At 58.8% G+C, this 57,671-nt stretch carries 50 protein-coding genes (2 of these 50 cut by a window edge); 18 read left to right on the top strand and 32 right to left on the bottom strand.

Annotated features, from left to right (window positions below; genetic code table 11):
- Positions 1 to 155, top strand: partial view of a recombination-associated protein RdgC gene (rdgC, locus tag G3M63_RS11240; protein ID WP_163983139.1) — the 3' end only. The gene continues 763 nt to the left of window position 1, outside the view; 155 of the gene's 918 nt are visible here — the last part of the coding sequence; the start codon falls outside the window, past its left edge; its stop codon occupies positions 153 to 155.
- A 306-nt stretch (positions 156 to 461) separates the two neighbouring features.
- On the opposite strand, the gene bamD is transcribed toward rdgC, so the two are convergent.
- From bamD to gspC, 13 genes are read right to left on the bottom strand one after another with little or no spacing between them, the layout of a single operon-like run.
- Positions 462 to 1,079, bottom strand: coding sequence for an outer membrane protein assembly factor BamD (gene bamD, locus G3M63_RS11235; RefSeq protein ID WP_150300444.1), 618 nt, complete (start codon positions 1,077 to 1,079; stop codon positions 462 to 464).
- Positions 1,080 to 1,112: 33 nt separating this feature from the next.
- A complete protein-coding gene (locus G3M63_RS11230) occupies positions 1,113 to 1,868 on the bottom strand; it encodes a type II secretion system protein N (protein ID WP_150300445.1) in 756 nt (251 codons plus the stop codon).
- Entirely contained in the window at positions 1,868 to 2,350 is a 483-nt protein-coding gene (gene gspM / locus G3M63_RS11225; protein WP_163983137.1) for a type II secretion system protein GspM, read from the bottom strand. Before gspM ends, G3M63_RS11230 begins: the two co-directional genes overlap by 1 nt.
- A complete protein-coding gene (gspL, locus tag G3M63_RS11220; protein ID WP_163983135.1) occupies positions 2,347 to 3,582 on the bottom strand; it encodes a type II secretion system protein GspL in 1,236 nt (411 codons plus the stop codon). The genes gspM and gspL overlap by 4 nt, the downstream gene beginning before the upstream one ends.
- A gap of 18 nt (positions 3,583 to 3,600) precedes the next feature.
- The gene (locus tag G3M63_RS11215; protein ID WP_163983133.1) at positions 3,601 to 4,404 is read right to left on the bottom strand and encodes a general secretion pathway protein GspK; all 804 of its coding nucleotides are present in this window, start codon (positions 4,402 to 4,404) and stop codon (positions 3,601 to 3,603) included.
- Positions 4,401 to 5,027 carry a type II secretion system minor pseudopilin GspJ gene (gene gspJ / locus G3M63_RS11210; RefSeq protein ID WP_150300449.1) on the bottom strand — a complete coding sequence of 209 codons (627 nt, stop codon included), beginning with the start codon at positions 5,025 to 5,027 and terminating at the stop codon, positions 4,401 to 4,403. The genes G3M63_RS11215 and gspJ overlap by 4 nt, the downstream gene beginning before the upstream one ends.
- Positions 5,024 to 5,416: a type II secretion system minor pseudopilin GspI gene (gene gspI / locus G3M63_RS11205; RefSeq protein WP_163983131.1), complete on the bottom strand. Its 393-nt coding sequence runs from the start codon at positions 5,414 to 5,416 to the stop codon at positions 5,024 to 5,026. Before gspI ends, gspJ begins: the two co-directional genes overlap by 4 nt.
- Positions 5,397 to 5,939: a GspH/FimT family protein gene (locus G3M63_RS11200; protein ID WP_150300451.1), complete on the bottom strand. Its 543-nt coding sequence runs from the start codon at positions 5,937 to 5,939 to the stop codon at positions 5,397 to 5,399. Before G3M63_RS11200 ends, gspI begins: the two co-directional genes overlap by 20 nt.
- Before the next feature lie 2 nt (positions 5,940 to 5,941).
- Entirely contained in the window at positions 5,942 to 6,397 is a 456-nt protein-coding gene (gene gspG, locus G3M63_RS11195; RefSeq protein ID WP_163983127.1) for a type II secretion system major pseudopilin GspG, read from the bottom strand.
- 13 nt (positions 6,398 to 6,410) lie between these two features.
- The gene (gene gspF / locus G3M63_RS11190; protein WP_163983126.1) at positions 6,411 to 7,622 is read right to left on the bottom strand and encodes a type II secretion system inner membrane protein GspF; all 1,212 of its coding nucleotides are present in this window, start codon (positions 7,620 to 7,622) and stop codon (positions 6,411 to 6,413) included.
- Between the two features lie 2 nt (positions 7,623 to 7,624).
- Entirely contained in the window at positions 7,625 to 9,142 is a 1,518-nt protein-coding gene (gene gspE / locus G3M63_RS11185) for a type II secretion system ATPase GspE (RefSeq protein ID WP_150300454.1), read from the bottom strand.
- A gap of 10 nt (positions 9,143 to 9,152) precedes the next feature.
- Positions 9,153 to 11,192: a type II secretion system secretin GspD gene (gspD, locus tag G3M63_RS11180; protein WP_163983124.1), complete on the bottom strand. Its 2,040-nt coding sequence runs from the start codon at positions 11,190 to 11,192 to the stop codon at positions 9,153 to 9,155.
- A gap of 6 nt (positions 11,193 to 11,198) precedes the next feature.
- A complete protein-coding gene (gspC, locus tag G3M63_RS11175; protein ID WP_163983122.1) occupies positions 11,199 to 12,056 on the bottom strand; it encodes a type II secretion system protein GspC in 858 nt (285 codons plus the stop codon).
- A gap of 579 nt (positions 12,057 to 12,635) precedes the next feature.
- On the opposite strand from gspC, the gene G3M63_RS11170 reads away from it, so the two are divergent.
- Positions 12,636 to 14,105: an alpha/beta hydrolase gene (locus G3M63_RS11170; RefSeq protein ID WP_256669791.1), complete on the top strand. Its 1,470-nt coding sequence runs from the start codon at positions 12,636 to 12,638 to the stop codon at positions 14,103 to 14,105.
- A gap of 40 nt (positions 14,106 to 14,145) precedes the next feature.
- Here G3M63_RS11170 and G3M63_RS11165 read toward each other — a convergent pair whose 3' ends face one another.
- From G3M63_RS11165 to G3M63_RS11155, 3 genes are all read right to left on the bottom strand, one after another.
- Entirely contained in the window at positions 14,146 to 14,412 is a 267-nt protein-coding gene (locus G3M63_RS11165; protein WP_150300457.1) for a twin-arginine translocase TatA/TatE family subunit, read from the bottom strand.
- A gap of 14 nt (positions 14,413 to 14,426) precedes the next feature.
- Entirely contained in the window at positions 14,427 to 14,657 is a 231-nt protein-coding gene (locus G3M63_RS11160) for a Sec-independent protein translocase subunit TatA (protein WP_150300458.1), read from the bottom strand.
- Positions 14,658 to 14,768: 111 nt separating this feature from the next.
- Positions 14,769 to 16,799, bottom strand: coding sequence for a PhoX family phosphatase (locus G3M63_RS11155; protein WP_256669789.1), 2,031 nt, complete (start codon positions 16,797 to 16,799; stop codon positions 14,769 to 14,771).
- Positions 16,800 to 17,273: 474 nt separating this feature from the next.
- Between G3M63_RS11155 and G3M63_RS11150 the strand changes: the two genes are divergently transcribed.
- A complete protein-coding gene (locus G3M63_RS11150) occupies positions 17,274 to 19,301 on the top strand; it encodes an acyltransferase family protein (RefSeq protein ID WP_163983120.1) in 2,028 nt (675 codons plus the stop codon).
- A gap of 346 nt (positions 19,302 to 19,647) precedes the next feature.
- Here the strand turns inward: G3M63_RS11150 and G3M63_RS11145 are convergent, their stop codons facing one another.
- From G3M63_RS11145 to G3M63_RS11120, 6 genes are all read right to left on the bottom strand, one after another.
- Positions 19,648 to 21,246, bottom strand: coding sequence for a FadD3 family acyl-CoA ligase (locus tag G3M63_RS11145; protein WP_163983118.1), 1,599 nt, complete (start codon positions 21,244 to 21,246; stop codon positions 19,648 to 19,650).
- A 19-nt stretch (positions 21,247 to 21,265) separates the two neighbouring features.
- Positions 21,266 to 22,300 (bottom strand): ferredoxin--NADP reductase, encoded by a 1,035-nt coding sequence (locus tag G3M63_RS11140; protein WP_163983117.1) that lies wholly within the window; start codon positions 22,298 to 22,300, stop codon positions 21,266 to 21,268.
- Positions 22,301 to 22,302: 2 nt separating this feature from the next.
- Positions 22,303 to 23,064, bottom strand: coding sequence for a glucose 1-dehydrogenase (locus G3M63_RS11135; RefSeq protein ID WP_163983115.1), 762 nt, complete (start codon positions 23,062 to 23,064; stop codon positions 22,303 to 22,305).
- Positions 23,065 to 23,078: 14 nt separating this feature from the next.
- On the bottom strand, positions 23,079 to 24,794 hold the full coding sequence (locus G3M63_RS11130) for an FAD-dependent oxidoreductase (protein WP_163983113.1): 1,716 nt from the start codon (positions 24,792 to 24,794) through the stop codon (positions 23,079 to 23,081).
- A 55-nt stretch (positions 24,795 to 24,849) separates the two neighbouring features.
- Complete coding sequence (locus G3M63_RS11125) at positions 24,850 to 26,040, bottom strand: acyl-CoA dehydrogenase family protein (protein ID WP_163983111.1); 1,191 nt, start codon at positions 26,038 to 26,040, stop codon at positions 24,850 to 24,852.
- Positions 26,041 to 26,271: 231 nt separating this feature from the next.
- Positions 26,272 to 27,702 (bottom strand): coniferyl aldehyde dehydrogenase, encoded by a 1,431-nt coding sequence (locus G3M63_RS11120; RefSeq protein WP_163983097.1) that lies wholly within the window; start codon positions 27,700 to 27,702, stop codon positions 26,272 to 26,274.
- A 193-nt stretch (positions 27,703 to 27,895) separates the two neighbouring features.
- On the opposite strand from G3M63_RS11120, the gene G3M63_RS11115 reads away from it, so the two are divergent.
- Genes G3M63_RS11115 through G3M63_RS11090 form a run of 6 tightly spaced genes read left to right on the top strand, consistent with a single transcriptional unit; the run spans position 27,896 to position 33,783 of the window.
- A complete protein-coding gene (locus tag G3M63_RS11115) occupies positions 27,896 to 28,897 on the top strand; it encodes a flavin reductase (protein ID WP_163983095.1) in 1,002 nt (333 codons plus the stop codon).
- 23 nt (positions 28,898 to 28,920) lie between these two features.
- Positions 28,921 to 29,694 carry a glucose 1-dehydrogenase gene (locus G3M63_RS11110; protein WP_163983093.1) on the top strand — a complete coding sequence of 258 codons (774 nt, stop codon included), beginning with the start codon at positions 28,921 to 28,923 and terminating at the stop codon, positions 29,692 to 29,694.
- A 13-nt stretch (positions 29,695 to 29,707) separates the two neighbouring features.
- Positions 29,708 to 30,499, top strand: coding sequence for a fumarylacetoacetate hydrolase family protein (locus G3M63_RS11105; RefSeq protein ID WP_163983091.1), 792 nt, complete (start codon positions 29,708 to 29,710; stop codon positions 30,497 to 30,499).
- Between the two features lie 19 nt (positions 30,500 to 30,518).
- Positions 30,519 to 31,415, top strand: a complete 897-nt coding sequence (locus G3M63_RS11100; protein ID WP_163983089.1) for an acetaldehyde dehydrogenase (acetylating) — start codon at positions 30,519 to 30,521, stop codon at positions 31,413 to 31,415.
- Positions 31,416 to 31,425: 10 nt separating this feature from the next.
- Entirely contained in the window at positions 31,426 to 32,457 is a 1,032-nt protein-coding gene (gene dmpG, locus G3M63_RS11095; RefSeq protein ID WP_163983087.1) for a 4-hydroxy-2-oxovalerate aldolase, read from the top strand.
- 3 nt (positions 32,458 to 32,460) lie between these two features.
- Entirely contained in the window at positions 32,461 to 33,783 is a 1,323-nt protein-coding gene (locus G3M63_RS11090) for an MFS transporter (protein WP_256669788.1), read from the top strand.
- 81 nt (positions 33,784 to 33,864) lie between these two features.
- Here the strand turns inward: G3M63_RS11090 and G3M63_RS11085 are convergent, their stop codons facing one another.
- The 3 genes from G3M63_RS11085 to G3M63_RS11075 all read right to left on the bottom strand — a co-directional run bounded on the left by G3M63_RS11085 (position 33,865) and on the right by G3M63_RS11075 (position 36,888).
- Positions 33,865 to 34,632 carry an SDR family oxidoreductase gene (locus tag G3M63_RS11085; protein ID WP_163983085.1) on the bottom strand — a complete coding sequence of 256 codons (768 nt, stop codon included), beginning with the start codon at positions 34,630 to 34,632 and terminating at the stop codon, positions 33,865 to 33,867.
- Between the two features lie 61 nt (positions 34,633 to 34,693).
- Entirely contained in the window at positions 34,694 to 36,217 is a 1,524-nt protein-coding gene (locus tag G3M63_RS11080) for an amidase (protein WP_163983083.1), read from the bottom strand.
- A 20-nt stretch (positions 36,218 to 36,237) separates the two neighbouring features.
- Positions 36,238 to 36,888: an EthD domain-containing protein gene (locus G3M63_RS11075; RefSeq protein ID WP_163983081.1), complete on the bottom strand. Its 651-nt coding sequence runs from the start codon at positions 36,886 to 36,888 to the stop codon at positions 36,238 to 36,240.
- 168 nt (positions 36,889 to 37,056) lie between these two features.
- Here G3M63_RS11075 and G3M63_RS11070 point away from each other — a divergent pair, with 168 nt between their 5' ends.
- From G3M63_RS11070 to fhuF, 3 genes are all read left to right on the top strand, one after another.
- Positions 37,057 to 38,253, top strand: coding sequence for a heparan-alpha-glucosaminide N-acetyltransferase domain-containing protein (locus G3M63_RS11070; protein WP_218573599.1), 1,197 nt, complete (start codon positions 37,057 to 37,059; stop codon positions 38,251 to 38,253).
- Positions 38,254 to 38,265: 12 nt separating this feature from the next.
- The gene (locus tag G3M63_RS11065; RefSeq protein WP_163984245.1) at positions 38,266 to 39,600 is read left to right on the top strand and encodes an OprD family porin; all 1,335 of its coding nucleotides are present in this window, start codon (positions 38,266 to 38,268) and stop codon (positions 39,598 to 39,600) included.
- Between the two features lie 152 nt (positions 39,601 to 39,752).
- Positions 39,753 to 40,484 (top strand): siderophore-iron reductase FhuF, encoded by a 732-nt coding sequence (fhuF, locus tag G3M63_RS11060; protein ID WP_163983079.1) that lies wholly within the window; start codon positions 39,753 to 39,755, stop codon positions 40,482 to 40,484.
- Positions 40,485 to 40,569: 85 nt separating this feature from the next.
- Here the strand turns inward: fhuF and G3M63_RS11055 are convergent, their stop codons facing one another.
- Entirely contained in the window at positions 40,570 to 42,750 is a 2,181-nt protein-coding gene (locus tag G3M63_RS11055; RefSeq protein WP_256669787.1) for a TonB-dependent siderophore receptor, read from the bottom strand.
- 111 nt (positions 42,751 to 42,861) lie between these two features.
- Positions 42,862 to 44,520, bottom strand: coding sequence for a multidrug ABC transporter permease/ATP-binding protein (locus G3M63_RS11050; protein WP_163983077.1), 1,659 nt, complete (start codon positions 44,518 to 44,520; stop codon positions 42,862 to 42,864).
- 102 nt (positions 44,521 to 44,622) lie between these two features.
- On the opposite strand from G3M63_RS11050, the gene G3M63_RS11045 reads away from it, so the two are divergent.
- The 4 genes from G3M63_RS11045 to G3M63_RS11030 all read left to right on the top strand — a co-directional run bounded on the left by G3M63_RS11045 (position 44,623) and on the right by G3M63_RS11030 (position 49,148).
- The gene (locus tag G3M63_RS11045) at positions 44,623 to 45,390 is read left to right on the top strand and encodes an ATP-binding cassette domain-containing protein (protein ID WP_163983075.1); all 768 of its coding nucleotides are present in this window, start codon (positions 44,623 to 44,625) and stop codon (positions 45,388 to 45,390) included.
- Positions 45,391 to 45,473: 83 nt separating this feature from the next.
- Complete coding sequence (locus G3M63_RS11040; RefSeq protein ID WP_218573598.1) at positions 45,474 to 46,367, top strand: ABC transporter substrate-binding protein; 894 nt, start codon at positions 45,474 to 45,476, stop codon at positions 46,365 to 46,367.
- Entirely contained in the window at positions 46,357 to 48,336 is a 1,980-nt protein-coding gene (fhuB, locus tag G3M63_RS11035; protein ID WP_163983073.1) for a Fe(3+)-hydroxamate ABC transporter permease FhuB, read from the top strand. Before G3M63_RS11040 ends, fhuB begins: the two co-directional genes overlap by 11 nt.
- A gap of 80 nt (positions 48,337 to 48,416) precedes the next feature.
- Positions 48,417 to 49,148: a cation diffusion facilitator family transporter gene (locus tag G3M63_RS11030; protein WP_163984242.1), complete on the top strand. Its 732-nt coding sequence runs from the start codon at positions 48,417 to 48,419 to the stop codon at positions 49,146 to 49,148.
- 68 nt (positions 49,149 to 49,216) lie between these two features.
- On the opposite strand, the gene G3M63_RS11025 is transcribed toward G3M63_RS11030, so the two are convergent.
- From G3M63_RS11025 to G3M63_RS11005, 5 genes are all read right to left on the bottom strand, one after another.
- Complete coding sequence (locus G3M63_RS11025) at positions 49,217 to 50,566, bottom strand: phosphatidylserine/phosphatidylglycerophosphate/cardiolipin synthase family protein (protein WP_163983071.1); 1,350 nt, start codon at positions 50,564 to 50,566, stop codon at positions 49,217 to 49,219.
- A gap of 135 nt (positions 50,567 to 50,701) precedes the next feature.
- Positions 50,702 to 50,962 carry a PepSY domain-containing protein gene (locus tag G3M63_RS11020; protein ID WP_163983069.1) on the bottom strand — a complete coding sequence of 87 codons (261 nt, stop codon included), beginning with the start codon at positions 50,960 to 50,962 and terminating at the stop codon, positions 50,702 to 50,704.
- A gap of 291 nt (positions 50,963 to 51,253) precedes the next feature.
- Positions 51,254 to 51,508, bottom strand: a complete 255-nt coding sequence (locus G3M63_RS11015; RefSeq protein ID WP_178100967.1) for a hypothetical protein — start codon at positions 51,506 to 51,508, stop codon at positions 51,254 to 51,256.
- Positions 51,509 to 51,665: 157 nt separating this feature from the next.
- On the bottom strand, positions 51,666 to 53,216 hold the full coding sequence (locus G3M63_RS11010) for a hypothetical protein (RefSeq protein ID WP_163983067.1): 1,551 nt from the start codon (positions 53,214 to 53,216) through the stop codon (positions 51,666 to 51,668).
- Positions 53,206 to 53,505, bottom strand: a complete 300-nt coding sequence (locus G3M63_RS11005; RefSeq protein WP_163983066.1) for a hypothetical protein — start codon at positions 53,503 to 53,505, stop codon at positions 53,206 to 53,208. The genes G3M63_RS11010 and G3M63_RS11005 overlap by 11 nt, the downstream gene beginning before the upstream one ends.
- A gap of 846 nt (positions 53,506 to 54,351) precedes the next feature.
- Here G3M63_RS11005 and hsdR point away from each other — a divergent pair.
- Entirely contained in the window at positions 54,352 to 56,718 is a 2,367-nt protein-coding gene (gene hsdR / locus G3M63_RS11000) for an EcoAI/FtnUII family type I restriction enzme subunit R (protein ID WP_163983064.1), read from the top strand.
- A gap of 26 nt (positions 56,719 to 56,744) precedes the next feature.
- Positions 56,745 to 57,671, top strand: partial view of a restriction endonuclease gene (locus tag G3M63_RS10995; protein WP_163983062.1) — the 5' portion only. It continues 252 nt past the right edge of the window; 927 of the gene's 1,179 nt are visible here — the first part of the coding sequence; the start codon lies at positions 56,745 to 56,747; its stop codon lies beyond the right edge, outside the window.

Genomic DNA, 57,671 nt, shown 5'->3' with positions numbered 1-57,671 from the left:
AAGAATTGTTACGGGATGAAGTAGACGACCAGGGCGGAGATGATATGGCTAGTCAGCTGGACGCTACGTTCATCATCATGTCGAAAACGCTCAGCGAACTGATACCGGCGCTGACAACGGCGCTGGGCGGCGAAGATATTCCACAGGGAATCTGAACAGAAAAGCTATCCACAGATTCTGTGGACAACTCTGTGGGTAGCTTCTCAATAACCCTTCCCAATGCACAGAAGGCGGGAGACCGAGTTAGAATGATCAAAAATTAACCAGTGATTTTATTCATTAAAATCAACAAGTTACAAATATCAAGTCAATTTACTACCGTTATAAGTCTTTTCCTGTCTATAACTCCGACTCATTATCCCGCTGTGCACAATGTCAACCCTCACGTATCAGAAAAAGCGCTGAAATGCCGGCCTGGGTGCCTACCTGCCTGGGCAGACCATTCCAACATGTCGCCACCATCACCGGCGATTATGTTCCAGCCAGCGCGCGGCATCCTTGGCGGCCGCGCTGCGAGGATAGGTCTTGACCACGTAGCGTAAACGGGACTCGCCCGTCTCGAGGTCATTCGCCTCTATCGCATTCTGCGCCAACTGATATTCCGCCCGCGCCATCCCTTCATGCAGTTGTTCCAGCCGTGGAGCAATCTCATGGCGATAGGGTGACTCGGGGTAAGCCCGTACGAAACGCGCCATATGATTATGTGCCTGGCGGCCCAGTGCCAAGCGTTGTTGCGCATCCCCTGCGGAGGACTCGAATCGCACAAAGTCGGTTAACGCGAGTAGATAGGCGGAATAATCCGGAAACGGCGGATCGACATGCCGCGAGTCATAGTCGCTCAACAAGTGTTTCACAGCGTCCAGATCGCCTTGTTGCAAACAAAGAAAGGCTGTCTCCTGCTCCAGTGCAGGCTCCTTGACGTCGACCACCTGGCGAGCAAGCGCCATGCTGCAGCGCCCCATGCTCAGCTTCGCTCTGGCGTCGGCAATTGCTTCGGCGCGCTGGCTATCTTTCTGGCTCATGCTCGAGCAACCCGTCAGAGTAGCCAGCAGTAACACCATCATGAATTTACGACTCACTATATTTACTCCTCGGATTAACGCGAATATTCGCTATTGCAACTGGGCACGCCAGCCAATCCAGCCCTGTGCGTCGGGTTTCCCAAGCATCCCCAGACCGCCTGCTAGCGCGTCCTCCGCGCTTGCGCGAGCCTGAAGGCGTGAATCTATCTGCATTGCTTGTCCGGGGCGCCAGCGGGCGTCACCGCGCAGTCCAAGCGGCCCGCCCTGATCGCCCAGATTGAAGACCAGCCAATCGTCTTCGCCGGACAACGCTGCCGTCAGATCCCCGAGTTCCATCGGTCTGGGCAAGCCACCGGCGGCGTTCTGCCAAACCAGCTGGCCCTCCGCCCGACCAACATTCTCGAAATCCTTGAGCTCGAGCACCGGCACATCAAGCAGCCAGGTTCCACGCAAGACAAAGGGCGCCTTGTTGATAGCCGCCATGCTTGCAGCATCCAGTCGGCCGTTTACCTGTTCAAGTCTGACCGATCCAAAGCCGAGCTTCATGGTCGCATCGACATGCCCGTTCCGAGGTTGCCAGATCAGATCCAGCGCAATGCGTCCGGTCAACATATGTCCGGGCTTCCAGTCCCAGTAAAGCGCGCCCTGATCTATGCCGCTCACTTCCATGCGCTGCACATGGCCAGACCACAAGGTCCCTGAGAGGCCATGCAGCGTCACCTCGGCAGGTAGCTGATTGGATATACGGTTCCAGACGAAGGCTGCCGGCAAGTTCCAGAGAAGACTCAGCAGATAAATGACCACAGCCGCGATCAAGGTATTCTTCAGGGTCAGCCACTTCAGCATTAGCGTGGCTCCACCATCAAACGCGCGGAAACCATTCCAGGGCTGCTGCTTACATCCACCGCCAACTGGCTTATCTGTAAACCGTGACGATTTTCGAGGTCATTCAGCCAGCCGACCAGCGAATCAAACCCGACCTCTTCAAAAGAAAGCCTCGCCCCGCTTCCTTCCGGCTGGACACGCCCGAGCGCTTGCTTGATGCCTGCCGCGTTGGCAGAGACTTCTATCAACGTGAGTACTGAACCGCCCGCCCCCGCTGAGGATTGACTACGCTGCTGCGCCCCGCGGCGCCGAACCTGATCAGATACTTGCTGCATCCACGCCAGGTCAGTTGAGAGTGCGCCGACCTCCGAGCGCAACTCGGCACGGTTCGAGGCCAGAGGCTCCCATACCCCCAACCACAGAAACAGCACCACCAGCGCTACCAGTCCTGCCAGCACTATGCGCTGTTCGCGTGGGACCAGTCCTGCCCACCAAGCTTTCATGATTCGCTCCTTTCAACCTTGAGACGCGCCGTGACGCCTTCGGTGCCGGAGTCAGCGCCCTGTAGGGTCTCACGCAGCGCTGGCTTGGCAGCGAGGTTCGCCCGGATAGTTTCGAGCTCGGCGAACGAGGCCACATGCAACTCTATTTCCATGTCCACTGGTGTGGCCCTGAATTCACGAATCTCTGCCTTGCCGTCCTTGCTGCTTGCCGCCAGCACTTCATATAACAACCCACCCATGCCACCGTTGCCGCTACTTCCGCCGCCTTCCAGCGCCTCGCGAAATTGCGTGACCGGATCCACCCGGCGACTGGTGGGCAGTGTCGTATCGAACAGGCTGTTGATCTCGGCCTGCAGACGATCCCGTTCGCGCGCCAGCGTCCAGGTTTCAAGACCGAACTGCGTCGCCAGCACGGCCAGCAGCACCCCGGCAGCAATCATGGTGGTGCGCATCTTGCGCCACGGGGGCGCGGCCATACTCGAGGCGTAAGGGCCCGTCAGTAAATTGAATACCGGACGCGTATCAGTGGCACGGCGCAGCGCTGGCTCAAGCAATTCCGGCCTTAAATCCGGGCCAGTAATAACCTGTGTATCCCCGCCCAGATTCAACGCACCCGCCCCAACTCCATACAACTCGAGAATGCGGTCTTCCGGGTCACGATCAGCCAGGCGGCGCTGGAGCCAGAAACCAAGCAGGCTCTCCTCCATCATCACCGGTTCCTGATCAGCAGCGGTTACGATGACCAGCGGCATATCGGTCGGCCAGGGAGAGTGCTGAACGCGCAAAACCCCGGCCGGTGGCAATTCCGCATGCAGTTCCGACAGCGGCATCAAGGCTTCAAGCCGCCAGCCTGCCTGCTCGAACAGCTCCTGCCAGAACACCATGTTGGAATGCTCGACCACCGCCGCCGCAACACGGTCATCCGGCCGGCGCGGCCCGGCGGCAAAGTGCAGCTCGTCAAGCTCCTGACTGAGGAAGTCTTCCAGGGCGAACGGCAACGCCGCCCTGACTGCAGAGGCCTTGCGCACGGGAATTCTCACCCGGTACAGCGTCACTGCGGACGGCGGCACCAAGGCGCGCATCCGTTCCGTCGGGTACTGGTCATGCAACGCCTCGAGCGTGTCATGCCCTGCATCAACCAGACTTCCGTCACGGTCGGTATGCCACCAATGTATTCGAACCGGGCCCGGACTGTCAGGCTGCAGGTGTTCTGGTAACAAGACTATCAACATGATCAGATCCGCTTTTCTTCAGGGCTCGCAGGCCGTTTGTTCGCGCAGGATGACAGTGCCGCTGGCAGCATCCAGCGTCGTGCATTGATAAAACCGGCGTTCGCCGAATTCCGCAGTCAGCTGAAGCCGCATGAACCACGGCGCCTCAGCGGAAGCCCCACGCTCGGCGAAGACTTCCTGCATCAGCTCCGCACTGCGTTCCATGTCGATAGGGCTGGCGGTGCCGGGATAAGCCGTAACGTAAGGAGCCAGCGCGTGCCAGGCTTCATCAGTCATGCCGGAAACGGCTGTTAATTCCGAAGCCAGCAGCATGCTCCGATTGCCAGACACCCGAGCCGGCTTGGCCAGGCGATATACCGGGTCATCCGTTTCCGGATTCATCCAGTCGCTTACCGCCAGCGCCAGCTCGGCACCGGATGGCATCGTCACACCGCTTTCCTGGGAGACCCTGTCAACCAGGCGGGCGAAAAAGCCTTGCTCAACTTCGTCAGCCCCCGCCAATGCGTTTATGTTGTAACGGCACTGCATGTTGTCCAACGTTGCCAGCATGCGAATTCCATCGACTTCGAAGGGCAGTACCGGTGACAGGCACGTCTCCCATAGGAGTTCGTCCGGCCCCTCGGTTTGTTCCAGCAGCTGCAGCACCATTTTCTCAGCGCCCATGGTGATATGCCGCGACAGGTCGCGCTCGAATACAGCGCTGGTACGGCGGATATCCGCCTGGCTGCGCAAGGCCATTGCCACGGACGCGGTGACCGACAGGGCCACCACCAACAGCGCAGTGATCAACGCGACCCCTTGCTGATCCGCCCGGGACCTCATAGCCCCACCGCCATCAATCGACGAATCACGCCCAGACCGGGGAGGTCGATCACCACTTCGACAGCCATGGGTAATGCGCTGCTTTCTTCGTCTGCATCGGCCGGCGGCCAGGACTCGAGTCGCTCCAGCCCCGAAGGCGTGCGCACCACGAACAGAAATCCACTCTCCACGCCGAGCCTTTCGTCTTCGCCCACCAGCTCGGCAAATGGCCGGGTGCGCATGCTGTCAGGATCAACTACGTCCAGACCATCCCACATGCGGCGTTCCAGCCCGCGCTCAGTTATCTCCCAGGCAGTACGGCGCAGCCGATGATCGCCTCCCGCGCCGGCCCGGACCAGCTCGAGCAATGTCTCGTCACCACCGGGTCGCAAGCGAAGTGGCGGCAGCCGATCCCCAAATTCATCGCGCGATTCGATGTCGACCAACTGCGCCAGATCACGCTCCAGTACGCTCAATGTAACCTGTAGATCCGCCAGTTTTTGCGCCTGGATTCGAGTGATGTGATCAGCATCAAGAACAGCGCGCAAGCCTTGGTATGCAACCAGGCTCATGATCGCAAACACGACCATGGCGATGAGCATCTCGAGCAGGGTGAAACCACCCTCGCTTCGCCGGCCATTCATGGCAGTACAAATCCGCTGACTGAGGCACGCTGATGCGTCTCCCCCCGCTCCGCCAACCACAGACGGATGTCGATACGCTGAACCGGGGGCAAGGGGATAGGAGAATCTGGTGTGAATGCACCAATTTCTATCTTGTACGCGAATTGATAGGGCCCCATTTCTACCTCGCCCGAGCGTTTGCCGTCGGACAGCGGTCGCATGCCCGTTTCATATTCAGCCAAGAGATTCTGGCCGGCCCAATGGGCAAGCGTCCGTTCCTGAAGGTATGCCGTATTGCGCGCATGGTCCGCACCGCCCTTCACCAACGCACCCAGGGCAACCCCGAGAATCGCCAGCGCAACCAGTACCTCCAGCAGGGTGAAGCCGCGATTACTCTTCCTCGAGCTCATTAAGCACCTCGACGCTGCCTTCCAGGCCCACTCTGATATACCGCTCCAGTTGGTTGCCGGGAATCCTCAAAGTAATGATCGCGGGCGTCATCTCACCCGTTGCGCCTAGCCGTATATGGGGCTCCCAGCCATTGGTCTGACGCAGCCCCCGCCGTTCACCTTCGATCTCAAGGTCCAACTCGATCAATCCTTGCTCCAGTTGCCGAGGGCCGAGCTGAGGGTCCCGCACCGGCTGCCACTCGCGCGTGGCATCGTCCAGGATCATCAGCTCAAGAAAGCTGTATGCATCATGACGAAGGCCTAGCGCCCGGTCCGCCTCCCCTGTTATCAACAATTCATCGCGCGCCAGCCGCAACGCCCCAGCAAGTCGCTCGGCCTCGGTTCGCAGTTTGCGCTCCGCGCCGTCACCCACCGAGAGCGTCGCCAGGCTGGCTACAACCCCGACCAGCACCAGCACAACCAGCAATTCCATCAAGGTAAAGCCGTACTGCCTTTGCCGCCAAGAATGCCGGTGTTGGTACATGTTCAGCGCCGCTCGTCCTGTTCGGGATCCCAGTTCCCGATGTCAGCGTTGGAGTCTTCACCCCCGGGGCGGCCGTCTGCGCCGAGACTGAACAGATCGTACTCCCGGTCGCCACGACCTGGGCGACGATACTGGTATTCACGACCCCACGGATCCTTCTGCAAACGGTCGATGTAGCCACCTGTACGCCAGTTTCGTGCGGTCGCGTCACCTGATGGCCGGGTTACCAACGCATTCAGGCCCTGCTCGGTGGTCGGGTAGTTGAAATTGTCGAGACGGTAAAGGTTCAGTGCACTTTCCAGCGCACGTATATCGTTCTCAGCTTTGGTAACACGCGCCTGGTCGGGACGATCCATGACGCGCGGGACGACGACTGCCGCCAGAATCCCGAGAATTACGACCACCACCATGACCTCGATCAGGGTGAAACCGCGCTGCAGCGCTCTTGTGTTTTTCATAGTCTTGAGCATGTCAGTTAACCAGTTGATTGAGTTCGAAAATCGGCAGAAGAATGGCCAGTACAATGATCAGTACTACGCCGCCCATCGCCAGAATCAGCAGGGGTTCGAAAACGCCCATCACGATTGCTATACGCGCCTCCAGTTCGCGTTCCTGTGTTTCGGCTGCCCTTTCCAGCATCTGGTCCAGCGTGCCGCTGCTTTCGCCACTCTTGATCAGGCTCAGCGTCATGGGTGGGAAGTATCCGCTTCGCTCCAGCGATGCGCCCACCCCGGCGCCTTCCCTGACCCGCTTCGCCGCATCACTGACGGCGTCGCGCATAGGTACATTGGAGATCACGCTGGCGCTCATATTCAAGGCCTCGAGTAGCGGAACACCGCTGCCGGCCAGGATATTCAGGGTTCGAGCGAAACGGGCCGTATTCAGGCCGCGGATCAGGCGCCCAAGCAAAGGTAACCGGAGCAACCAGGCATGCCAGCGATACAATGCCTTGGGTCGCTTGAGTACTTCCTTGGCGGCAAAGTAGGCAGCGACCATCCCTATCGCCATCACCAGCCCCCAGTTACGCAGGGCATCGCTGGTAGCGATCAGCGCGCGGGTCAGCCAGGGCAGCTGTTGATTCATGCCGGTAAAGACCTGCACCACCTCGGGTACTACGTAGGTGAGCAGCGCAACGGTCACCAACAAGGCAACCACGGTAAGTACCCCAGGGTAAAACATGGCCAGCTGAATCTTCTGACGCATCGCATTCTGCGCTTCAACGTTGTCCGCAAGGCGCTCCAGAACCAGGTCCAGGCGGCCAGCCGATTCCCCCGCAGCGATCGTGGTTCGATAAATCGATGGAAATACCGAAGGAAACTCCCCCAGCGCATGCGCCAGCGGCAGCCCTTCCATGACCCGGGTGCGCACGGCGGACAAGGTCGATTTGACCTTCGGCGTTTCGCTTTGCCGGGCCACGGTGCCTAGTACTTCTTCGATGGGCATACCGGCCCGGGCCAGCGTTGCCATCTGTCGTGTTGCAAGCGCCAGTTCCAGGGGTTTCACCCGCGGCTGGAATACCGGCATGCGCAGTGCAACGTGACGCTCCGCTACCTGATGCACTGACATCGGCATCAATCCCTGGTCACGCAACCGGCCACGTACCTGGCGGCTGGAATCGCCCTCCTCCACACCTTTACGGGTCTTGCCCGCCTGGTCCAACGCTACATATTCGAAAGCAGGCATGTTCAGTCCTCCCTGGTGACGCGAAGAACTTCTTCCAGCGTGGTGTCGCCCATCAATACGCGACGCAGGCCATCCTGGCGAATGCCGAGTTGCTCGATACGCGCATGCCTGACCATCGCCTGCTCGCTGGCGCCATCATGAATCAGGCCACGCAGGGTATCGTCGATTTCGATAAGCTCGTAGATACCGGTCCGCCCCTTGTACCCGCTTTGATTGCACGCAGCACAAGCGCCCGGGCGGTACAAGGTGGGTGGATTAGCCGGATCAACGTTCATCAGTTTGCATTCACTCGCCGTGGCGATATGCGGCGTACGACACGAGGGACACAGAGTTCGCACCAGCCGCTGCGCGAGGACGCCGTTAAGCGTGGATGACAACAGAAACGGCTCGATGCCCATGTCACGCAGACGCGTTATCGCGCCCACAGCGGTGTTGGTATGCAAGGTCGAGAACACCAGGTGCCCGGTCAAACTGGCCTGAATGGCGATCTGCACGGTCTCGATGTCGCGGATCTCACCGACCATCACAACATCAGGATCCTGACGCAGAATGGCGCGTAGGCCGCGGGCAAAGGTCATATCCACCTTGGAATTGATCTGGGTCTGGCCAATCCCGTCCAGATAGTATTCGATCGGATCTTCTACCGTCAGGATATTGCGGGTGCGGTCGTTGAGGCGCATCAAGGCCGAGTACAGGGTTGTGGTTTTACCCGAGCCGGTCGGACCCGTTACCAGCACGATGCCGTGGGGCTTGTTAACCACACGCTCCATCGCTTCGTAATGCTGTTCACACATCCCCAGGTGACGCAGCTCGAGACGTCCGGCCTGCTTGTCCAGCAAACGAAGAACGACCCGCTCCCCGTGGCCCGAAGGCAGGGTGGAAACCCGCACGTCCACGGCACGACCCACCAGTTTCAAACCTATGCGACCATCCTGCGGCAACCGTTTTTCGGCGATATCCAGTTTTGCCATGACCTTGATACGCGACACAATTACCGGCGCCAATGCGCGGGGCGGCTCCAGCACTTCGCGTAGCACACCATCGACGCGCAGACGAATCGACAAGCGATTCTCGAAGGGTTCGATATGAATATCCGACGCGTTTTCCTTCACGGCCTCGGAGAGCAAGGCGTTGATCAGACGGATGATCGGCGCTTCGTCCTGGGATTCGAGCAAATCCTCGGGCTCAGCCAGCGACTGAGCGACCGACATCAGATCACCGTCATCCAGACCTTCAACAAGCTGCATGGCATCGTTTGCCGAGCGCTCATAGCGGTCTCGCAAGCGAGCGGCGAAGGCGTCATCATCAAGCATCAGGGGACGCAGCGGGTGCCCCGAACGGCGGCGCAGCTCCAGCAATGCCTGCGGATCACAATCCGAACGTACGAACACATCGAGCAAACCGTCCTGGAGATTTCCGGTAAGCACACCGAAACGACGGGCAAAGCGATACCCCGTTTCGGCCTGCTGGCCGGGATCTGCAATGGCATCGCTGATATCGCTGATTTCGCTTTCGCTCATGTCAGCCGCCTCAATTCACTTTCGGAGGAGCAGGAATAGCCGTCTTGACAGGCACGCCGCCCTGGGCTGCGTTTTCGAACGGCGGTGGCAGGCTCAACAGATAGTTCCAGTCGGGCAATACCGGCATGCTATCGCTGGGCAGCATGCGGTCGCCGCGTTCCTGTTCCTTGAGCTGCTGGTCACGAATATAAGTATATTTCGAGTGAGTCACGCTTTCTGCTACAGCGGTATCACGGATGATGACCGGCCGCAGAAAAACCATCAGGTTACGCTTTTCCAGACGCCCTGTGTCATACCGGAACAACCGGCCCAGGCCAGGAATATCACCCAGCCCCGGTACCTTGTCGCGGGTCTCGACCATCTGGTCGTCAATCAATCCGCCAAGAACGATGAGTTCGTTATCGTCCACCATCACGGTAGTGGTCAGGCTGCGCTTGTTGGTAATGATGTCAGCTGCACCGCTTGCACCCTGCGCAATCTGTGACACCTCCTGCGCGATTTCGAGACGCACCGCATTACCTTCATTGATCTGCGGCCTGATTTTCAGCTTGATACCCACGTCCTGCCGCTCGATGGTGTCGAACGCCTGACCTGAATCTTCAACCGATCGCCCGACGATGAACGGAACGTTCTGGCCGACAACGATCTCGGCTTCCTCGTTGTCCAGCGTCAACAGACTGGGCGTAGACAGAATGTTACTCGAGCTATCGCCCTGCAGCGCGTTGACCAACATGGCGATCTGGGTACTGCCTATATTACCGGCGGCACCGAAGGTAGCCCCATCGGCCAGCGAAGGCGGCGTGGTGACATCGCCCTCAAGGAAATTGTTGACCCCTGCGGCAAGGTTGACGATACCGCGGCCGCCGCGATTGAAATTGATAATACCGACACCGCCGTTATCGTTCCCAATACCCCACTGCACGCCGAGCTCCTTGGCGCGATCGTAGGAAACCTCGGCGATCACCGCTTCGACCAGAACCTGGGCTCGGCGAATGTCCAGTTGAGTGATGATGCCGGACAGGTCGCGGGTCAGCTCCGCAGGACCGAATATCACTACCGAATTGGTGCTTTCGTGCGCCTGAATACGCACCTTGGACTCGTCCATGCTACTCATGCTACCGGCAGCGCCATCTTCGCTGGTTTGCACGTTATTTCGATCACGTCCCTCGGCGATCCCACGAAGCAGCTCAGCCACATCTTCCGCCTTGGCATATCGCAGATAGTGCACCTGGCTATTGCCGCTATCGCCCGGCACGTCCATCTGATAGACCATCTTGCGCAGGGACGCTCGACGAGCCGCTTCCCCTCGCAGAATGATGGTATTGGTTCGCTCGTCAGCAATGATTCGAGTGCGTTTGTTGAACTCATCGCCGCTGTTATCGCCTTCAAGGCCCTGCACCATCCGCATGATGTCGGCTGCCGCAGCATGCTCCAGAGGGATGATTTCAAAATCATCCATCGACTCCCGATCGATTCGATGGATAAGCCCTTCGATACGCCGTACGTTCGCTGCCGTATCGGCGATCACCAGGGTATTCGATTCGGCTGCGGCGGCCAGATGCCCGCCTTTCGGGACCAATGGCCGCAGAATTCTCACCAGCTGGCCGGCATTGATGTGCTTGACGCTGATGACGTGAGTGATGACTTCGTCGCCGCGGCTGTCTTCATTCAATCCGGCGACCTCGTTCTCCTTCGCCTGCACCTCGGGCACGATCCGGACAACCCCTTCGGAACCTTCCACCGCAGCGAAACCGTAGGATTTCAGCACACCGAGAAACAGATCGTACAGCTCGCCCCGGCGGACCGGTTTACCCGACACCACATTTACCTGGCCACGAACGCGCGGATCAACAATGAAGTTGATACCGGTTTCCAGGCTCACTATCTCGATCAGTCCATTGATATCCGCGTCACGCAGATTCAACACCAGTTCCTCATCGGGGTTACCCACTGGGCTATCCGGCGACTGCGCAGCAATGGACGAAGCCAGCAAACTCAGACTCAATGCCACGGGAAGGGTATAACGGTTAAATGAGAACAACGTCGGCATCGTGTCTTAGTCCATCGTTATAGTAATTTCGGTCGGCTGGCCATCACGCTCCAGCGAAACCGATACGGAGCTAGAGCCGCCAAGCTCTTGGAGTATGTCGCGGTAATCCTGGATTTCCGAAACCGGGGTACCTTCCACCGCGAGGATTACATCGCCCGGCATCAACCCTGCTGCTTCGAACTCGGCAGCCTGGCGACCGGGATTGACTTCCAGCCCATACATCTCGCCGTCCTGCATGACAGGGTTGGCACTGATAACCTCGAGAAAACGCTGCGGATCGTTCGCCCAGGCCTCGCGATCAATAGTGGCGACGCCGCCATCGGGCGTCAGGGTGGCGTTAGACGCACCGGGTTTCGGGCGCGACGGCGCTTTTTTTCCATTGGTAGCCGACTCGCGTTTTAATCGCAGCGTTTCCAGCTTGCCATCTCGGGCAAGGATGACCCGATCCGACAGGATCTGTTCGAGCCGCACGTTACCGGGCAAAGATGCGCCGACCCGATAGAGTTTTTCGGGCTGCCCCTGAGGGGAAAGTATCGCTGAGCTACGTTCCGGGTCACGATCGGAAAGCACACCCTTGAGTACCCAGCTCAATGTGGTGTCTGGCGCATTGACTACAGAGGAATTGGGATTGTTGGAGGCGCCGAATATCGAAAGCGCAGCCAGTTCACGAAAACCACCCCGGGAACCATTCGCTGAGGATGTCAGTAGCGGTTGGGTGGCAGCCGCCTCGGCGCTCGGCAGGATACTCGATGGCTCAATCAAGGCCCAGCTGAGGCGCCCCAGCACCACCGCTGTGATCGCAATCAAGATGAAAGTGGCGATTTTCAGCGCAGGGTCTAAGGTTAAACGGGCGACCAAGGGCATGCTTTCTCCGAAGGCAAGGAAGGCTCCGATCCGGAAGCCATGATCAGATGCTTACACATTACTGACTTTTCTTTGCAAAAATATTGTTATAAGCCGGCGCCGACTTGTAATGATCTGGATTGTCACGAATTTGCTATACCCCAGCAACCCCCCCTGAATGGGTGAGAATTTAGCGAAAATACCTCAAGCCTAGCGGCCTGCTGGTCTTGATATAGCCTCAATCACCCGTCCGGGTGTTAGCCCCTGTATACGAAACTGTGAGCGGATTCACTTCCGGTTGGATCGCGAGGGATCAACCGGAGCTCGCATAGCAGTAGCCGGCTTTGTAACCGTATCAATGGCGATGCCGCTCACACCAAGCCGCACCTGGCCCTGCAACCTACCTGGCGATTATGACAGTAAAGTTTCAACCGCCGTGAGGCCTGAAACAAAATAACGACCATTGATCCCGCATACGTTGGGATTGGTCCCCCGCTCAACGGCGTTGCCATCCTGGCTGCCTGGATCTTTACTCCAATTAGCCGAGCGAGCCGCCCCGGCCCGTAACAGCACCAACGACTCGGCAACCGGAGAAAAATAATGAACAAGATGAATGCGCTTAAAAAAGGAGCAGTCACCAGTATTTCCTTGAGCATTGTCCTGGTCGCTGGCTGCCTCGACGGCGGAAGCAGCAACAGTGACGCGCCCGCACCTATCCAGGAACCGGTACGAGAGCAGCAAGCCCGTATTGATGACGGTTTTTTCATCGTCGATGAAGAATCCCTCCCGTTCGAAGCCCTGCCCGGATATCCGGGAGCAGATCGCTGGTGGGGTGTCCACCAGGGCGCCGGATACAGGGTCGAAGTGCCGGAAAACTGGAATGGCATGCTGGTGATGTGGGCCCATGGATATCGCGGCGAAGGCAAAGAGCTGACCGTAGACAGCCCGCCCCTCAGAACATATCTGCTGGAAAATGAATACGCCTGGGCTGCTTCGAGCTACAGCGCCAACTTTTATGATGTGCGCGCAGGCGTCGAAGACACCAATGCGCTGGCGCTGGCCTTCAAAGATATCGCCGAGCAGAACGGTCGTGCATTGCCGGCACCTGGCAAGTATTACATTGCGGGCGTCTCCATGGGCGGCCATGTTGCCGGCGCCGCGATCGAACGCGAAACATTGGCGACCGCGAACAATGTGGTTGAGTACGCAGGCGCTGCGCCTATGTGCGGAGTGATGGGCGACACGGCATTGTTCGACTACTTCACAGCCTACGGGCTTGCCCTGTTCGAAGTGGCTGGCGTTGGGGCCGCGCAGTTCCCGGTTTCACCCGAAGAAGCGCAAGAAAAACTGACGGTCGCCCACCAGGAACTCTGGTTCGATTATGAGACCAATCCTACTCCGTTGGGCTTGACCTCGAAGGGCCTCGTATTCTTCCAGATCCTGCAAAACCTGTCCGGCGGCGAACGTCCTATCTATCCCCGGTCATTTGGTGGGTTCCAGGATCTGTTACAGGGCTTTCTCGGCACAGACGGCACCATCACGGGTATCACTGCAGAACGTGCCGTCGACACCACGGACATCACCTATCGTTTCGAAGGCAACCCGGGTGAGCCTCTGACCCCTGCCGAGCAGAACTTCAACGCAACCATAGCCCAGGCTGAAGCAGTTTCCGGCGCCAACGCGCAACGCGACGACGGGCTTCGCTGGGTTCCGGCAATCAATGGCGAGTTCGATGTCCCGGTTGTTACCGTGCACACCCTGGGTGATCTGTTCGTACCTATCAGCATGCAGCAGATTTACCGTCAACGTGCCGAAGCGGCGGGAAGCGCTGACCTGCTGGTACAACGCGCGATAAGAGCTCCCGCCCACTGCGATTTTTCGATAGCGGAATTCACCGAGACCTTCGATGCGATGATCCAGTGGGAACAAACAGGCGTCAAACCACCCGGGGATGATCTGCTCGACCCGGCAGAGATGGCTAATTCGAATTTTGGCTGTCAGTTTACTCGTGACGGCTTCCCTCAGGAGGACACGCGCAAACTCATGCCACCCTGCGACGTGCCAGAGTAAGCTAACCGGTGCGGGCAGTTATTAGGCTCTTCGACTGAACCTAACCCTGCCCGCTACCGACCGCCAGTTCGACGACTTTCTTCTTCACATTGGAAGGCCGTAGCGCCTGGACATTATCCTTGAGCAGCTTCACCTCTTCCGTCGGCAGATCCTTTTCGACTTGCTGCTGAACGTCAGCCAACGCAGCCTTCGCCTTGCCCAACATCAACCCGGCCATCTTCATCGTGGTCAGGGTACGCTGGGGGCCCAACACCAACAGCGCCACCACAGCCACCACCAACCACTCGGTCATTCCGCTATCGAACATGGCCGTGCCCTCGCTCAGGCTGCGGAGCGATCAGCGTGAACTGTCGAACCCTGCCCATCCTGACGCTCCACCGTCGCGGCAAGCGCTTCACGGGTGTCGTCGCTCTCCTTGACTGCCTTGCGAAAACCACTGAGTGCACCGCCCAGGTCGCTCCCAATGCTGCGCAGCCGTTTGGTGCCAAATAGCAACATGACAATGACCAGAACAATCAATAATGATCCGATGCTGATTCCGCCGATTCCCATAACCATTCTCCACGAGTAAATGCCCTGGCTTTATATCTCACCACAGCGTAAAACGACTTGATCAACATCAGGTCCGGCTGCGGAAACTCCGCCGCCGGACCTTGCCGAAGTTCAGGTGCCGACTATGCCGCCGTCATCCTTCCACACCACAACGGTTGCAGAACGCGGCGGGACTGACGGATCGTAATCAGGCCAATCCCCGCTGGGGTGCTGAACGTTGATAAAGAGCGTGCGCTGATCCGGCGTCATACTGATACCGGTTATTTCCTGCCCCACCGGCCCGACGAGGAAGCGTTTCAGTTCGCCTGTTGTCGGATCGGCCACGAGCATGGCGCAGTTGCCAAACGGATCGGTGTCGCCTGAATCCATCTGAATCCACACGCGGCTGTCCGGATCAATCCACATGCCATCCGGCGAGCTGAGGATGTTGTCAGCGGTCAGTTTTTCGCCGTTCGGGTCGTAGCCTATGCTCGTTGGCTTGCCACTCTCACCGCTGTCGCCGGCGAACAGGAAAATATCCCATTCGAAGGAGGTTGCTGCGTGGTCTCCACCGGTCTCGGCCCAGCGAATGATGTGCCCATGAGTGTTCGGTCCGCGCGGGTTGGCTTCGTTGGTCTCGTCTTCCCCACGCTGGCTGTTGTTTGTCAGCGTGAAGTACACGTCGCCGTTAGCCGGGTCGATGGCGCCCCATTCCGGGCGATCCATCGGTGTCGCGCCCAAACGATCTGCAGCCAGACGTGTGTTGACCAGCACCTCCGCCTGGCTAGCGAACCCGTTTGATGCATCCAGGCCGTTCTGGCCGTGCACCAAGGGCACCCATTCGCCACTGCCATCGGCATTGAAGCGCGCCACATACAACGTTCCGTTGTCCAGCAAGGCTCCCGAGGCGCTGGCCTGGTAGTAAGGATCGCGGCTGACGAACTTGTAGATATATTCGAAACGCGAATCATCGCCCGAGTAGCACACCACAGATTTGCCTTCGACAGCCGGAGCAAACACTACGCCCTCATGCCCGAAGCGGCCCATGGCGGTGCGCTTGACCGGCGTACTATCAGGGTCGAACGGATCGATCTCGACCATCCAGCCGAAGGTATTGGGCTCGTTGCGGTAGTCGTCCAGCGCCGTGGCCCCGCTGTCCGTCGCATTGAAACGCACGTACTCGTCGTTACCGGATTCGGCCAGGTGCCACTCGTACTTGCCCGAAGCCCGTGCGCCCTCTTCCTTCGGACGCGGCACCCCATACCGCTCGTGCTCGCGCGGATAGGTTCCCTCGTTGACGAAATAGCCTGCCCAGTTTTCCTCGGCGGCCATGTAGGTATTCCATGGCGTTACGCCGCTGCCACAGTTGTTGATGGTACCGCGCGTTGCGGTGCCATCCGGGCTGTACAAGGTCTTGACCAGATCACTTCCGGCGACCGGGCCGGAGAGCTTCATCGGTGTCAGCGCTGTGATTCGGCGGTTATAGCCGTCAGGCTGAACCTGCCACTCGCCATTCAAGTTCCGGACGATGCGCACCACCGTTACCCCGTGCGCGTTCATTTCTTTCAATACTTCGTCATCTACCCGTTTCAAATCCGAGCTAAGCAATACAGCGCCTGAACCCAGATCCTGACCAGCATAGGCAGCGTGCATCAGGCGCGGCTCAACGTATTCATGGTTGAGCACAAGCAAACCGTCCTCCGAGCTCCCATCGATCGGGAAGAAATGCATCCCGTCATGGTGCGAACCCACCTGATCAGCTTGCTCAGCGCCGGTGCTCTCAATTCTGAAACGCGTATCGCCATCAATCAGAGACGTGCCCCACGGAATCAGGACCTGGTGGCTGTAGCCCTCAGGGATGGTGATCTGGTCTTCAAAGCTGACCGGCACAGCAGAAAAGCCCAGCAGCGCTGGCGGCTGCTCCTCTCCCGGTGCCAATTCCGGTTCGTCATCATCACCGCCGGAACCGCTGATACAACCGGCCAGCCCCAGGCTCATGAAACCGATAGCAGCGGCACCGGCGCTCCCTTTGAGTATCTGGCGACGACCAAGACGCGCCTCGAGAATGCCTGAAAAAAGCGGGTTCATCTGGCGGGTGCTAAGCGGCTCGTCGGCATCGCCGTTGTCGACCATGATCACGTGACGTTGCATATCCGTGGACATCCGGTGTTCCTCATCAAGTTTGTTTTGAATGCCGGCACATGATGAGGAGCTGGCGTGACAAGCCGGGGGCATCCAAATGAACTATCAATGACAAGAAACTGGCACTTTAGAATCATCTGCCAGAATTGTGACGCAGCCCGCTTCCTGCCGCTATGCCTGGGAACCTCGGATAGACCGCACAATCAGAGAGGGGCGAGAACGTCGGTGCCGGACACGGATGCATAAAACACCCCGATAGCTTGCTGCATTACCAGGTCTCACCGAGCAAGGATTTATCTGCTCGCTCCGACATGCACATGCCAAATGGACCAGGCGTGCAACCCATGCTTGCCTGTCTGAAGCGGACCGTCTCCTCTACGGGATTAGCCGCCCATCTTGTCAAGCAGACGGGTCGGCAATTAACCAAACCCAAGTAACATCGCCGGCCGTAGTCCTGTCGCTCAGAGGGCCTTGCAGACTCGAGAGCAGACCCCAATGCAGCCGACGCATGACCGCACCATCGCCTACCGTCCGGAGATAGACGGCTTACGCGCCGTGGCAGTGGTTCCTGTCATATTCTTCCACGCGGGTTTCGAAGCCATGGCCGGCGGGTTCGTGGGCGTCGATATTTTCTTTGTGATCAGCGGTTACCTGATCACCTCGATTCTCTATAGCGAAATTCAGAACGGCGGCTTCAGTCTCGCGCGCTTTTACGAGCGACGCGTTCGTCGCCTGTACCCTGCCCTGACGCTGGTTACCCTGTTCTGCATTCCATTCGCCTGGTGGTGGATGCTGCCCTCGGAGTTTCGCGAATTTCTCTATAGCATCGCCGCCATTCAGTTGTTCGCATCCAACATCTACTTCTGGTGGGACACGGACTATTTCAGCACTGGCGCTGAGCTGACGCCCCTGTTACATACCTGGTCGCTGGCAGTCGAGGAGCAGTTCTATCTGTTTTTTCCCCTGGGTCTTCTATTAGTGAGGCAGCTGGACAAACGCTTGCTGATCGCCGGCATCGTGCTCGCTATCGCTGCGGGAATATTGCTGGCGACCCGCCTGACTGTCACGCATCCCTCCGCCAGCTTCTACCTGCTGCCCTCCCGCGCCTGGGAATTGCTCACCGGCGCCTTGCTGGCATTGACTGCTCAGTATTGGTCCAGCACTACACGTTGGCTTTCCGAGACCTTGTCCCTGGCAGGCCTGGCGCTGATTGTCATCGCCGTTTTCACCTTCGACGCACAAACGCCATTCCCAGGCATATATGCCCTCGCACCCGTGATGGGGACGGCACTGATCATCGGTTTCGCCGATCATCGAACAGGGGTCGGGAAGCTATTGGCGCTGCCGCCCGTGGTACTGATCGGGCTGATGAGTTATAGCGCTTACCTGTGGCATCAGCCACTCTTTGCCTTTGCACGTATACGTACACTCAATAATCTCGACACTGTGGATTTTCTCGGACTGATCGTCCTGACTTTTGTGCTGGCGTATCTCTCCTGGCGATATGTGGAGAGTCCCTTCCGTGAGCGCCGGAAATTCCCTCGCAAAACAATTTTTGCCGGCGCTCTGGCCTTTTCAGCAACGCTGTTCATGGGCACCGTCTTCGCCTCCTTCTACCCCGCTCCCATTCAGATGCACGAGCGGAAACTGACCGGTGATCAGCTGCGTGCGCTGGAACTGGTCGAAAGCAATGAACCCAAACAAACCCCCCGGTTTGACGAACCCTGCAATTTTGCGCGCGAGTTGATTACTCCTTCCACAACGGACCGAATATTGAAGTGCCGGCAGACGCACGGCCCCGGCCTCGCCATCCTTGGGGACTCCCACGGCATGAATGTATTCAATGCGCTGTCGGTCAACATGGACGATCAGTTCATCGTGGGATTTCTGCAAAACGGCTGCATCCCGTATCCGCACCAGGACAGATGTCAGTACCAGGGGTTTCGCGAGTTGCTGCAGCAGCACCCCGATCTGTTCCATACCGTGATATTCAACGAAGCGGGCTTTTACCTGCTGCAGACGCCAGAAGGCCGCACCGTTTCACGCGCCGCCCTGAGTGAGCAGAGCCACACGGGTTTCGTGCCAAACGAGCGTTATATAGATGGAACTCTGCAATATCTGCAGCAGCTCGAGCAATACTCACGTGTCGTCTGGCTCGGCCCGTGGACCGAGCCGCATATCCTACCCAGGGAATACGTGCTCCACGGCTGTGAATCCCCGCCTGAAATCCGTAAACCCCTGCGCGATACATTCGAACAGCTTGATGATCGCATCGCCGATACGGCGCAGACATATAAAGGAATCGACTACCGCTCCTCCATCAAGACGCTCAACCTGAGCGGAGGCCATCAGTTGATGGACTGTCAGAACCTGTATTTTCGCGATGGTGACCACTGGACCATCGCCGGCGAGTTGCGCTTCGGCAAGGTCCTCAGGGAAGAACTCGGACGCGCGATGGATGAGCACACGACACCTTTGGCAAGTGCCGATGCGCCACGGGCTGCAGTCCCGGACAATAAATAAAGCTCGCCTTTGAGCTAGGGTCTGTTCCCGTTTCATCACGGCCGCGACGGAGGCCCGTTTGGTGCAGAACAAGGCGCGAGGAGCGTGATTTGGTTGTTCCAAATGAGCGACGAGTAACGCAGTGCTGCGCTAAACGAGCCCCGTCCCTTCGGGTTGCGTGGCAAATGACGCCATGCAGCGTTGCGAGACTTGGCAAGGGAACAACCATTACCTACGTCCCGCGCCTTGCCTGGCGCCATTTGACACAGCGACGCGGCTCGCGATGGAACGGGAACGGACCCTAGCTAGTATCAGTGCGAGACATTTGGCCAGCATCCTCCAAACGGAGGATGCTGGTGGGGGCTGGTCAGCTGGCGGCAGCCAGCTCCCTGCCGAGGGCCAGCTTGTCGACCTTGTTCGAGGCATTCATCGGCAGGCTGGGATAGAAGCGAACGTGACGAGGCACTTTGTAGTTGGCCATGTTCTCGCGGCTCCAGGCGATGAGTCCGGCTTCATCGAGCTGATGATTCTGGCGCAGCACCACACAGGCACAGCCGACCTCACCCATGCGCTCATCCGGTACCCCCAGCACAGCGACCAGAGCGATGGCCGGGTGCTCGCTCAGCGCCGCTTCGATCTCCGCCGGGTAACAGTTGAACCCTCCGACAATGAACATATCCTTGAGACGCCCGGTAATCCGAAGATTGCCGTCCTCGTCAAGGCTGCCAATGTCGCCGGTGTGCAGCCAGCCGTCAGCGTCAATCGCCTCATCCGTGGCTTCGGGATTGTTGAAATACCCCTGCATGACGTGAAACCCGCGCAGGCAAATTTCGCCGTTTTCACCATTGGGCACAGGTTGATTGTCGGGATCGCTGATGCGTAGCTCAGTACCCGGGATCGGCTTACCGCTGGTACCGGCGATGACATGTGCCGGTGCGTCGGGATCACAGATGGTCGCCAACCCTCCGCACTCGGTCAGACCGTACGCGGTGGTGACCACGTTGCAGCCAAGCCTGGAGCGGATGCGCTCAATCAACACGGGCGGAATGGTGGATGCGCCCGTCACCGCGACCCTCAGGCTGGAAAGGTCGGCCTGGTCCAGCTGCGGGTGATCAAGCATCGACAGATACAGCGTCGGTGGCCCCGGCAAGATGGTAATTGCCTCGTTGGCAACACGCTGGAATACCTGCTCAGCGTCGAATACCGGTTGCGGCAGAATGGTCGCGCCGCCCAGCAGGCAGGTCAACCAGCCGGCCTTGTAGCCAAAGGAATGAAAGAACGGATTGACGATCAGGTAGCGGTCGCCCGGCACCAGTCCGATGATACGGACATATTCGTTGAACGCCCTGACACTCTGACCATGCGCGCACATCACGCCCTTGGGTTTACCCGTTGTCCCGGATGTGAACAACAGATCCGACAGATCCTCGGCACCCACCGAACCGGCACGCTGCTGCGCCTGGTCGACGCTGACGCTTTCGCCAAGGCGAAGAAACGCGGCGAGCGGCAGGTCATCCGTCTTGGCGGCTTCGCCATCGAGCACGACCATGCGTTTCAGCGTGGCCGGGCGGCAATCGTCCAGCATTGCAGGATAATCAGTCCCGAGAAACCGGCCCTGAACGAACAGGCAGCTCGCCCCGCTGCGCTCCAGGATGTCGGCCGCTTCGCCGCCTTTCATACGGGTATTGAGCGGTACCAACACTGCACCGGCGCTCTGCAGTCCGAGCGCGATCAGCACCCAGTCGATACTGTTGGGCGCCCAGATTGCGACGCGATCGCCCTTCGCTACGCCTTCAGCCATCAACGCCCGGGTGACCTGCAATACCCGATCGGGCAATTCGGCATAACTGATACGCTGGGCAGGGTCTTCCAGCGCCACACGGTCTCCATGGATGGTCGCGGCACGCATGACCAGCTGGGGAATCGACTGTGGCAAGTCGTCCGGAGTATTGAATACACAAGGCATACTTGATTCTCGTAGTTGTTCAGTCGGGAAAGCGAAGGTGTACGCGGTCACTCGTGGCCACCGCCTGACACGCGAGAGTCCAGCCCTCCTCCAACTCCTCGGCATCCAGCGCATCGTTGCGCAGCAGATCGACGTCACCGGATACCAGCGTGCACATGCACGAAGCGCAGGAGCCAACCAGACAGGAATGGGGCGGCTGCATGCCGTCGCGTTGCATCGCTGCGATCAATACTTCGCCCGGCTCACACAGTATTTCCCGCGTTTCGCCATCCAGCTCGACAGTCATTCGGGTAGCTGACGCGCCTTCATGCTCAACGATGGTTTCGTGGGTTTGCTCGCTTTCCCCGGGCAACGAGACGAAGCGCTCAACATGTATTGACCGCGGCGCAAGACCGGCTTGCTTGAGCGCCTCGACACTGGCATCCATGAACAGACCCGGACCGCAGATAAAGGCCTCCGCCTGTTCGAAGCCTGCCGCCAACGCCGCCAGCTGCGGTATCGTCGGATGGCCCTGGACGCTGGCCAGCCAGTGAATGATTTGCAGGCGCCCGGGATACTCAGTAGCCAGTTGCTGCAACAACTCACGGAAGATCACCGAACGCTCGTCGCGATTGGCGTAAATCAGGCGAACCCGCCCCTGACCCTGGCTCAGTGCCGAGCGCAGGATAGAAAGCACCGGCGTGACGCCGCTGCCACCAGCCAGCAGCAGAAAGTCGCCGTCCAGCTGCTTGGGCACGAATACGCCCGAAGGCGGCATCACCTCCAGCCGATCGCCAGGTTTGACGTTATCGCATAGCCAGTTCGAACCCCGGCCGTCATCTACCCGCTTGACCGTCACCCGCAGGTTTTCACGTTCGTACGGGCTGCTCGACAGCGAGTAGCAGCGCGGCAGCCAGTCATCGGCGAAGGGTATACGCAGGGTCAGGAACTGACCCGGGCGGTATTGAAACTGCTCAGCCAGCGCCGTGGGTATCGCAAATTCGAAGGAGCAGCTGTCATGGGTCTCTGCCGTAACGGCCGCCACTTCGAGAGGAATGTACGCAGATGTGCTCATGGTCAGATACTCATCACAAACTGGCCGCTATCGATACGCAGCTCAATACCATTTACCGCCCGGGATTCATCCGAGGCGAGATACAGGATTCCGTCCGCAACGTCCTGCGGCAGGCAGGCGCGATTCATCGGATCGTGATCGATGGTCAGACGCTGGGGATCAATGCCCTTGGGATAGGAGTCCCGGGTCATCGCCGTGAGGACGCCGTCCGGGTGCACGGAATTGCAGCGGATCCGGTATTTCTGTCGACGACAGTGCACAGCGACACTGCGCGTCAGCGCAGCGACGGCACCCTTGCTGGCGCCATAGGCAAGATAATCGTCCCTGGCGGCCAGGGCGGCTATCGAGGAGATATTCACGATCGAGCCGCCACCACTTTCCTTCATCAGTTCGATGGCTGCCTGGCAACCCAGAAACACGCTGTCGGCGTTCACCCGCAGTAACTGGTGCCATTCAGCCAGCGTGGCCTGCTCGATACTGCCCGGGATCAGAATCCCCGCATTGTTGACCAGAATATCCAGGCGCTGGAAGCGCGCCCGGACCAGCTCGCGGAGTGCCTGCCAGTCAGCCGGATCGCTGACGTCCTGACGCAGGAACAGCGCACGAGCACCCAGCTCATTAGCGATGCGTTCGCCATCGTTCACATTCATATCGCTGAGTATCACGGTCGCGCCCTCAGCGATGAACCGGCGGGCCGTGGCCTCACCGACGCCGCTGGCAGCGCCCGTAACGACAGCCACCTTGTCGAGTAGTCGCTCAGTCATGCACAACTCCTTTTCTACGCCTTGGCTGCTAGGTGCAACGCAGCGATGTAACCAAAGGTCATGGCCGGACCCAGCGTGCCACCGGCACCGGGATAAGTCGTACCCATCACTGAAGCGGAGATATTGCCGACGGCGTAAAGGCCCGGAATGACCTCGCCTTGCTCCTTCACCACCTGGGCGTTCTCATTCGTCAGGAGGCCGCCCTTGGTACCGATATCGCCGGCGTGCATGCGCATTGCGTAGAAAGGCCCCTTGCTTACTGGCGCCAGACAGGGGTTGGGCGTCACGTTGCTGTCGCCGTAATAGCGATCGAATACGTTTCCGCCACGACCAAAGTCCTCATCCGTGCCGCTCTCGGCAAAGCCGTTCATGCGCTGCACAGTCTGCTCCAGCCCTGGGGCGTCAACGCCGATCTGGCTGGCCAGGTCAGCCAGGGTATCGGCCTTCCAGTACAGAGTATTCAGCCATTCCTTACGCAACCGGCTGTCAGGCATGATCTGCGCCGGCATGAGTGGACCCATGGCGTAGTTGAAGCGGAACTTGCTGTCAAAAATCGCCCAGCAGGGAATGCTCTTGCCATCGGTTTTCTGGTTGTCCTGATACATGGCATCGACGAATTCGAGATAGGGCGCCGCTTCGTTCACAAACCGACGGCCCTCGCCGTTGACTACAATCGCGCCAGGAAAGGCACGCTCGGCGAACACGCCGCGAGCGCGGTCTTCCCCCGGTACCTGCAGACTCGGCGCCCACCAGCCCCAATCGAGCAAGTCGGTTGCCGCGCCAATCGCCAGTCCGGCTTCAAGGCCCGCACCAGTATTCAGGCCAGCAGGGGTAGCACTCCAGGCCACCTGTGTTGGCTGCGGCAGATGCTTGTCACGTAGCGCCTGGTTCTGCTCGAAGCCGCCAGAAGCCAGAATCACACCGCAACGGGCTCCTATGCGTAGGCGCTCGCCTTTACGTTCGACCACCACACCGTTGACGCGGCCGTCTTCCTCAACCAGTTCACGGAAATCGGTGCTCAACCAGACAGGCACCTGGCGATCCAGCAGCGAGGCACGCAAGCTGGCAACCAGGGCATTGCCCAGTGCCGAGCGGCGATCACGCTTGCTGCTGGTTTTCTTGCGCCAGCTGAAGTCGAGCTTGTAGCGCAGCATCAACCACAGAATCATCAGCCGCCAGCCACGCGACTTGGACATGGCCTTGTGCGCATGCCGTGCAGTCCAGGCGATTTTACCCATGAGCATGTTGCCTGGCGCGGCTTCGCGCAGGGCAGACAGCTGATCCCCCAACAGGCTCAGATCAAACAGTTCAGGATCGAGCGTACGACCGCCGGCCAGTGAACCGGGTAGGTGCGGGTAATAGTCCGGGTATTTGTCGGCCACGGCGTAGCGGACCCGGGTATGCTTTTCCAGCCAGGCGATCATTTCCGGCGCTTTGGTGAGGTAGGTGCGCAGGCGTTTCTCATCGACCCGGTCCCCCACTGCCGCCTTGAGATAGGTCCAGGCCAGCTCTTCGCTGTCGTTACCGCCAATGGCCTTGAAATGATGGTTATTGGGGATCCAGATCCCGCCGCCTGAAAGCGCGGAGGTCCCGCCGTACTGGGCGTCCTTCTCCACCACCAGGACTTTCAGACCCTGATCCGCAGCGGTCACGGCTGCGGTCATGGCGCCGGCCCCGGAACCCACGACGACGACGTCGTACTCACCGGCAAGTTCGTTATTGTTTTTCATGCTCAGACTCTTTTAGCGAAGCAGGTACTGGCCGCCGCAAGCCGGCGGCCGCGTGTCATACGTAGGGATCAGCGTTAGGCAAGCCAAGCAGCACAACGCCGTGGGCGCGACTGTAGGCTGCCACGTTATTGGAGATATGCCCCCGCGCCTGATGCACGTCGCGGAACACTCGCGCCACGTGGTTGGTGTTGTACAGCCCTGATGCGGCCATGCAGCGCAGCAACTGGTTCACCTTCTCAGCGCAGACGTTGGTCACGTAGGCGGATTGATAGCGGTACTGCAGGCGAGTTTCCACGTCAGGGAATTCCCCTCGCTCGGCCTGCCCTACCAGGTTCTCGAAATTGCGTTCAAGTACCAGCTTGAGCATGTCCAGAGTCAGCTCAGCATCGGCGACGACTTCCTGCGCCAGCGGATCTTCGGCTGTTTTGGCGCCATGCTTGCCAATGTGACGGGCGGCGTTTTCGCGGAACTCGGTGATGGCGCCCTGCAGCGCACCCAGACAGGAGCTGGATACTGCCCGGGTGAACACCTGAGCAAACGGAATACCGTAGATTGGGTTGGTATTCACCAGTCGGCCGGGTGTCGCCTCCATACTGGTGTTGTTGGTGCGCTGAACCCGATGCGCGGGAACGAATGCGTTATCGATAACAATATCGTGGCTGCCGGTGCCGCGCAGGCCCAGCACGTCCCAGTTGCGCTCGATACGATAATCACTGCGCGGGACCAGGAAGGTGCCATGTTCAGCGCCCTCGCCGTTTTCATCCGGCGGAATGATGCCGCCCAGCAGCGACCATTTGCAGTGTTCGCTGCCGCTCGAAAAACCCCAGCGTCCGCTTATGTTGTAGCCGCCTTCAACGGGGGTGACCTTTGCCACGGGCATATAGGTTGAGCCAACAAGCGTGGTGATATCCTCACCCCATACATCCTCTTGCGCCTGCACTTCATACCGCGCCAGCTGCCAGGGATGCACACCCATCACGCCGTAGATCCAGGCGGTCGACATACAGCCTTCGGCTAGCGTCATCTGGATTTCGAACAGGGCTCTGGGGTCCATCTCGAACCCGCCGAATTTCTTGGGCTGCATCACCCGGAAAAAACCGGCTTCCTGCATATCCGCGATGGTTTCGTCAGGGATTTTCTGGTCGATATCTGCCTGAGCAGCCCTTTCCTTCAGCGCAGGGATCATTTGCCGCGCGCGCTGGATCATCTCGATTTCTGCTTGTGTCTTCTGGCGAGTGGATGCCATGTCTGAGTCCTCCAAAGGCTCCGCTGCGACAATACGCGCGGTAGCCATGATTATCGGAAGACGCGGGCATATGACTCATCGTCAATGCGGACTAGAGCCATTGCACATTGCAGGTAACAGACTGCGGGGATAGATACGCAAGCGGGTCGGAGACAGGCAAACCCTGTCGCCGACCCGCATCAAACAGGAGGGTTACCAGACATCTCTGGCGCCCGCCATAGACACCCGACTTCAGCGGGTTATCTGCGACTTCATCACCGCCGCAAACTGATCATGGTACGGAGGCAGCATGCCCCACTCACCGCGCGGATCGACCGGTGCGCCTTTGAACACAGTGCGTGCGTGACTGAACTCAACGAAACCGTCCCGGCCGTGGTAGTGCCCCATACCCGAGGCGCCGACGCCACCGAAGGGCGCATCCTCCATGGCTGCATGCATGAGCGCATCGTTGATGGTCACACCACCAGACAGCGTGTGGTTCAGTACATAATCCTGTTCACGCTGATCAGCACCGAAGTAATAAAGCGCCAGAGGCCGAGGACCCTGATTGATTTCATCCACCACCTGCTCGAGCTTGCTATAGGTCAGCAGCACCAATGCTGGCCCGAAGATCTCTTCCTGCATGATGCGACTGTTAAGCGGTGGATTGACCACGATGCTGAGCGGGCGCTGGCGACTGCCGGTGACGACCTCCACATCGGGGCAACGGATGATTTCGGCGCCCTGCTCCTGCGCATCGGCAAGGCAATCGTCGATACGGCGCATGTGCCTGTCATTGACTACTGCCACCATGTCAGCGTTGCCGGAAGCGGCTGGATAGAGTGCGCTGTATGACGCCGTAAAAGCCTCAATAAAGGCATCGCGCTGCTCGACCGGAACAAACAGGGTGTCAGGACATATACAGATCTGTCCGCCATTGGTGCCCTTGGCTACCGCCAGCCGCCTGGCAGCTTCAGCGATATCGGCACTGGGTCCGACGATCACCGGCGACTTGCCGCCGAGCTCCAGCGTCACCGGGACCAGGTTTTCCGCCGCACGACGCATGATATCGCGGCCCACCGGAGTGCTTCCGGTAAACACCAGATGATCAAAGGGCTGGCTGGCAAACGCCTGGCCTATTTCCACGCCACCGGTAATTACGGCCAATTCCAGTGGATCGAAACGGTCACCAATGCTCGCAGCCAGCACTTCGGCGGTGTGCGGTGTGATTTCGGAGGGCTTCAATACTGCGCGATTGCCCGCCGCGAACACCGAGGCAAGCGGGCTGAACAGAGTGAACATCGGCGCGTTCCAGGTACCCATGATGCCGACACTGCCTTTGGGCTGGTACTGCACCCAGGCCTCGGCACCCAGCTGGTCATAGGGAGAAAAAACCGAGCGCGGCTCGCGCGGCAACCAGGTTTCCAGGTGGTCGCGTGCGTGCTTGAGCGAGCCGAGGGAGCCCAGCACATCATTCATCAGACCGTAACCCTGATGACGCTGACCGAAGTCCGCTTCCATCGCCTCTGTGAGCGCCTGATGATTGTCCACCAGAAGATCAATCACCGCCTGTATCCGGCGCTTGCGGGTATCTGCAGACACGGCGCCTTCTTGATTGAACGCCCCACGCTGCGCCGCGAGTACGTCACCTAACTGCTGCACTGATTGAAGATTTGCGCTCATAACGTCTCCTTGCCCTGGCTGCGGGTCTTGTTCTTTTGAGTGCCGGCTACGGTAACGCTGCGCGCCGCAGGCGAACCACCTTCATTCGGACGATAGCGCCGAGTAGAGCGTCGTTAGTCCATGTAGACGATGCCCCACCCGCATTGCCAGCTGAATATTGCAACCACGATAGACACACAATGCGAGGCAGAATATGACTGCTCCAGCTGGCTTCAACCCCAAAGCTTTCCGCGACGCGCTGAGCACCTTTACCACCGGGGTGACCATTATCACCACGCGCAGCGGTGATGGCGAGCCTGTAGGCATCACTGCCAACAGTTTCAACTCGGTATCGCTGAACCCCCCGCTTGTACTCTGGAGCCTGGCCAAGTCAGCTTTCAGTCTTGCAGCCTTTACCGAGAACAAGCACTGGAACGTACACGTTCTTTCCGTCGAGCAAGAAGCCCTGTCGGGACGCTTTGCCTCCCGCGGCGAGGACAAGTTCAGCGGACTGGCACTCGACGAGGGCATCAATGACGTGCCACTGCTACCGACCTGCACTGCCCGATTCCAGTGTCGGACTTCCTTCATGTATGAAGGCGGCGACCACATTATCTTTGTCGGCGAGGTGCTGGGGTTCGACAAGAGCGAGCTGCCACCACTGGCTTTCCAGAGCGGCCAGTATGCACTGGCCGCACGCAAGCCCCGAGAAGGCGTGCGCCTCTCGCTGGAGGAGCCGCTGGAGTGCAGCTATACCGAGGATTTGCTGGGTTACCTCGCCGGGCGCGCTCACTACCAGCTAGTGGCCGCACTGCAAACGCTGCTGAAAAGCCACAAGCTGGACGAGCATGCCTTCTTCGTTCTGTCGGTACTCAGCATCAAGGACAAGTTGACGCTGGAGGAGATCAACCGCTTCGTCTCCTACACCGGGCGCGAGGCCAATCTGTCGCTTCTGGCGTTCCTGGAAAAGCAGGGCTACATCGTCGCAGAAGAAATCGACGGGCAGCGCCGTTTCATTCTCACCGCCGAAGGCCGGGAAATATCCCTGGAGCAGATCGCTCTAGCCAAGGCCATTGAAGAAGAAGTCACTGAAAAGCTCGGACCTGGCGACGCCCAGGCCCTGAAGATCCTTCTCAAGCGACTGATCAAGGCCACCGACCCGGGTGTGCCGGATCTGTGGTCGGCACCCGAACAACCTGTTTCCACCGCCATTTGATCGTTACGCTGAAGGGAGCCACGATGAGTTTGCTCGATCGTTTCACCATTGATGAAGGTGTTGCCATTGTCTCGGGTGCCGGCAAGGGCATCGGCACGGCGATTGCGTTCGCCTACGCCGAAGCAGGCGCAAAAGTGGTATGCGCCGCGCGTACCCAGGCAGATGTCGACGCCGTTGCCGCGCAGATACGCCAGCGCGGTGGCGAGGCGATTGGCATAGCCTGCGATGTCAACAATGCCACGCAGCGCGAGGCGCTGGTCGCAGCGACGCTAGAGGCTTTTGGCAAGATCACCCACCTGGTTAACAATGCTGGCGGCGGTGGACCGAATAGCCCGTTGAAGTTGAGCTGGGAGGAATTCGATCGCTCCATGCACTTCAACGTGACCTCCGCCTATCACCTGACCCAACTCTGTGCGCCGCATATGTTCGAAGCGGGTCAAGGCAACATTATCAACATCACCTCTGGCGCTGCCCGCTACATTCAGCGCGGGTTCAGTCGGTATGCCTCGGCCAAAGCCGCCCTCACCCAGCTTAGCCGCATGCTGGCACAGGACTTCGCGCCGGTTATCCGCGTTAACGCCATCGCTCCCGGCCCGATCCAGACGGATGCCCTGAACGGGGTCATGACCGATGAGATACGTCAGATCATGGAGCAGAACACCCCCTTGAAATGCCTCGGTGACGCCGAGGACATCGCTCTCGCAGCGTTGTACCTGGCCACGCCGGCTTCCAGGTGGGTTACCGGCAAGATCATCGAAGTAGACGGCGGCGCTGAAAGCAGCGTATTCCCCACCTGAGGAGTTACCCGTGATGGATCCATCTTTGGTTGCCGCTCTCGGCGACGAACTGTTCAACGCGCTGAATACGCGCAGCACCCTGACGCCGTTAACCAGCCGCTATAGCGAGATCAGCATCGACGATGCCTATCGCATCTCTTTGCAGTTTCTCCAGCGCCGCGAAGCGTCGGGCGAACGCGTGATCGGCAAGAAAATCGGCGTAACCAGCAAGGCGGTCCAGGACATGCTCAATGTCCACCAGCCTGATTTCGGCTTCCTCACGGATCGCATGCAGGTGGCCAGCGGTGCGGGTGTCAGCCTGGCTGAATATCGACTGATCCAGCCGCGTGCCGAGGGCGAGATCGCCTTCGTTCTTGCTCAGGACCTGAATGGGCCCGGCGTCACAGCTAGCGACGTGCTGGCCGCTACCGAATCGGTCGCCTGCTGCTTCGAGATTGTCGATTCGCGTATTCATGACTGGAAAATCCGCATTGAAGACACCGTCGCGGACAATGCCTCCTGCGGGGTATTTGCGCTGGGCGAGCAGTTTATTGATCCACGCACGCTGGATCTCGCTGCCGCTGAACTGACCATGTGGAAAAACGGTGAGCCTGCCGGCAGCGGACTGGGGTCAGCGGTCCAGGGGCATCCCTGCGAAGCCGTCGCCTGGCTGGCCAACACCCTTGGCAAGCTGGGCATCCCGTTTCGCAAGGGCGAAATCATCCTGTCGGGTGCCTTGGCGCCACTGGTGCCCGTTGGGCCCGGCGATCACATAGAGATGAGCATCAGCGGCCTGGGTTCTGCCAGCCTGCGTTTTACTGCTTAAGCCGACATCGGAGAAAACCATGAGCAAGAAGATTCGCTGCGCCCTGATCGGGCCAGGCAATATCGGAACTGACCTGCTGTACAAGCTCAAGCGCAGTGAATTCCTAGAACCGGTCTGGATGGTTGGCATCGACCCCACATCCGACGGGCTCAAGCGCGCTGAAGAGATGGGCCTGAAGACCACCAGTGAAGGCGTCGACGGCCTGCTCAAACACATCAAGGACGATGACATCCGCATCGCCTTTGACGCCACCTCGGCCTACGTTCACGCCGAGAACAGCCGCAAGCTGAACGAGCTTGGCGTGTTGATGATCGATCTCACACCGGCGGCTATTGGCCCCTACTGTGTGCCACCGGTGAACCTGCAAGCCAAGCTCGGCGAAGGCGCACAGAATGTCAACATGGTCACTTGCGGTGGCCAGGCCACCATTCCGCTGGTCGCCGCGGTATCCCGCGTGCAACCTGTCGAGTACGCCGAGATCATTGCTACCGCGGCGTCCAAATCAGTCGGCCCGGGTACGCGCAAGAACATTGACGAATTCACTCGCACCACCGCCAGCGCCGTGGAACAGGTCGGTGGCGCGAAGAAAGGCAAGGCGATCATTGTTATCAATCCCGCCGAGCCGCCATTGATCATGCGCGACACCGTGCACTGTCTGACTGAATCCGAACCGGATCAGCAAGCCATCACCGAGTCGATCCACGCCATGATCCTCGAAGTGCAGAAATATGTGCCCGGCTACCGACTGGTCAATGGCCCGGTATTCGACGGCAACCGCGTCTCGGTATTCATGGAGGTCGAAGGCCTGGGCGACTACCTGCCCAAGTATGCCGGCAACCTGGACATCATGACCGCAGCCGCCGCACGCACCGCCGAAATGTTCGCTGAAAACCTACTCAAGCAAACCGCACTGTAAGGAGCGCGTCATGGATCTTCGTGGCAAGAAAATCACCGTACACGATATGTGCCTGCGCGATGGCATGCACCCCAAGCGTCACCAGATCAGCCTGGATGAGATGAAATCCATCGCCCAGGGTCTGGATGAAGCCGGCGTACCGCTGATCGAAGTGACGCACGGTGATGGCCTGGGCGGCAGCTCGGTCAATTACGGCTTTCCCGCGCATACCGATGAGGAATATCTGTCGGCTGTGATTCCCTTGATGAAAAACGCCAAGGTCTCCGCGCTGTTGTTGCCGGGTATCGGAACCGTCGATCATCTGAAGATGGCACACGAACTCGGGGTCAATACCATTCGGGTGGCAACCCACTGCACCGAGGCAGACGTCTCCGAACAGCACATCAGCATGGCTCGGTCGCTGAATATGGATACCGTCGGATTCCTCATGATGGCCCACATGAACAGCCCTGAGAATCTTGCGGCGCAAGGCAAACTGATGGAAAGCTTCGGCGCCAACTGCGTGTATATCACCGACTCGGCCGGCTATCTCTTGCCGCATGACGTCAGCGCACGCATCAACGCCCTGCGTGAAGCACTCAGCCCCGAAACCGAGATCGGATTCCATGGCCACCACAACCTGTCCATGGGTGTATCCAATTCCATCGCTGCGATTGAAGCCGGCGCCACGCGTATCGACGCTGCCTGTGCGGGTCTGGGCGCGGGTGCTGGCAATACACCCATGGAAGTGCTGGTCGCGGTATGTGACCGCATGGGCATCGAAACCGGAGTCAGCGTGTTTGGCATTCAGGACGTGGCTGAAGACCTGGTATTGCCGATCATGGACTTCCCGATTCGTAGCGATCGCGATGCCTTGACCATGGGCTATGCCGGGGTTTACGGCTCCTTCCTGCTGTTCGCCAAACGCGCCGAGAAGAAATACGGCGTATCCGCCCGTGAAATCCTCGTGGAAATGGGGCGGCGCGGCATGGTTGGCGGTCAGGAAGACATGATCGAAGACACGGCCCTCACTCTGCTCAAGCAACGCCAGGCTTCGGCCTGACACGTGGCTTCGACCGCAGGCGTCAGCTCGCTGGGCTGGCGCACCCATGGCGTGCTCGGCGTACTGGTTCTTGCCTATGCCGGCAGCTTCATGGGCAGGCAGATCATGTCGGTCATGATCGAGCCGATAAAACTCGAGTTCAACGCCAGCGACGCGGCCATGGGCCTGATTTCAGGCCTGGCCTTTGCTGCTGTATACGCCCTGCTCGGGTTGCCCGCCGGTCGACTGGCTGATCGTTATTCGCGCCTGCGCGTCCTGGCCGTAGCGGCCCTGTTCTGGGCAGGCGCTACGCTTTTATGCGGGCTCGCCGTCAGTTTTTCCATGCTGGTTATCGCCCGCATGCTGGTCGCAGCGACCGAGGCGCCGGTTATACCCGCGTCGCTGTCGCTGATCGCCGATCTTTACCCGCCGCAGAACCGCTCCCTGGCCATCAGCTGTTTTACCGGCGCGCCTACCCTTTCTGCGGTGCTGGGCCTGAGTGTGGGCGCCTGGCTGGTCGATGTTCACGGCTGGCGTACAGGTTTCATTCTGATTGCTGCCCCTCTGCTATTGATGTCGCTGGTGTTCGGCTTTTTCATCCGCGAACCACAGAGGGGGCGCTGGGACGCTACCGCGACCCAGCCCCCACCCGTTGAGAGCATTTTCCAGGCGGCCACCACGCTGTTACGCAACCGGGCTTACGTGCTGCTGGCCAGCGCCACCGCCCTGACCACCTTCAGCGCCTTTGCCTTTGCTATGTGGAGCACCCCTTTTCTGGTGCGCTCGCACGGCCTGTCCTTGCAACACGCAGGCATTCTTGCCGGTGTGGTCACCGGTGTCAGCGCTGCGGTGGGAAGCCTGTTCAGCGGCTGGCTGACCGACCGATTAAGCAGCGCTAACCGCAGCTGGCTGTTGCGGATCCCGCTGATCGGGCACGTGCTCAATCTGGTGTGCCTGCTGTGTTATCTGCTTTGGCCTGCCGGCATTGCCTTCACGTTCGCCGGCGTGCCTGTACCCGTGGCGATGATCTGGTGTGCGCTGTCCGGCTTCTTTACCGTCTGGTGGGTCGCTCCGTCATTCAACCTGGTAACCCAGTTGGTGAACGCCTGGCAGCGTGCAACGGCTATCGCCTTGCAGACCATATTCTCGACCTTGCTGGGTGTAGGCCTCGGCCCGCTCGTCACCGGTATACTCAGCGACGCCCTGCTGCCCCGGTTTGGCGACGAATCGCTGCGTTATGCCCTGGTACTGGTCAGTCTCACCGTCTGCGTGCCTTTCACGCTGCTATGCATACTCTATGGTCGTCGTTCATATCAGGCCGACAGTCCAGCCTCCGCCGTGGCCTGAACCAAGGCTCTTTCGTAATTATCTCCAGCTGAAAACCAAAACGCCCCCGCTATTTGCGGGGGCGATTCTATTCGGCCGCAATCAGAAGCGATCCGGCCGTACCATCGCATCCATGCCACCGTCGGCAAAGAGCACCGCTCCGTGCACGAAGCTGGCTTGTTCCGACAGCAGGAAGCGAATGACGTTGGCCAGCTCGGCAGGCTGACTTCCACGACCAAGCGGCGCAACAAAGTTCTTGGTGGCTTCGCCGTACTTCGGATCGTCGATCGACGCCTGGTATAATGGCGTTTCCACGACACCCGGCGCAACGGCGTTGATTCGGATGCCCAGCTTGGCCCACTCGGTTACCTTGCGTCGAACCAGGCTGGCCACCGCATACTTGGACCCTGCATAGGCCATGGACGGATTCGCCATGTCGTTGGCATTGCCAATGGCTCCTGCTTCGTCTCCGGATAACATGGCAGCGACCATCGGCAGCTTACTGGCGCCCGGTTGCATGGAAGCCACCGAACTGACGACCACTGCGGAGGGCTGCGTGCCTTTGGCAAGCGCACCAGCCAGCCCATCGAGCAGGTCGCTTACGCCAAAATAATTGACCGCAACGATCAAGCCGCAGTTTGGCGCTGTGACCCCCAGACCGGCACACAGGACCAGACCATCCAGCACACCGTCACAGTTTGCCAGCACGCCATCAACGGCGGCCTGGCGGCCCTCGCGGGTCGACAGATCAGCGTTGATATCACTGTTGGCGCGGTCTATACCTATTACGGCATGTCCGGCTTCGCGAAGCTGAGCGCCAAGCGCTGCACCTATGCCCGAAGCCGCTCCGGTTATAGCAATTGTTGGCATGTTCTACTCCTGCAAGTTGATGACATAGAAAAAGGGTTGCGCATGTCCGTGCCGCCTGCTGTTACAGCGCAGGCAAGCGGTTGAACCACGGGTGCGCCTGTTCCAGTTGGGCTGCCAGCCGCAGCAAAGTGCGTTCCTCGGCAAAGCGGCCGGCAAACATCACGCCTACAGGCAAACCCGCCTCGCTCCAGAACAGCGGAACCGACATGGCGGGTTGCCCAGTGAAGTTGTACAGCGTGGTAAACACCGAACTGCGTGTCGCAATCGGGCCAAATTCGTCAAGAGGCAAACTCATGTCCAGCTCGCCCAGTGGCGGCGGTTCGCGGGCGATGGTCGGGCTGAGAATCAGGTCGTAGTCGGCCATGAACGTCCGCATCTGCTCGCGCAACCGGGCCAGGTCTTCCAGCGCCTTGCGGTAATCCAGCGCGCTGACCTTGCGGCCCCAGGCGACCATGCCTATGTCCACCTGTTCCAGGTCTTCGGCGGTGGCGGCACGACCAAGCTGGGCCTCCCGTGCGGCGACCCGTTCGGCCACGCCGACCACGCTCATGGTGCCCCCGGCCGCCATAGCCGCCTGCATATCGATAGGCGGGCGGGCCTCGACCACCTCATGCCCCAACGCGGCACACTGGCGGGCAGCCATGTCTACCGCTGCGTAGCAAGCGGGGTCCACCGGGATCGGCAATAGCGGGTCGCGCATCAAAGCGATACGCAGGCGCCCAGGCTCGCGCTGCAGCTGCTCAAAATAACTACCCTGATCGGCCTGCGCTGCATAGGCCTTGCCAAGATCGGTCCGCGCCGTCAGATCAAGCATCGCGGCGCTGTCGCGTACGCTCCTGCTGATCACATGCTGGGCTGACAGGATGCCGCGCAGGTCTTCACCCGGTGCGTCCTTGAGCACCAGACCGGTACTGGGTTTGAGTCCGAACAGGCCGCAGCAGGAGGCGGGAATCCGGATTGACCCGCCTCCATCACTGGCGTGAGCTACCGGTATGATGCCTGCCGCCACCGCAGCCGCTGCGCCACCCGAAGAGCCACCCGCGCTGCGATCAAGCGCCCAGGGGTTGTGCGTGGCGCCGTGCAGGGTGCTTTCAGTGCTAGGGTTACTGCCGAATTCCGGGCTGTTGGTCTTCCCGAAGATGACCAGCCCTGCCTTACGTATTCTCTGAACATAGGCGTCATCGGACTCCGCAACCGCATCGCGGAATAGCCGTGAACCCTGGGTGGTAACAGTGCCGCGCATGCTTACGCCCAGATCCTTGAGCAGAAAGGGTACGCCGCCGAACGGGCCCGATGGCAGTTTCTGGCCCACCGCTTCGCGCGCCTGATCGTAGTGCTTGAGCACCACGGCATTGATGGTGGGATTGATCTGCTCGGTACGTGCGATAGCCAGCTCCAGCAACTCGCTGGCGCTGACCTCGCCATCGCGAACCAGTTGCCCGAGGGACAATCCATCGTGGCGTCGAAACTCCTCGAAGCTCAGCTTGCTCGAAGCGAAAAGCGCTGAAGGCCGCGCAGCAAGTGCCAGCCCCCCGGCAACTGCGGCGCTGCCGGCGATAAATGCGCGGCGGGATAATGCGTCCATGGTCGTTCCTTTTTTTATAATCAGGGCTGGAATCTTACAAACCGCTCTTTCAATTCGTCCTCAGACGAAGCACATGTCATGACCGCTAACGAGCCAACCAGTCCGGGGATAGTGCCGGGTTTCAGGGGGAATCCGTCAGTTCCTTCGGTCCGGATCCACAACAGCGCATCGAAGGGAAACGGCTGCGCGGGGTCGCTGGTTAACAGGTCCAATTTCATCTCGCTTACGCTGTCCAACTGTCGAAGCAGCTCGGCGCCGAGCGTTTCAATGCCCTGCTTCAACCCTTGCGGACCAGGCCCAGGCCCTTCATCACGAAACAACAGGACCTGCCGCTGCTGGCTCGGGCCGTGACTGTCCGCAGCGAACAGAATATGCTCCTCAGCCGCGGCAACGCGAATCAACTCCGGCTGCATGAACTCGAGCTCATCAGCTTCCATCAATTGCCGTGAGCGCGACCCCATTAACGGAACACGACGGAATTCCTCCGCCAGACCGAATTCGCTGATGCAATCGAAGCCGAAACGGTCGTCATTTTCCAACAAATGGTTGCGGACATAGCGCCGGAAAGGAAAGTGCTGCATCGCCAGCAGGCAGTAGTGGCGCTCGTAATACGCCCGGAACGCAGCACGCGAAATGTCTGGCTTTCGGACAAGCAGAGAAACAGCTTTCATGCGGGCTCCGGATGCGGTTTTTATCGCGTTACGCTAAACAGCGAACCTCCGAAACACATCGTCAGTTCGGACGATAGAGCTTCAACCGAAGTCAGCGAAACGGTCTTCCCAATCCACATTGTTATAATATAACCTTGCCTGCCGTTTAACTCCAAGGACGCTTCCCCCATGGCCATCGCTGCCACGACACCCCTAGCCGGTACGCTGTCTTCCCTTCATGCAAAGACGCAAGTCCGCACGCGAATGCTTGCGATCGATGCCCTGCGCGGACTGGTCATGCTGTTCATGCTCGTTGACCATGTGCGGGAAACCTTCTTCCTGCATGTTCAGGTAGGCGATCCCATGGACCCGCTCAACACACCACCGGAGCTCTTCTTCACGCGTATCAGCAGCATGGTCTGCGCACCGGTCTTCGTGTTCCTCACCGGGCTTTCGGCATGGCTGTACGGGCAATCGCACAGCCGTAGCGAGGTATCGACCTTCCTTCTCAAGCGTGGCCTGTTCCTCGTATTCCTCGAGCTGACCCTGGTCAACTTCGCCTGGAATGCGACCTTCGTGCCCCCAACCCTGTGGCTGCAAGTCATCTGGGCCATTGGCCTGAGCATGATCATCCTCGCCGCGCTTATTCATATGCCGCGTGCAGCCCTGGCGGTGCTGGGTTTCGCTATCGTTGTCGGGCACAACCTGCTTGACGGAATCGTGCTGACGGCGGAATCACCGTTTTTCGAGATCTGGTCCATCCTGCACCAGCGCTCGTTCCTGGAGATCACCGAGCACACCCGCGCGCGTACCACCTACCCTATCCTGCCCTGGATTGGTGTTATCGCCCTTGGCTACTGCGCCGGTCCATGGTTCGCGCGTAATGCCGATCCGGCGCGACGTATCCGCCGCCTTGTTACCTGGGGCGTCGGCTTGCTCGTGGGTTTCGTCCTCATTCGTTATCTCAACGTCTATGGCGACAAGCCGTGGAGCACCATGGAAGAAGGTCTGCGCACATTCATGAGCTTCATGTCGCTGACCAAATACCCGCCCTCACTCATGTTTCTGATGCCCACCCTCGGCGTTGGTTTGCTGCTTCTCGCCTGGTTCCAGCAACTGGCAGGACGGGCTTCGCTGAAGGTGCTTGCGCTGTATGGCGGCGCCCCGATGTTCTTCTATGTGCTGCACTTGCTCGTGCTCAAGGCGCTGTACTTGATCGCCGTGCAGATCTGGGGACTGAACCAGGGCGACTATTACGGCTTCGACAATCTCGCCGGCATCTGGCTGTGGGCAGTACTGCTGGCTGCGACGCTTTATTTCCCGACGCGCTGGTTTGCCCAGCTCAAACAGCGACGCCGTGATATCACTTGGCTGAAGTATTTCTGAGGTCAGATGATGATGAACAGACGATTTGCTCGCTGGGTTCAGGGCCTATCGCTCAGCTGCCTGCCATCGGTGGCCTGCGCTGCCGCACCGGACGGCGCTCGGGGCTTCGTTGAAGACAGCAGCTGGAATTTGCTGAACCGTAGCGTCTACGACCGCCGTGATTACCGCCACGGCGGACTCAACGGCGCGGCGCGCAACGCCTTCAAGCCCCGTAGCGAGCGCAATGACCTGGCTGAAGAATGGGGCTACGGGCTCATGGGCTCGTTCAGCTCCGGCTTTACGCAGGGTACGGTCGGCTTGGGTCTCGACGCCCATGCTTACCTTGGCGTGAAACTCGACAGCGGCGGCGGTCGTGCGGGCAAAGCGCGCCTGCTTTCCGTGGACAACCAGGGTCATCCCGAGGATAACTATGGTCGCGCGGGCGCAGCAGTGAAGCTGCGCCTCTCCTCCACCGTTCTGACCTATGGCGAGCAACGGGTTAAAACGCCGGTATTCGGTTCGTCCGATAGCCGATTGTTGCCGGAGACCGCCACGGGCTGGTTAGTCAGCGGCCATGAATGGGACGATCTGACCCTGCATGGCGGACATTTCAGTGAAAGTACCGACCGCAACGCCAGCAGCCATAACCATGGGTTCGTCGTGAACTATTCCAATGGACGCCAGGGCAATTCGTTCGACTTCGTGGGTGGCAGCTACGACGGTTTAGAGGGGACTAAACTCACCCTGTACAGCGCGCTGTACGACGAAACCTGGCGCCAGCATTACCTGGGCGCGGTGTATGCGCGGCCTATCGACGACAAGCAGGCGCTGTCCTTTAACCTGAATTTCTACCACACGCAGGATACCGGCGAGGCGCGTTCGGGACGGATAGATAACACCACCTGGAGCCTGACGAGCACCTACTCATACTCTGCCCACAGCTTCTCGCTGGGCTACCAAAGGGTGCACGGCGATACGCCGTTTGATTACGTCACCCGCGGCGCCATCTATCTCACCAACGCCGTAGCCCTGTCTGACTTCAACGCGCCCAACGAAGCCTCATGGCAGGTGCGATATGACCTGGCGATGGCCGGATACGGCTTCCCGGGCCTGAGTTTCAGCGCAGCGTACATCCGCGGCAGTGGCATTGATGGCAGCAAGATGGACCCCAGCGGCGGTTATGCCTATCTGGGCTATGGGCGTAACGGCCAGCACTGGGAGCGCGACCTCGAAGCCCGTTACAAGGTGCAGGCCGGCGTCGCCAGGGGCTTGTCCCTCAGCGCGCGTTACGCGGTGCATCGCGGCAATACTGATCAGGCCGAATTGGACGCCGATCAGCTTCGCTTCGCGGTCGAGTATCCAATCTAGGGAGGGTCCACAGCAGATCTGACAGTCAAACGGCAAGAAAAAAGCATGCGGGCACGGACCGAATAGAGAGTTAAAAGCTACTACTCGCAATTGCTAATGATTCTTGATTGTAATAGATTGACTCCTCGTTCGTGGTCCAGGAGCCCGCAGCAATGTTGAGCCGTGTTTATACCGGGCCACTGGAGGGCATCGCACCTGTCAGGGTACCGGTTCCGACCGACTGCGAGACTCTGTGTGCAAGCGATCTGCTGGATCCGCAAACGCTGACCTCGTTGCTGAACCGGTTTGGCGGCAGCTATCCAGGCGGGGATCGTCGCGCGGTCGCCTCCCTGTGGTCCAAATGGCATTTAAGCAATGTTCTTGCGCATGGGCTGGCGGCGAATCTGTTGCTGGAACGGGAGCTGCCTCTGGCGCTTGAGGAAACGCGCATTGAGCTTTCCCCGGAGGGCTACACCGTCGGTTTATGCCTGCAGAATGAAGGTATTTTACTGACTTCAGGTAATGCCCAGCAGCGCTTCGAACGGATCATTGATCGACACCTCGAACCGCTTATCCGGGCGTTGAGCGACTGGTCAGGCGCCGCTCCCCGGGTGTTCTGGAGCAATGCGGGCAATTATTTCGAGTATTTCGCGCAGGCATTGCAGACTCATCCGCTGGCATTGGCGCACACCAACGCACCGGCGCTGGAAATACTGGAAACGCGCGTGCTTGCCAATGGCAAGCGCAACCCTCTGTATAAACCGGTCCGCTACCAACCGATGGCCAATGGCGCGCAACGGGTGCGCCAGTTGTGCTGTCTGCGCTACCTGTTACCGACTGTCCAGTACTGTGAAAACTGCCCTCTGACCTGTCTGAAGAGCAACAAGAAACCCGCGTCGCATTAAGCCGCACTAACTGATCCGCAAAAGTAAAAGAGGCCATACGCACTGCGCATGGCCCCTTTTATGGTCCGCCTTTAGCTATCCCGAATCAGTAATTCCAACCCAGGGTAAGCATCGCGTGACGGGGCGCACCGTAGTAGACCTGGTCCCAATAGAGGCTGTTCAGATACTTCTCGTCGGTGATGTTGTTGACGTTGAGCGAGGCGCTCAGATTTTCACTGATGTCATAACTGGCCATCAGATCGACCAGCGCATACTCATCCTGGCGAGTCGTAACGCCCGCGCCCTGATCGCGGTAGATTGCCTCCTGCCAGCTGACCCGTGCACCCACTTTCATGGCGTCGTGGAATGGCAAGCGATAGGTGCTCATCGCCCGAACCATATGGCGCGGGATAAAGGTACGAGCCCGCTCCCCCTCGGGGTCTTCGATATCGACATAGGTGTAACCCAGGCTGGCCTGCAGGTTTGGCAGTAATTCGCCGGCCAGCGTCGCCTCGATGCCTTCGCTGGTAAGCCCCTTGGCGCTCAGATACGCGATATCCACGCTACCGGGAATGGTGCCACTTGCCTCGGCGACGTTGTCCTGTTCGATGCGGAACACGGCGAGGCTTGCGTCAGCGCGCCCAGCGAACAGCTCCGCCTTGATACCCAGCTCATACTGCACCCCATCAATGGGCTCCAGTCGGTCGCGGTTGATGTCCACTTCGGTTTGCGGCTGAAAGATTTCGGCGTAGCTGGCGTACAGCGACATCTGATCGTTCAGATCGAAAACGAGGCCGGCGTAAGGCGTGAAAACATCGGTGTAGGACGTGTCCTTCGAGGTGCCATAGGTAACGCCATCGCCTTCAAAACGGCTCAGACGCCCGCCAACAATGCCCGTGAGCCGATCGGTCAGGGACAGCCGGGCCGCGCTGTAAATGCCAGTCTGTCTGTCAGTCCAGTCGCTGCCATCCCGTCCAGCGGTAAAGGCAGGCAGCGGATATTCTCGGTTCCAGTTTTCCAGCGGGGGCAGCGGCGTCCCGATGCCCTGACCGTAATCCGAGCTGTCTTCCAGGGTGGAACGAGACCATTGCAGGCCAGCCACCAGTTCATGCTCGCGGCCGGCGAAGGCGAACGGCCCCTTGACGTGCAGGTCGGCGATCAACTGTTCGACGTCAGTTTCATAGAGGCTCGGGTAGGCCATCAACCCCAGCCCTGTCTCGCGATCAGGCGTGCCATATTGATAGAACAGCGCCGAATCGGAGGTAACATCGACATAATTCAGTGCTGCCTTGCCTTCCCAGCCGTTGGCGAACAGATGAGACAGCTCGGCGAAGGTGCGACTCTCGGTGTTATCCCAGTACGCCCAGTCGGCGGAGGTGCTGGTCGAAACGTCGTAATCCGTTGCGCTACCGTCTGTGTAATACATCGGCAAGGCCCCCCAGAGCGGGCTATCGGTGTTGACCTGTTGCCAGCTGTGGCCCGCGGTGAGCATGGTTCGATCCGTCATGTCGAGCTCAACCACACCGTAGACCGTGTGGCTCTCGCGCTGTAGACCATCCAGGTAGGAGTCGGCATTTTTCGCCGCGGCAACCAGCCGGCCGCGAACCCTGTCCGTGGAGCCGATCGGGCCCGACACGTCAGCCTCCAGACGGCGCTGGTCCCAGGAGCCCAGCGTGCCCGAGAGCGACGCCTGGAATTCACGGGTGGGCCGCTTGCGGATGAAATTCACGGTGGCCGAAGGGTTGCCCGTCCCTGAAAGCAGACCGTTGGCACCGCGCAATACTTCGATGCGATCGTAAATGACAGTGTCGATGTCACCCTGCAGATTCTTGTACATCATCGGTGCGCCCAGTCCATCGAACTGGAAATTGGTGATATCGAAACCGCGCGCAGTGAAATAGGTACGTTCGGTCTCGACCCGCTCCACGCTGATACCCGGCGTGCTTTCCAGCGCATCGAGTGCGCTGTTGAGATTAAAATCTTCCAGCTGGGCGCGCGTAACCACTGATGTCGACTGTGGCGTTTCCCGAGGCGTGAGATTGAAGCGCATCGCCGTGCTGGCGCGCTCTGCTTGGTAAGCGTCGGAAGACTCCGTATCACTCGCCGAGGCGTCGCCCTGCACAACGATATCGCCCAGGTTGATTGCACCCGTTTCAGTAGATACTGCTTGTGCGAATGCAGGCGGTGCCAGTACAAACAGGCTGCCGAATGCCGCACAGCGGCAAGCGGAACGGATAGCGGACGTTAACAGGTTTAAATCCGGAACGTGGCGGGGCTGGGATTTCACAGTGACTCCAGAATACCAAAGCGAAGGATGTCCGGAGCATCCGCACCCGAACGACGGATACAAATGGTATTACTTCTCGTTTAGATTATCAATTATAACGAGTGGCTGTGTTCAGCTAACCTGCGCTTTGGCTACCGCATCCTTACTCGCCAGTGTGCGCTGCTCCCCCGTCAGCTCGGTCAGCTGGCCCTGGCGCATTTCCAGTAAACGATCAGCGTGGGGGAAATAGGAATCGTCATGACTGATTGCGAAAACGGTCTTACCCATTTCCCTGAGGTGCGGCAGCAATACGCGGTAGAACTCCCTTCGAAATTGCGGATCCTGATCAGCGGCCCACTCGTCCAGCAGCAGGATGTCGCGCTCCTCAACCAGCGCGACCAGTAGCGCAAGACGTTTGCGCTGGCCTTGAGACAGACGGGTGTCACTGATGCGGCCGTTTGCGATCTGCAGCTTGCCATCCAGCCCAAGGCGTGACGTCCAGGCCGCCAGCAATACTGGGTCTGCTTCGCTACCGCCTGGCCCCATCAACAGATCGAACAAGTGGAAGTCGGTAAAAACGCTGGCGAAACGCGCCTGCAGATCAGGCACGTCTCGCTCATCAAGAACCTGGCCATCGACCAGAACCTGCCCCCCCATTGGACGGTAGAGTCCGGAAATCAGCCGAGCCAAGGTGGATTTGCCGCTACCGTTGGCACCTATCAGAAACACCTGCTCTCCGCGCTGAAGCCTAAGGTCAAATGGCCCTATGGCAAAGCCCGGTGAGTCGCCCTGCGCGGTGTGCTGGTAGCTGACGCCTCGCCATTCAATGCACTGCCAGTCGATCAACCTGTCTGTGATCTCGAAACCCTCCCGGTGCGGAGCTAGCGCGAGCTTGTCCAGCTTGTCAAAAGCAACCTGCGCGCTGATCAATGTCGGCCAGGCACCGACCGCCTGGATCAGCGGCGTGCGCAAAAATAGCAGCGTGAGCGAGAAGGTCGTAGCTACTGCGGCCGAGGCCCAGCCCATGACATTCGACAGGAAGAAGGTCACACCAATGGCCCCGAGCATCATGATGTTGGCCCAGTTGTTGGCGCTCAGATGGTAAGTGTCTGCCCGGACGATGTGGTGTCGATACGCCTCGGCGTCCGCCGAATAGGTTTCTTCGAATAGCCGTCTCGCACGGTCGCGGTTCAGCTTGAGTTCCTTGCGCCCTTCGAGTATCGATTCGAAATCGCGCTGGAGGCGATCCTCGGCTTCCCGTAGCTGGTTGAAGTGCGAATACACCCGGGAGACCAGCAACCAGCCTACCCCCATCACCCCGGCCAACCAGATCAGGATTACACCCAGAAGCGGCAAAGACAGCCACGCAAGATACGCCAGGGCGGCAAATGACAACACCACGCCCTGAACCAGTTCAGGCAGGCGCACGAAAGCGATGGTGATGTTGCGCACATCACTGGAAAGACTGGCTAGTAGGTCCGCACTACCGACCTCTTCGATCCGCTCCAGATCAGTATCCAGGATCCGCTTGATCAACTGCCCGCGCAGCGTAAAGACAAAGTAATGACCCAGCCGGGTCAGACACAACTGAGCCGCAAGCGTCAGCGCCAGCAATGCGGTCAACCACCCCAGGAATGCCGGCAGCGCAGACAGCGAAGCGCCTGGCGTCATCAACCTGGCGTTTATGAACGCGATCACGCCGACGCCCAGCAAGGCGCTGGCGATACTCAGAAGAAGCACGCCGATGAAAGGCAGCCGATAGTAGCGAAACACCAGACGAAGCAGATCCATTCATATCCCGGAAATTGGCAGACCCGTTAAAGTTATTGATAAAGCTTATCATTACGTTTACCTTTATGCACCTTAACGGCTCGCGAGAAAGAGGGCGTTTTCATGTTTGAGCTCAAAGGCGCGACCTTCGCGGTCAACGGCAAGACGCTGCTTCAACCAACGTACCTGAATTTTGTAGAAGGCAAGGTTCACGGACTCATTGGCCACAATGGTTCCGGCAAGTCGACCTTGCTCAAGCTGCTCGCAAGGCAGCAGCACCCCAGCGCCGGCGACGTATTATTCGATGGCAGGCCCGTGGCTCGCTGGGGCGACCGTGAATACGCTCGCCAGGTGGCCTATCTGCCCCAGCATCTGCCGATCACCGACAACCTCACCGGCAGCGAACTCGTGGGTTTCGGCCGCTACCCCTGGCATGGCCTGCTCGGTCGGCAAACCGCCGAGGACCGTGCCGAGATCGATAAAGCCATAGCCCTCACCGACACGCAGGCATTGGCCGACAGGCCGGTGGATTCGCTGTCCGGCGGTGAGCGACAGCGCGTGTGGCTGGCCATGCTGCTGGCACAAAAAAGCCGCTTCCTATTGCTCGACGAGCCCCTGGCGGCGCTGGATATCGCTCATCAGGTCGAGGTGCTGAAGCTGGTTCGCCGCCTGTCACATGACCTTGGCCTCGGCGTGATCATCGTATTGCACGACATCAATATGGCGGCGCGTTATTGCGATCGCCTGATCGCCCTGCATGGCGGACGCGTACTGGAACAGGGATCACCCATCGAAATGATGGACAGCGACACCCTTGAAGCAATTTACGGTATTCCCATGCAGATCATGAGACCCAACGGCAGTCCTCACCCTGTCGCCATTGTCCAGTGAAACAGTTCAGTGACACAGTTCAGTGAAACGGCTGCGGTCAACGCCTGATCCATCCAATCGACTTGCAGTTACGGAGCGCTTCCTTGTTCTTCAAGCATCTGTCCGTGCCGCTGATGGCCGCTGTTCTCGGTCTGTCATTTGCTTTTCTGGCAACTGAGCTCCGAGCAGAGCCGGACGCAGAGCCCACACCGCGTATAGCGACCCTGGACTGGACCATAGCCGAAACGCTAATGGGCCTCGGCATTGCGCCGCAGGCGGTAGCCCAGATCGCTGCGTATCATGAGTGGGTAGGCAAGCCCGGCCTGCCGGACGATGTCATCGATCTGGGGCTGCGCAGCCAACCCAATCTGGAACTGCTGGCCAGTCTGCAGCCAGACCTCATTCTGATTTCGCCCATGTTCAGCAACATCGCACCGCGGCTTTCCCGGATCGCTGCGGTAGAAACGCTGGCGCTATATACCCCGGGCAGCGACACCTGGGAACAAATGCTCCAGCTCACCCGGGATACTGCAGTGCTGGCAGGCAACCCGCAGGCGGGGCAGAACCTGGTCGAAAGGACTGAAGCGGCCATGGTTGGCTTTCGCGAGCAATTACCGTCAGAAACAGAGCCACTGCTGATCGTCCAGTTCATGGATGCCCGGCATGTGCGTGTGTTCGGCGAGAACGGTCTTTATCAGGCGGTGCTCGACCGACTTGGGCTGGATAATGCCTGGACTGGCGAGACCAATAGCTGGGGGTTTTCGCTCGTCGGCCTGGAAGACTTATTGGGCATCGAAGGTCAGCTGGTGGTGGTTGAGCCCTCGCCGCTTGGCGTAAACGAGGGTCTTGCCGATAACGGTTTATGGCAGGCGCTGCCTGACGTGCACGATGACAGTGTCCTCAGTCTGCCGCCGGTCTGGAGCTTTGGCGCCCTCCCCTCGGCCCTCCGTTTCGCTGACGCGCTGACATCCGCCCTGGTTACCAAGCATGACCACTAAGGCTCTGCCTTCTCCATTCCCCCTGGCTTTGAGTCTTCTATTGGGCGCCGTGGCTGTCAGTCTGGCCTGGACCGCGCTACCAATGGAGCGCGGCCTGCTCTTCACCCTGCAAACGCTTTTCCAGCCCACCATCTCCAGCCCGCAGGAAGCAGTTCTGTATTACAGCTGGTGGCCACGCCTGAGCATTTCCCTGCTCGCTGGCGCCGGTCTTGGGCTGGCTGGCGTGTTGATGCAACAGGTACTACGTAATCCGCTGGCCGCCCCCACTACGCTGGGCGTTGCCAGCGGAGCCAATTTGGCGCTCATTGCCGCGACCCTTTTCGCGCCTGCGCTGCTGGTGTCCGGCCGCGAATGGGTAGCGCTTGCTGGCGGCGCATTAACGATGGGCCTGGTGTTCATGCTGGCCTGGAGCCGGGGGCTGGCGCCCATGGTGGTCGTGCTCGCGGGTCTGGTAGTCAACCTGTTCGCTGGTGCACTGGCGATGACGCTGCTGCTGTTTAATCAGGAAACCCTCAAAGGGGTACTGATCTGGGGAGCAGGTTCGCTGACCCAGAGCGGCTGGAGCGATGTTGCCTATCTCTGGCCCCGGCTGGCCATCAGTGCGGTACTGGCTTGTTTGCTGCTACGGCCGCTGGCGGTGATGGATCTGGACGAGAGCAACGCGCGCAGCCTCGGCGTATCGATCAGACAGCTGCGCTTGGCGGGCCTGGGCCTCGCCGTGTTTCTCACCGGATGCGTGGTCAGTGTGGTGGGCATCATTGGCTTTATCGGTCTGGCCGCGCCCAATATCGCGCGCATGGCTGGAGCCCGACGACTCGGACCGCGCATGTTCTGGTCCGTAATACTGGGTGCGCTATTACTGACCACCACAGATCTGATGCTCCAGCAATTTGCCAGCAGCCCCTCCACCCTGCTGCCAACTGGGGCCATGACGGCGGCATTGGGCGCACCGCTGCTGCTCTGGCTGATTCCACGGCTCAAGCTGGGCGGCAATACACCTGGCGTACCGACACAGGGACTGGTGCATCGACATGCCAGGCCCGATCGGCTGGCGATAACGCTTTTTGTAATCTTGCTTGCGGCGGCAGTGCTCGCCATCTTCATTGGTCAGACTGCGCAGGGTTGGCATTGGACGGGGCAATGGAGCGTTCTGGAGTGGCGCATGCCTCGGCTTCTGGCCGCAGCGGGAAGCGGAATCCTGCTCGCTATAGCAGGCACCATCATCCAGCGGGTTTCGGGCAACCCCATGGCCAGCCCCGAGCTGCTGGGCATCAGCGGCGGCAGTGCGATCGCGCTAATGGCAGTGATCTTCCTCGTACCCTCCCCCGGCAACCTGACACTGGTGTCTGCCGGTACATTAGGCGCACTTGGAGCGCTGGGTGTGTTGGTTCTGCTCAACCGACGCAGCGGATACCTGCCCGAACGTTTGTTGCTGACTGGCGTGGCAATCACCGCACTGTTCGATGCCGTCCGCAGCATTGTGCTCAGCGGCGGCGACCCCAGGGGGCAGCAGGTGGTCGCCTGGCTTTCCGGCTCGACCTATTACGTCGACCTGCAAGGCGGCGTGCTGATCGCGGTCCTGGCAGTAGTCGTGGCGGCAGCTACCCGTCCCTTGGCCCGCTGGCTGGACATTCTTCCATTGGGTCCGGCGACAGCGAGTTCGCTGGGCATCGGGCTCAACCGGTCCCGCCTGTCTCTACTCGTGCTGATCGCGCTACTGACCGCGTGTGCGACACTGGTGATAGGGCCGCTCTCCTTCGTCGGCCTGCTGGCGCCGCATCTGGCTCGCCTTCTTGGATTCGGCAGAGCACGTGAGCACCTGTTGGGCGCTGCACTGATTGGTGCGCTATTGATGATTCTCGCCGACTGGGTAGGACGCCAGGCACTCTTTCCCCAGGAAATTCCAGCAGGACTGGTCGCTTCGCTGATCGGCGGAAGCTATTTCATGTGGAGCATGAGGAAGCGCTAGGCGGGTCTCAAAAAAAAATGGCGACCGGCGTTCTGATGGCTATAGCCTTAGGGTATTGCCATGTTTTCGGAGGATCGACCATGGACAGCTGCTGTGAAAACAAGTCCGGTGAACTGGCACAGCTAAGGGCCAGCCAGAGCCGGGTGCTTTATATCGTACTTGCCATTAATGCGGTGATGTTTTGCGTTGAATTCACCGCAGGCTGGATCGCAAGCTCAACCGCGTTGTTGGGTGATTCACTTGATATGTTTGGCGATGCGTCCGTGTATGCCCTGACACTCTTTGTTCTGGACAGAAGCCGCCGCGCCCGTGCCGGCGCTGCATTATTCAAGGGCGGATTCATGCTGTTGTTCGGCGTTGTCGTCGTTGCCGACGCGATTCGCAAGCTAGTGATTCAGGAAGTGCCAGCAGCGGATTGGATGGGCATTGTCGGCAGCATCGCCCTGCTGGCAAACGGGATCTGTTTCGCCATGCTCTATCGCCACCGCGCCGACGATCTCAACATGCGTTCGACTTGGCTGTGTTCCAGAAACGATCTCGTCGCCAACAGCAGTGTCATCATTGCCGCCGGGCTGGTTGCCGTCACCGGTACCCTGTGGCCCGATATTATCGTGGGCCTCGCCATTGCCGCCCTTTTCCTGCACTCCGCCTGGCAGGTCATCCGTGAGGGCATAGTTGAATGGCGCGCCGGTGATTCCGAACTAGCCAAGGCCTCGGCGAGCGATGATGTCGCCAGCGGCGCAGATAGTTGCTCCTCATCATCTCAGAGCAGCTGTGCCAGTGAACAGGGAGCCCATACCCGTGGTGACTAACAACGTTGATGTGTGGCGCTGTGCGGTTGGTTTTGCCCACGATGCCGTACGCTGGTCAAGACACGTGCCTAATGCGTGAGTAAAGCCCTGACCGCCCGGCCGGCATAGTTCAGCGAAGCCTGACTCACGCGTTCCGATGCGGGCCTGGACGCCCATTCTTCACGGCTCACCCGTCGGCAAGTATTCCGATATCGGTCGAAAAGAGCCAGGCATTGCTCCAGGCAGTCAGCGTCACAGGCCTCGATGTTTGCTTCAAGGTTCCGGTTAGCGCCCCACACGTCAAAGTTGCACGAGCCGACACTCAGCCATTCATCCACAATGGTGGCTTTGGCATGTAGCGTCTGCACGTCCAGCTCGTAGATGCTGACACCCTGTTCAAAAAGCTCGCGGTAGAAACCCCGCCCGGCCTCACGAATCGAAGGATGGTCCGTTTTGCATCCAGGCAAAAACAATTGAACATCTACGCCTCGCTCCGCAGCTTCCAGCATCGCGTCAAATACAGCTTTGACCGGGAAAAAATACGGGGTTACCAGCCATACGCGCGTCCGGGCGAACCGGATGCGCTGCACGAGGTCGATGACTAACCCTCTATGTGGTACGCCCGATGTATAGCCGAGCCGCCCCCAACCAGCCTGCGAATCGGGTTCGGTCTGGGATTCGCTGCTTGGCTCAGGGTGACGCCCGGCGTTTTCCATCCGACGCCAGCGGAAGTCAAACAGCGCCACGACATCCGCAACCAATGGACCTTCGACGCGGAGCATCAGGTCGTGCCAGTCCGAAACGTTATTTACCGGATCCCAAAAGCCATCAGTAACGCATGCCCCACCGAGATAGACAGTCTGCTCGTCAATGGCAATTATCTTCCGGTGATCTCTTTTGAAATCGTCCAGACCGGGCTTGGGAAGAAGCTTGTTGAAAACCCGCAGGGCTACTCCTGACCGGGTAAGGCGGTCGCGGTCCGCATCGACCAACCCCTTGCTGCCTACAGAGTCCAGCAACACCTCGACATTGACTGATCGTGCCGCCGCGGCGCACAGGGTGTCGATTACTTTCGCCGCATTGCGCCCGGATTCGACAAGATAGAGTTCGATGCGCACCGAATGCTTAGCTGCATCGATTCGCTGTAAAACGTCCGGAAAAAATTCGGTTCCCTGGGTCAGCAGCTGGAAGCTATTTGCGCTGCGCCAGGGAAACCGCTGTGCGGGACGGGTCTCAGGAACGAAGCGATTGGAAAGGCCCATCAGAAGATGAGCATGAGCAGCCCTATGATCACAATCAGGCCAATCAGAAAAATAATGCCAACCGTGCTCGCGAGGAACTTCAACATACGTAACTCCTAAGGTGCCGTGCTTATCTCGAGGAAAAACGGACCCACCAACGACAGGTGATGTCGGTGAGCCCAGTCCAGCTGATACCAATCGAGGTAGCGCCGGTTTTCTCGCCCCTCCAAGAGGTGTGAACGATGCAAAGGGCGGGAGTTCAACATCGTCGCAACGGTGTTAAAGGGTGCGACGCGTGTCGGCTCAGCCAGACAAACCGAAAAGTGCGCCGGGTCAGTCTTCTTCGTCCTTCAGCACTTCGCCGGTTTTTTTATCCAGCCGCAACTCATAGTCTTTCCCATCGTTCTTCTCGCCCTGGATTTCCCAGTGATCGTCATCCGCCTCGACCTCACGAATCTCGGTGTAGCCCAGGCTTCGGGCTTGCTTGATCGCGTTTTCGATCGAGCCCTCGCCTTTATCCGCTGCCGCGATTGCCTGCGGACCGGCTAAGACTGCGGCTGAACCAAGCAACGCTACGACTAGTCTTTTTTTCATGATTCTCTCCTCTGATGGATACGATCAGTAGAGACCCTTGGCGGCCATGGGTTCATTTTTTTGCGACATTACGTCCAGTCCATGGTGACTGTAGACGCATCCAAGAGGGTATGACCAAGCGTGGAAGAGGACACCGTTAAGCTTCGGCAGGTACTTGACAGGATTGGCCGTGCGCCAGGGCTACCAGGAAACTGTCAGGGGAGAGGCCGTAAAGCTGTACCAGGTAAGCATGCAAGGACCAATGCGACGATTGCCCCCCAGACGAGTGAACTTCCGGGGGACTCGCCAAGATTATTGCTGTTGTGGACGTTCTTCTTGTTCGTCCGGCATGGTTACGTCAACGTCAGGAACCGTGACTGTCTTTTCTTCAGTGCCCACATCAACGTCGGCCGTATCCACATCGTATTCAGGCATGTCACCAGCCTCTGCCTCGACATCTACATCGGGGAGACTGCCTTCTTCAGTCTGCTCCACATCACACGCGGCGAGCCCCAGTGCAGCAATCATCAGCGCGGCAGGCGCCATCCACTTTCGGTAGAAAGTCATGCTGTTCTCCTTATCATCCGTTCTTCATGTAGCGAGACCCAAGCAGGCCTCAACTCTGCCCAAGTTCGTCTGGGCATACCAAACGGACCGCTGCATAGACAGAGAGTTCTCAACCGACCCTCTTCGCATGGTGAAAGCGGTTCTGTTCGTTTCCCGACTAGGCCGTTTGGCACCAATCTGTGGCAGCAGTGATTTCCATCAACGGGTTGTGGGATTGCGCCTTCAATACGGATATATACATGCCCATCAATTCAAATGCTGTTGTGCAGCTATATGTCTTCAGCATCTTTGGCAGTTCCGCCAGTAGCGCGCATCGCTGGATCTTCATCCGCGCATGTTCGGCCAGGTAATCCATGCGCAGAAACGGCGCTTCAGCGTCATCCGCGTTGGCAGCGAGGGAAAAGAGCGAAACCATATGACTCAGCGCCTTGGTGTCCATGCAAGACAGCACCGCCTTGGCCTGGATCTCACCGAGCTCTGCTGTCGCCGCCAGAGTTATCCCTGCTGCAGCCAGTGCGTCGAGAAAGGCTCGGTAGACACGTACATTCTTGTGCGTCTCGCCCGGCACCTCGATGCGGACCGCGCTTGCGGTGATGCATAAGTGGTAGAGGATGGCCGCCGCCAGTGCCAGATAGTGCGGCTGCTTCAGCTGTCGAAAATAGGTCTGTCTGTGCGATGAGGTATCACCGGACCCGAACGGGTCATGCTTGACCCCATACAGCCATACCAGGCATTCGGCCTGTTCGACCAGAAAATCCGGAAGGCTCGACGCGTCAACGCCGAACGCCTGCGCCACGGCGTCCGTTATCTCGTGGCGCTTCACTTGCAGATCCAACCGCCCGAGGGCATCCGGCAGATCCTGCTGCGAAGCGGTGTAAAGCGCATGCATCTCGGCCCAGTAACACGCTTCGGAATCCAGAAAGAAGTTCTTCAACAGGCGAATCCGAGCCATATCGTTGTGCGCGTTCGCCGGTAGCGTTTCCGTCAGTGTGACGAACTCTGCTCTCGCTGTTTTGATCGCTTCCTCTGCGCCGTAAGCCGGCGACACGTGAGCAGGCCAAAAGGCAAAACCGTCACGCGGATGACGCCACCCCCGCTGCCGATTCTGCCTGACCAGCAACTGGCGCTGGCGCGCCGTTATGAAATCAGCAACGTGCCGGGTCACCCCCGCGATCCGTCCTTCAAAATGCCCTCCTTCCAACCGTCCCGGACTGGCGTCTTCAAGCAAAGGCCGGGCGCACGCCAGCCTGGACGAAGGGATGCCGCTCTTCAGCTCGCTCAAGTAATATCTGAGCATCTCATCGTTGTCGTTCTTGCAGGTCGAGCCAGGCGCGTACGAGCCCAGGACAGCGCTCATTGAGGGCTTGGCAAGCAGCACCTGGGAGCGCCATTTCCTGTTCAGTGTGGACATCTGCCTGACCAGGACGGCGAGCTTTGCACGCTCATACTGCATGATGTCTTTCCGGTTCTTTTCTCCAGGAAAATCCTTGCCCAGCAGCTCACTGGCGGAAATACCGGAAACGCTCAACAGAACCTTCAGCGGCTCGTATACCTTTTCGGAGACGCCAAACCGGACAGAGAGATAGTCGAGAAACTGGCCGTGGTCGAACGGCGCCGGGCATTTTTCGTCATCTACCGGGATGCCTGGCGCGTAGCGAGCGTCAGCCTCGCGTTCACTCTGCCGCTCGGTCCTATCGTCAACGCGCATCAGAACTGACCTTTGCGCGCTCGATGCTAACCACGTTTGGCCCTGCCTTCATGCGTCCAAGTCCTTTCGCTGATCGCATTTCGGAAAACACAGCGTCACCTGACTGCAACTGATCAAGCAGTTCGAACTGATCGGCCGCAGCTCGCACAGCCATGGGTGCAGAAAGGTGATTGGCCGATATCAACCGCTCAGCCAGCATACCAATGAGCGGTAGGTCTCCGACCTCTTCTCTAAGCTGCGCAAAGTGGTACATCTCCTTTCCGGTTACGAATACGACGTTGTCGCTCATGCCATGCTCCTGGTTGCCGTTATGGATGCGCAACAATAACCGGCAGCTTGCCAAACGCAGAGGATGGAATCTTACACGGCCGTGCGAAGCGGTGGGTTTGACCGGACACAGCAGTTCCGTGGCGGATCGGTACGCCTGAAACAGAGCGGCTTTTTCCACATGGAGGGAAACGGATGGTGCGGACACAAAACTGCTCAAGATCACCCATTTTCAGGATGTGGGGCAGGATGTTGGAGAGAAACCAAAACGACACGTAAGCCATCGATTTCTTTGATATATGGCGGAGAGTCAGTCCGCCGCTAACCGAGCAGCTTGACGCACTTACGCGCACTTACAGTCTTCATCCTGCTGTTTCTAATGGCTTTTTCCGATAATCGACCTTGCATAGTGTCTCATACCGTGTTGCCAAATAGCAGCGCTTATGTGGGGTAGGATGTTGGGTAGGATTATCCAGCGGCACTGGGAGGGTGCCTAAAGACGAAGACGGTGAACGGCTCGGCACCCGCCTCCGTCCTCAGATCGGCGAAATCAACAAGAGATGCGATAAGCGAAGGCATAAGAGTAAGGATAACTAACGCACTGACTGTCATCCGAGCATTAGAGCCACCGCAGGGGCGTAGGCTTCGACATGGTCCCAGGTAAACATCAGCCATACCAAGGCGCTGATCGCCAGGTTCACTCATTCGCAGCCGGTGTGATTGTGAAATAGCTCGCGTCGTGGCAGGCTGCATCGCATCCACAATGCGTTTCAATGTAGGAGAGCTACTGGCGGCGCTGATCTGAACCCCTGCGAGCCCACTCCCGCTACCGAGCAGGCGCGCTTCCTGCGCCCCCAAGGATTGGAAGATGGACAAGAAATCGCTTTCAGAGCGGGACATCTGCAGCAAATACATAGCTCCCGCCGTCCAACGAGCTGGCTGGGACATGCACCGCCAGGTTCGAGAAGAGGTGAGCTTCACCAAGGGCCGCATCATCGTCCGAGGCAAACTGCATAGCCGTGGCAAGTCCCGCCGTGCAGACTTCATCCTCTATCACCAGCCGAATCTCCCCTTGGCAGTCATCGAGGCCAAGGTGAACAAACAGTCCATGGGCTCCGGCATGCAGCAGGCTCTGAGCTATGCCGAATCGCTCGACGTCCCGTTCGTGTTCTCCAGCAACGGCGACGGCTTCCTGTTCCACGACCGCAGTGGCACTGGCAGCCAGATCGAAACCCAGCTCACACTTGAACAATTCCCGAGCGCTCAGGAGCTGTGGCAACGCTACTGTCAATGGAAGGGGCTGGACCAGCAGGCCCGGCAGAAAGTCGAGGCGCCCTACTACGACGACGGCTCTGGCCGCATGCCGCGCTACTACCAAACCAATGCCATCAACCGCACCATAGAAGCCATTGCTCGCGGCCAGGACCGCATTCTGCTAGTCATGGCCACCGGCACAGGAAAGACCTACACCGCCTTCCAGATCATCTGGCGGCTATGGAAGTCGCGCCAGAAGAAACGCATTCTTTTCCTAGCCGACCGCAACATCCTGGTCGACCAAACCAAAAACAACGACTTCAAACCCTTCGGCCAAGCGATGACCAAGATCGCCAAGCGTCAGATCGACACCTCGTACGAGATTTATCTCTCGCTCTATCAGGCCGTCACCGGCAATGAAGAGGAGATGAACATCTACAAGCAGTTCTCTCGAGATTTCTTCGATCTGATCATCATTGACGAATGTCACCGGGGTAGCGCCGCGGAAAATTCCGCCTGGCGGGAGATTCTCGAATACTTTTCCGATGCGACCCACGTCGGTCTGACTGCAACACCGAAGGAAACCAAAGAAGTTTCAAGCATCACGTACTTCGGCGAGCCGGTGTACAGCTACACACTAAAACAGGGGATCGAAGACGGCTTTCTCGCTCCTTATAAGGTCGTTCGCATCGATTTCGACAAGGACCTTCAAGGCTGGCGACCTCCGAAGGGCATGCTCGACAAGAACGGCGAGCTGATAGAAGACCGTATCTATAATCTCAAAGACATGGATCGCGCCCTGGTCATCGAGGGCCGCACCCAGCTTGTCGCTCAGAAGGTTACGGACTTTCTCAAGACAACTGACCCATTTCAGAAAACCATCGTGTTCTGTGACGACATCAACCATGCCGAGCGCATGCGCCAGGCGCTGGTCAATCTCAATCCCGAACGGGTGGCGGAAAACCGCAAATACGTAATGCGGATTACTGGCGATGACCAAGAGGGCAAAGCCGAGCTGGATAACTTCATCGACCCGGAAGCCCGCTACCCGGTCATCGCAACCACCAGCAAGTTGATGACTACCGGCGTAGACGCACAAACCTGCAAGCTGATCGTGCTGGACCAACACATTAAATCCATGACCGAGTTCAAGCAGATCATTGGTCGCGGCACGCGCATCAACGAAGATTTTGGCAAGTACTGGTTCACCATTATGGATTTCAAGAAGGCCACCGAGCTGTTCGCCGATCCAGCCTTTGATGGTGAACCCGTAGTGATCTTCACACCCGGTGGTGATGACTCCCCTGTGCCGCCAGACGACATTATCAATGGTGGAGACTGGCTGAATCCCGACGCATCAGATCAACCAGACGACTTTGATTTTCCCGAAGGGGAAGAAGGCGGCAGGCGGATCAAATACGTCATCGATAACATACCCATTTCCGTGATAGCCGAGCGGGTACAGTACTACGGTCCGGATGGCAGGCTGATCACCGAGTCACTGCACGATTACACCCGCACCTGCGTAAAGAACCAGTTTGCCTCGCTAGATGATTTTTTGCGCCGGTGGAGCAGCGCTGACCAGAAAAAAGCCATCATCGACGAAATGGCTGCACAGGGCGTGATGTGGGAAGCCCTCGCCGAAGAAGTCGAGAAAAAACAGGGCACACCGCTAGATCCGTTTGACCTGATTTGCCACGTTGCCTTCGATCAACCGGCGCTATCTCGCAAAGAGCGCGCCGAACAGGTGAGAAAACGCAACTACTTCGCCAAATACTCCGGTGCCGCCCGCCAAGTGCTTGAAGCGCTGCTGGAGAAGTATGCGGACACCGGCATAGAGCACATTGAAGACATCAAAATTCTTCAGCTGGACCCTTTCAGCCAGATCGGCGCCCCGTTGGAGCTAGTCAAGGCATTCGGTGGAAAGGCCGGCTACACCAAGGCCATCCACGACCTGGAAGACGAGCTGTACAGCGCCTGATGCAATTAAGCTAAAGAGAATCAAAGATGACCGACTCCCAACGGCGCATTGTCCGTACGCCCCTATTTCCAACCTACTCAGAAGTCGCCGCCCTGCTGAGAATCTTTCCCAACTACCGAAAATCACAGGTCTATAGCCTGATAAAGGCAGTTCATAATCAGGCCGGCACAGTGAAGAAGAACGTCGACTGGAGCAACCCTGACGAATGGATTGACGAAAAACTGGGCGGGGACGACAGGAAGCTGGCCAAGGATATCTGGCAACTCAGCCGAAAACAGGTCAATCCGCGTCACATCTACGGCAGCTATTTGTTTATCAGCGGATATCAATTGCTTGATAACGACAGCAATGGTCTATGGCAACCGACCGAAACCGGAATCGCCTTTCTTAACAATGAGCCCCAGACTATTCGCCGATTGGACGAAGAAGAAGGCCTGCCTCAGCTTCTGGCGATTCTGGCAGCCTGTTCGCCAGCACAACGAGGAGATCTACTGGAAGAGTGGTCCGATTTCCTGCTGGAAAACTCCAACTACAAGACCCCCTCAACGTTCAAAGACACCCAGCGTCGGCGCTTGGTCAATCTGGTAGAACGCGGTTATGTGAGCCGCGAAGGCAACAGTTACAGCATCACTGACAAGGGCGTAGACTACGCCGCCCCTCAGGGAGCCCAGCGGACACCGGCAGCACACCACAGCGTACTAAGTGCAGTGAAAGCCTACAACGACACCCAGACTTCAGTGCTGCGCGGCCAATTGGAAAGCATGGATCCGTACCGATTCGAGGCCCTGATCAAGGACCTATTGGAGGCTATGGATTATGAAAACGTAGTGGTCACCAAACAGAGCGGCGACAAAGGGGTAGATGTGACAGCCAACTTCCAGTTTGGCATTACCGAAATCAAGGAAGTGGTGCAAGTGAAACGCCACCGAGCCAACCTTGGCCGCCCCGTATTA

This window comes from Pseudomonas sp. OIL-1, assembly GCF_010669185.1.
Classification (GTDB): Bacteria; Pseudomonadota; Gammaproteobacteria; order Pseudomonadales; family Pseudomonadaceae; genus Halopseudomonas; species Halopseudomonas profundi.
Note: the sequence above shows the minus strand (reverse complement) of the source record. Positions and strands in the feature narration are given on the sequence as shown.

Coding starts and splice junctions, on each gene's coding strand:
- G3M63_RS11140 (WP_163983117.1), bottom strand. CDS start 22,300: ATGAGCACATCTGCGTACATTCCTCTCGAAGTGGCGGCCGTTACGGCA.
- G3M63_RS11150 (WP_163983120.1), top strand. CDS start 17,274: ATGCAGCCGACGCATGACCGCACCATCGCCTACCGTCCGGAGATAGAC.
- G3M63_RS11085 (WP_163983085.1), bottom strand. CDS start 34,632: ATGCCAACAATTGCTATAACCGGAGCGGCTTCGGGCATAGGTGCAGCG.
- gspL (WP_163983135.1), bottom strand. CDS start 3,582: ATGTTGATAGTCTTGTTACCAGAACACCTGCAGCCTGACAGTCCGGGC.
- G3M63_RS11115 (WP_163983095.1), top strand. CDS start 27,896: ATGACTGCTCCAGCTGGCTTCAACCCCAAAGCTTTCCGCGACGCGCTG.
- G3M63_RS11070 (WP_218573599.1), top strand. CDS start 37,057: ATGGCCATCGCTGCCACGACACCCCTAGCCGGTACGCTGTCTTCCCTT.
- dmpG (WP_163983087.1), top strand. CDS start 31,426: ATGGATCTTCGTGGCAAGAAAATCACCGTACACGATATGTGCCTGCGC.
- G3M63_RS11200 (WP_150300451.1), bottom strand. CDS start 5,939: ATGTACCAACACCGGCATTCTTGGCGGCAAAGGCAGTACGGCTTTACC.
- G3M63_RS11165 (WP_150300457.1), bottom strand. CDS start 14,412: ATGTTCGATAGCGGAATGACCGAGTGGTTGGTGGTGGCTGTGGTGGCG.
- G3M63_RS11050 (WP_163983077.1), bottom strand. CDS start 44,520: ATGGATCTGCTTCGTCTGGTGTTTCGCTACTATCGGCTGCCTTTCATC.
- G3M63_RS11160 (WP_150300458.1), bottom strand. CDS start 14,657: ATGGGAATCGGCGGAATCAGCATCGGATCATTATTGATTGTTCTGGTC.
- G3M63_RS11170 (WP_256669791.1), top strand. CDS start 12,636: ATGAACAAGATGAATGCGCTTAAAAAAGGAGCAGTCACCAGTATTTCC.
- G3M63_RS11215 (WP_163983133.1), bottom strand. CDS start 4,404: ATGAGGTCCCGGGCGGATCAGCAAGGGGTCGCGTTGATCACTGCGCTG.
- G3M63_RS11230 (WP_150300445.1), bottom strand. CDS start 1,868: ATGCTGAAGTGGCTGACCCTGAAGAATACCTTGATCGCGGCTGTGGTC.
- gspG (WP_163983127.1), bottom strand. CDS start 6,397: ATGAAAAACACAAGAGCGCTGCAGCGCGGTTTCACCCTGATCGAGGTC.
- G3M63_RS11020 (WP_163983069.1), bottom strand. CDS start 50,962: ATGAAAAAAAGACTAGTCGTAGCGTTGCTTGGTTCAGCCGCAGTCTTA.
- G3M63_RS11135 (WP_163983115.1), bottom strand. CDS start 23,064: ATGACTGAGCGACTACTCGACAAGGTGGCTGTCGTTACGGGCGCTGCC.
- G3M63_RS11105 (WP_163983091.1), top strand. CDS start 29,708: ATGGATCCATCTTTGGTTGCCGCTCTCGGCGACGAACTGTTCAACGCG.
- G3M63_RS11080 (WP_163983083.1), bottom strand. CDS start 36,217: ATGGACGCATTATCCCGCCGCGCATTTATCGCCGGCAGCGCCGCAGTT.
- G3M63_RS11065 (WP_163984245.1), top strand. CDS start 38,266: ATGAACAGACGATTTGCTCGCTGGGTTCAGGGCCTATCGCTCAGCTGC.
- G3M63_RS11130 (WP_163983113.1), bottom strand. CDS start 24,794: ATGAAAAACAATAACGAACTTGCCGGTGAGTACGACGTCGTCGTCGTG.
- gspC (WP_163983122.1), bottom strand. CDS start 12,056: ATGCCCTTGGTCGCCCGTTTAACCTTAGACCCTGCGCTGAAAATCGCC.
- gspM (WP_163983137.1), bottom strand. CDS start 2,350: ATGAAAGCTTGGTGGGCAGGACTGGTCCCACGCGAACAGCGCATAGTG.
- fhuF (WP_163983079.1), top strand. CDS start 39,753: ATGTTGAGCCGTGTTTATACCGGGCCACTGGAGGGCATCGCACCTGTC.
- G3M63_RS11100 (WP_163983089.1), top strand. CDS start 30,519: ATGAGCAAGAAGATTCGCTGCGCCCTGATCGGGCCAGGCAATATCGGA.
- G3M63_RS11145 (WP_163983118.1), bottom strand. CDS start 21,246: ATGCCTTGTGTATTCAATACTCCGGACGACTTGCCACAGTCGATTCCC.
- G3M63_RS11120 (WP_163983097.1), bottom strand. CDS start 27,702: ATGAGCGCAAATCTTCAATCAGTGCAGCAGTTAGGTGACGTACTCGCG.
- G3M63_RS11125 (WP_163983111.1), bottom strand. CDS start 26,040: ATGGCATCCACTCGCCAGAAGACACAAGCAGAAATCGAGATGATCCAG.
- gspF (WP_163983126.1), bottom strand. CDS start 7,622: ATGCCTGCTTTCGAATATGTAGCGTTGGACCAGGCGGGCAAGACCCGT.
- G3M63_RS11045 (WP_163983075.1), top strand. CDS start 44,623: ATGTTTGAGCTCAAAGGCGCGACCTTCGCGGTCAACGGCAAGACGCTG.
- gspD (WP_163983124.1), bottom strand. CDS start 11,192: ATGCCGACGTTGTTCTCATTTAACCGTTATACCCTTCCCGTGGCATTG.
- G3M63_RS11075 (WP_163983081.1), bottom strand. CDS start 36,888: ATGAAAGCTGTTTCTCTGCTTGTCCGAAAGCCAGACATTTCGCGTGCT.
- G3M63_RS11030 (WP_163984242.1), top strand. CDS start 48,417: ATGGACAGCTGCTGTGAAAACAAGTCCGGTGAACTGGCACAGCTAAGG.
- fhuB (WP_163983073.1), top strand. CDS start 46,357: ATGACCACTAAGGCTCTGCCTTCTCCATTCCCCCTGGCTTTGAGTCTT.
- gspJ (WP_150300449.1), bottom strand. CDS start 5,027: ATGAATGGCCGGCGAAGCGAGGGTGGTTTCACCCTGCTCGAGATGCTC.
- G3M63_RS11155 (WP_256669789.1), bottom strand. CDS start 16,799: ATGTCCACGGATATGCAACGTCACGTGATCATGGTCGACAACGGCGAT.
- G3M63_RS11010 (WP_163983067.1), bottom strand. CDS start 53,216: ATGCGCGTTGACGATAGGACCGAGCGGCAGAGTGAACGCGAGGCTGAC.
- gspE (WP_150300454.1), bottom strand. CDS start 9,142: ATGAGCGAAAGCGAAATCAGCGATATCAGCGATGCCATTGCAGATCCC.
- hsdR (WP_163983064.1), top strand. CDS start 54,352: ATGGACAAGAAATCGCTTTCAGAGCGGGACATCTGCAGCAAATACATA.
- G3M63_RS11110 (WP_163983093.1), top strand. CDS start 28,921: ATGAGTTTGCTCGATCGTTTCACCATTGATGAAGGTGTTGCCATTGTC.
- G3M63_RS11005 (WP_163983066.1), bottom strand. CDS start 53,505: ATGAGCGACAACGTCGTATTCGTAACCGGAAAGGAGATGTACCACTTT.
- gspI (WP_163983131.1), bottom strand. CDS start 5,416: ATGAGCTCGAGGAAGAGTAATCGCGGCTTCACCCTGCTGGAGGTACTG.
- G3M63_RS11015 (WP_178100967.1), bottom strand. CDS start 51,508: ATGACTTTCTACCGAAAGTGGATGGCGCCTGCCGCGCTGATGATTGCT.